25 protein-coding genes and 1 tRNA gene are annotated in these 42,959 nt (G+C 54.0%); 15 read left to right on the top strand and 11 right to left on the bottom strand.

Features of this window, described 5'->3' with window-relative positions; genetic code table 11:
- Positions 1-127 precede the first annotated feature (127 nt).
- Both PLD04_12575 and PLD04_12580 read right to left on the bottom strand, forming a co-directional pair.
- Positions 128-203: transfer RNA gene (locus PLD04_12575), tRNA-Ala, on the bottom strand.
- A 147-nt stretch (positions 204-350) separates the two neighbouring features.
- A complete protein-coding gene (locus PLD04_12580; GenBank protein ID HXK69165.1) occupies positions 351-530 on the bottom strand; it encodes a hypothetical protein in 180 nt (59 codons plus the stop codon).
- A 357-nt stretch (positions 531-887) separates the two neighbouring features.
- Here PLD04_12580 and PLD04_12585 point away from each other — a divergent pair, with 357 nt between their 5' ends.
- The 3 genes from PLD04_12585 (at position 888) to PLD04_12595 (ending at position 13,249) form a co-directional block, all read left to right on the top strand.
- On the top strand, positions 888-3,677 hold the full coding sequence (locus PLD04_12585; GenBank protein ID HXK69166.1) for a fused MFS/spermidine synthase: 2,790 nt from the start codon (positions 888-890) through the stop codon (positions 3,675-3,677).
- A 149-nt stretch (positions 3,678-3,826) separates the two neighbouring features.
- Entirely contained in the window at positions 3,827-11,329 is a 7,503-nt protein-coding gene (locus PLD04_12590; GenBank protein ID HXK69167.1) for a hypothetical protein, read from the top strand.
- A 114-nt stretch (positions 11,330-11,443) separates the two neighbouring features.
- A complete protein-coding gene (locus PLD04_12595) occupies positions 11,444-13,249 on the top strand; it encodes a sulfatase-like hydrolase/transferase (protein HXK69168.1) in 1,806 nt (601 codons plus the stop codon).
- Here PLD04_12595 and PLD04_12600 read toward each other — a convergent pair.
- Positions 13,222-14,706, bottom strand: coding sequence for a hypothetical protein (locus tag PLD04_12600; GenBank protein ID HXK69169.1), 1,485 nt, complete (start codon positions 14,704-14,706; stop codon positions 13,222-13,224). The genes PLD04_12595 and PLD04_12600 overlap by 28 nt on opposite strands.
- Positions 14,706-15,464 (bottom strand): ABC transporter ATP-binding protein, encoded by a 759-nt coding sequence (locus PLD04_12605; protein ID HXK69170.1) that lies wholly within the window; start codon positions 15,462-15,464, stop codon positions 14,706-14,708. The genes PLD04_12600 and PLD04_12605 overlap by 1 nt, the downstream gene beginning before the upstream one ends.
- Between PLD04_12605 and PLD04_12610 the strand changes: the two genes are divergently transcribed.
- Complete coding sequence (locus PLD04_12610; GenBank protein ID HXK69171.1) at positions 15,450-15,869, top strand: DUF721 domain-containing protein; 420 nt, start codon at positions 15,450-15,452, stop codon at positions 15,867-15,869. The genes PLD04_12605 and PLD04_12610 overlap by 15 nt on opposite strands.
- Here PLD04_12610 and PLD04_12615 read toward each other — a convergent pair.
- Complete coding sequence (locus tag PLD04_12615) at positions 15,823-17,061, bottom strand: hemolysin family protein (GenBank protein HXK69172.1); 1,239 nt, start codon at positions 17,059-17,061, stop codon at positions 15,823-15,825. The two genes, PLD04_12610 and PLD04_12615, sit on opposite strands and share 47 nt — an antisense overlap.
- 50 nt (positions 17,062-17,111) lie before the next feature.
- Between PLD04_12615 and PLD04_12620 the strand changes: the two genes are divergently transcribed.
- From PLD04_12620 to PLD04_12630, 3 genes are read left to right on the top strand one after another with little or no spacing between them, the layout of a single operon-like run.
- Complete coding sequence (locus PLD04_12620; protein ID HXK69173.1) at positions 17,112-17,654, top strand: sigma-70 family RNA polymerase sigma factor; 543 nt, start codon at positions 17,112-17,114, stop codon at positions 17,652-17,654.
- Positions 17,638-18,102, top strand: a complete 465-nt coding sequence (locus PLD04_12625; protein HXK69174.1) for a hypothetical protein — start codon at positions 17,638-17,640, stop codon at positions 18,100-18,102. The genes PLD04_12620 and PLD04_12625 overlap by 17 nt, the downstream gene beginning before the upstream one ends.
- A complete protein-coding gene (locus PLD04_12630) occupies positions 18,087-18,908 on the top strand; it encodes a hypothetical protein (GenBank protein ID HXK69175.1) in 822 nt (273 codons plus the stop codon). Before PLD04_12625 ends, PLD04_12630 begins: the two co-directional genes overlap by 16 nt.
- Here the strand turns inward: PLD04_12630 and PLD04_12635 are convergent.
- Positions 18,844-21,885 carry a DNA polymerase III subunit alpha gene (locus PLD04_12635; protein ID HXK69176.1) on the bottom strand — a complete coding sequence of 1,014 codons (3,042 nt, stop codon included), beginning with the start codon at positions 21,883-21,885 and terminating at the stop codon, positions 18,844-18,846. The two genes, PLD04_12630 and PLD04_12635, sit on opposite strands and share 65 nt — an antisense overlap.
- A gap of 149 nt (positions 21,886-22,034) precedes the next feature.
- Between PLD04_12635 and PLD04_12640 the strand changes: the two genes are divergently transcribed.
- Genes PLD04_12640 through PLD04_12650 form a run of 3 tightly spaced genes read left to right on the top strand, consistent with a single transcriptional unit; the run spans position 22,035 to position 25,297 of the window.
- Positions 22,035-23,681 carry a hypothetical protein gene (locus PLD04_12640; GenBank protein HXK69177.1) on the top strand — a complete coding sequence of 549 codons (1,647 nt, stop codon included), beginning with the start codon at positions 22,035-22,037 and terminating at the stop codon, positions 23,679-23,681.
- Positions 23,662-24,948 carry a hypothetical protein gene (locus tag PLD04_12645; protein HXK69178.1) on the top strand — a complete coding sequence of 429 codons (1,287 nt, stop codon included), beginning with the start codon at positions 23,662-23,664 and terminating at the stop codon, positions 24,946-24,948. The genes PLD04_12640 and PLD04_12645 overlap by 20 nt, the downstream gene beginning before the upstream one ends.
- 52 nt (positions 24,949-25,000) lie before the next feature.
- Entirely contained in the window at positions 25,001-25,297 is a 297-nt protein-coding gene (locus PLD04_12650; GenBank protein HXK69179.1) for a GYD domain-containing protein, read from the top strand.
- Here the strand turns inward: PLD04_12650 and PLD04_12655 are convergent.
- A complete protein-coding gene (locus PLD04_12655) occupies positions 25,294-25,824 on the bottom strand; it encodes a hypothetical protein (GenBank protein ID HXK69180.1) in 531 nt (176 codons plus the stop codon). The genes PLD04_12650 and PLD04_12655 overlap by 4 nt on opposite strands.
- Positions 25,825-25,901: 77 nt before the next feature.
- On the opposite strand from PLD04_12655, the gene PLD04_12660 reads away from it, so the two are divergent.
- Complete coding sequence (locus tag PLD04_12660) at positions 25,902-26,246, top strand: histidine triad nucleotide-binding protein (GenBank protein HXK69181.1); 345 nt, start codon at positions 25,902-25,904, stop codon at positions 26,244-26,246.
- Positions 26,247-26,304: 58 nt separating this feature from the next.
- Positions 26,305-28,194, top strand: a complete 1,890-nt coding sequence (locus PLD04_12665; GenBank protein HXK69182.1) for a lytic transglycosylase domain-containing protein — start codon at positions 26,305-26,307, stop codon at positions 28,192-28,194.
- Here PLD04_12665 and PLD04_12670 read toward each other — a convergent pair.
- Together PLD04_12670 and PLD04_12675 are read right to left on the bottom strand one after the other, a co-directional pair.
- Complete coding sequence (locus PLD04_12670) at positions 28,131-28,733, bottom strand: hypothetical protein (protein HXK69183.1); 603 nt, start codon at positions 28,731-28,733, stop codon at positions 28,131-28,133. The two genes, PLD04_12665 and PLD04_12670, sit on opposite strands and share 64 nt — an antisense overlap.
- On the bottom strand, positions 28,730-30,370 hold the full coding sequence (locus PLD04_12675) for a sialidase family protein (GenBank protein ID HXK69184.1): 1,641 nt from the start codon (positions 30,368-30,370) through the stop codon (positions 28,730-28,732). The genes PLD04_12670 and PLD04_12675 overlap by 4 nt, the downstream gene beginning before the upstream one ends.
- A 53-nt stretch (positions 30,371-30,423) precedes the next feature.
- On the opposite strand from PLD04_12675, the gene PLD04_12680 reads away from it, so the two are divergent.
- On the top strand, positions 30,424-31,023 hold the full coding sequence (locus tag PLD04_12680) for a class I SAM-dependent methyltransferase (protein ID HXK69185.1): 600 nt from the start codon (positions 30,424-30,426) through the stop codon (positions 31,021-31,023).
- On the opposite strand, the gene fbp is transcribed toward PLD04_12680, so the two are convergent.
- On the bottom strand, positions 30,980-32,017 hold the full coding sequence (fbp, locus tag PLD04_12685) for a class 1 fructose-bisphosphatase (protein HXK69186.1): 1,038 nt from the start codon (positions 32,015-32,017) through the stop codon (positions 30,980-30,982). The genes PLD04_12680 and fbp overlap by 44 nt on opposite strands.
- A gap of 102 nt (positions 32,018-32,119) precedes the next feature.
- Between fbp and PLD04_12690 the strand changes: the two genes are divergently transcribed.
- Positions 32,120-32,659 carry a nitroreductase family protein gene (locus PLD04_12690; protein HXK69187.1) on the top strand — a complete coding sequence of 180 codons (540 nt, stop codon included), beginning with the start codon at positions 32,120-32,122 and terminating at the stop codon, positions 32,657-32,659.
- A gap of 409 nt (positions 32,660-33,068) precedes the next feature.
- Here the strand turns inward: PLD04_12690 and PLD04_12695 are convergent, their stop codons facing one another.
- Positions 33,069-42,344, bottom strand: a complete 9,276-nt coding sequence (locus tag PLD04_12695) for a PKD domain-containing protein (protein HXK69188.1) — start codon at positions 42,342-42,344, stop codon at positions 33,069-33,071.
- A gap of 337 nt (positions 42,345-42,681) precedes the next feature.
- Here PLD04_12695 and PLD04_12700 point away from each other — a divergent pair.
- On the top strand, positions 42,682-42,959 hold a 278-nt coding region (locus PLD04_12700; GenBank protein HXK69189.1), incomplete at its 3' end, for a hypothetical protein.

Here is a 42,959-nt window from a genome sequence, read left to right on the forward strand (position 1 = left end):
GAACTCTGTAAGGTTATTGTTTTTCAGTGATATAAGTATATACTGCTAGGCACCGCAGCCTTGAGTGACAGTTGTTATGCTCAGGCAAGTGTAATAAACTGAGAATGTTACCGGTAAAGTGGAAATATGGTGGAGCTGAGGGGAGTCGAACCCCTGGCCTCTAGAGTGCGATTCTAGCGCTCTCCCATCTGAGCTACAGCCCCAAAGAGAAGTTATTATACCACGATTGGTAGATGCGAGATTCCCTGGTGCAGAAGGGACAAAGTTCAAATTAGTTTAGGATCTGTTTACGAAAATATAATGAGTGATCCCTTACCTATGAATCTTCTCTACTGCCTTGCTCTCCTCTGTTAATCCTTCAACCTGGAAAGAAGCTTCATCATCTGGGTCGCATGGTGCTGGATGATGCTGGCTTCTTTTCCCGTGGCGGCACTCTTTCTCTTCAAGATCTCCATTACCTTCATCAGTTCTGTTTTAGTGGGAGCGTTGAAATTTTCCTCCGCTTCTTTAAAGGCAGACTTGATGATCATGGTCATACTGCAGCGTATATCTTCATCCGAGGTGGTTCGATGCAGGCTTCCACTGCAAGCATCAGGCATTCTTTCTGAGCAGATAGAAAACATTCTACAAGTTCATTTCGGACTCTTTCCGGAGTGAGATCTGTTCCCTCTGGTATTTCATGGTAGTACCATTTTTCTGACATCAATTCCCCCTTCCAGTGTTCTATATAACCACTGAAAAATTGAATGTCAAGAAATAACATATTGCTAATAGGGTATTTATGGTAAATATTGCAATATTGATACATGGCGGCTACTACTGGATTCAATCTTTTCAACATCCTTGTAAGATGATTTGAGCCTTTCCCTTCATGCTACACTACCTCGGTGACACGACTGGCTCCCCGGATGCTTCTTTTCATTGTCTTTGTTTCGGGAGGATTGGGTATCCTTTACGAGACCATCTGGTTCCGGGATCTTTCCCTGGTCGTGGGCAGTGCATCCCTTTCACTGACGATTATTTTGTCCAGTTTCATGCTTGGCCTGGGTCTGGGATCTCTCATCCTGGGTCGATGGGCCGACAGGGTCCGTCCACTCCGTCTCTACCAGCTTCTGGAAATGGGAATTGGCCTCTTTGCGCTGGCTTCCATGTTTATGACCGTCTTCCTGCCCGGAATTACAGGATGGATGACCCGGGATCTGGAACCTTCTGACAGTGATACGGTTCTGAGGTTCATCCTTCCCTTTCTCTTTGTTTTGATCCCCGCCGGCTTCATGGGGGGGACTCTCCCGGTGGCCGCTCGATATCTGATCAACCAGGGGTTTTCCAAGACACGTGGTGTGGCTGCATTTTACTGGATCAATACGTGTGGAGCCGCGGGCATGGCTCTCGCTCTTCCTCTCTGGATCCTTCCTCATGTTTCGACACCCCGCCTTCTCTTTCTTGGCGGGATTACCAATCTCTTACTTGCGGCTTTTGCCTTTCTCCTTCCTGCTGATCTACCAGGCAGCGAGAAGGAAGTTTCAACTCAGAAAGGGGATGTCATGCCCTTTTCTGCAATGGCGGCCTTTTTTCTTTCAGGCCTGACCGTTCTCGCACTCGAAACGCTCTGGAACCGCCATTTCGTTCTCATCTTTGGAGGGTCGACCTATACCTTCTCGTTCATCCTTTTTGTCTTTCTTCTGGGTACCCTGGGGGGAGCATGGTCGTATCCCCGTTTGCTTAAAAAGAGAAATCCGCTGAGTTTGTATACGGCTGGAATTTTTGCCGGAGGGATTTTTCTTGCCATGGCTCTTTTCGCTATGTCTCGCATGGGTGAGATCCAGCTGCTTGTCCTTTCGGGTCTGGGAATTTCCTTTGTCGGATACAACCTTACAACATTGCTTGTCATGATACTCTTTGTCTTTCCTCCGGCCTGTTGTTTCGGGATTGCTTTTCCCGCGGCGCTGGACGGTCTTTCACAGATTCGGCAGGATCTTGCCGGCCAGCTTGGAAAGATCTACGCCGCCAATGCGATCGGTACAGCTCTGGGCCCGGTTATCCTCACATTTTTCATTCTGCCTCACGTTGGATTTCAACGCTCCTACCTTGCGATTATCATTCTCCTCTTTGTCAGTGCAGGACTTGTAGCCTTTACCGTGGGCTCGCTCCGCTGGCTTCTGGCTGCGGCAGGAAGCATCCCGGTGATCATTCTCCTGGCTGTCCTTTTACCCCGATGGGATGCCCGGTCCTTTCTCCTCGAAACCTTCCGTCACCCTGAAGATCGCATTCAGGCCTTTCAGGGCTCGCACTGGGATTCTTTTGTCCATCGGATGGGAATTCTGGAGGAACGCACCGACACCGAAGCCCATGTGGCCGTAACTTCCCAGCCCGATGGTACCCATGCCCTTTTTATCAACGGAAAGGTGGACGCCAGCGACCATATGGACAGTCTCACGCAGGGACTGCTGGGCCATTTGCCCTTTTTTACCGCACGTGACGTTCCCGAAAATGTATTTATCATTGGTCTGGGAAGCGGAATGACCACCCATGCGGTCCTGACCCACCCGGTTCTGCGGGTGGAGACAGCGGAAATTTCTCCCGCCGTCATTGAACTTGCTGAAAAACACTTTATTCACATTAATCGAAACTGCTTCAGGGATTCCCGGTCCATCATTCTTCAGGATGATGGACGCCACGCCCTGACACGGCATCCTTCTGACCTGGATCTGATCATTTCAGAACCAAGTAACCCCTGGCTGGCCGGAATTGCGAATCTCTACACGGAAGAGTTCTTTACTCTTGCACGTTCCCGGATGAGGCCGGGAGGGATCTTCTGCCAGTGGCTCCAGTATTACGATCTCTCCGCCGACCATGTTCTTGGAATCCTGTCGACCATGCAGAAGGTTTTTCCGGAATTGGCGGTCTTTTTCCTTCCTGAAGTCGGCGATTTTATTATTCTCGCCTCTGCGGACCCATTTCAGATGGATGTCGACGCGATGGATTCCTTCCCCGTTAGCGCTGTCTTTGATCTGGAGCGCATGAAGATTTTGACAGAATCATCCATTCTGGGCCGGTTTTTTTACAGTCAGGATATTTTCCGGGATTATCAGTCTCCCCTCCCCATTCATTCGGACCTGAATCCCTGGCTTGAATGGCAGGCTCCCGCTGCCATGTATTCCAGGAATAAAAATAAAAGTCTTGAGCGGCTTCTTACCCTTGGACCGGAAAGTGCTATTGAAGTGGCCATGAATTTCGACGACAGCGGGACGGAATGGGCCCTTCCGGATCTGGGGCTGACATTTACTTCAGACCGTGTGAATGTGTCTCCGAAGGTGTCTCTTGTTTCCATGACCGTATCCACCGAGGTCGCCGCGCAAAACCTGAAGCGTCTTGTGCTCTTCAAGGTTTCTCTGGAAAATCTTTCCGTGTGGTCCGAGGTCGAATCCCGAGTCCCCGGTCCCTCCGCCTATCCCTGGCTGGCCTCTCAAATCCTTCCGGGACACCAGACTATTGAAAAGATTAAAGAATACGGCGATCAAGCGGTCTATATCGGATATCGACCCGGCGATCAAACGGCCATAGTCGTGTGGTCCTGCCGAAAAACCCGGCTCACCTGTGCCGCAGTAGAAACCGGAATGCCAGATGAAGTCGACTGGATAAAGTGGATCGATCATCTCGGAGTATCTTGCGAGTAAATTCATCAGGATAATTCTTCATCCCGGCATTGCCAGATTGCGTATATCCCGTGGTATAATTCAGGGAAGACGATGAGGTTTTCCGATTAATCCGTTCACGGTAATTCCGGGAATGGGGTGCTCTTTCGCAAGAACCCAAGGAGAAAGTCATGAGAGATCCACGAAAATCCTTTATTCATCGATTCTTTTCAGCCAGGACACTGCAGATCCCCATCCTGACCCTCTGCATGCTCTCATCAGGCTCAGTCGGGGTATGCGCCTCTCAGGACGACCAAGAGGGATCAGAGAATACGAAGTTGAGAACCAGAACCGCTCTGGGGCAACCCCTGATCCAGCCGGCTCCCCATTCTGCACTGAATCCCTCCACAAACTCCCAGGATGGCCCCGGCACACGGGCGGACCAGGCCTTCTGTTTTTACCAGATCGATCCTCTCACCGGTGGTTGTGATGATGATATCTACCACGATGAGGGAGAAGTTCTGGTCTACGATGTGGCCTTTATCAACAACGATTCGATCAGCACCGGTGAATTCTACGCCGATATCCAGGTGAAATCCGGTTCTGACCCCAACGGATATGTTTCGATTCTTACCTCGACGGCTACCTTTCCCGACACTGCTCCTGGAAACATCGTTTATGCCGTCGAACCCTTTATCGTGCAATATTCCGGTCCCAAAGCTTCCACGGGAGGAGACCTTATTCAGCTGGAAGTCGTAAATGTACGGGGTGCGGGGTGGACCTCCGCATGCGGGGTCGGCGACGTGGTGACCCTCGCAAACCTGGATGTCAGAGGAACGCCTGCAGAGGTTGCACGCTACAGCTTCGATACATCGGGAGACCTGGAAGGATGGTCCAGTGTCCATGCCCATGGTTCCACCTCTCCCGAATGTTCGGGAACGTACGAAAATGGAGAATGGGTACAAAGTGATGCACGTTATATTAACAATGCACTCCTGGGACACACATGCACATTACCCAATTGTGGGAGTACCTTTATTAGCCACAGTGATTCTATTAATTTTCCTGGACCCGATTATTTTAACTATTCCGATGAAGGACTCCTTTCTCCTTCTCTGGATTTCTCCGCAGATCTAGTCACCCAGATCGGTTTCTACTGGTGGGCCTATACGGAAGTTGATTTTGACGGATTCATCGTGGAAGGATCCAGGGATGACGGTTCCACCTGGGAGCAGATGGCTCTTACACCAGATTATTCAGGTGTGGTGGTCTACTCGGGTGATCCATGCGCGTACTATGCTCCTTTTCCCAACTATGGAAATAATGGTCCAACGCCAATCCTCTTTGGTGACGGTGCGAGTACAGTCATTACTGGCGACACCTTCACGCAGGAGTACATCGCCGATTTTTCCACCTATCTGAAAGAATCCACAGTACGGATCCGATTCCGGAACAGTGCCGACTCTTCGAACTTCTACATGGACTATTATGGGTACTATCCAGAAGGGATTTACGTGGATGAAGTTCGGCTCCTTACCACGGTCCAGTCGGAACCCGATTCCTGTTCTCCGTCTCCCGATCTGCAGTTTGCCGGAGCTTCACTCTTTGATGACTCCACCTATTGCGGAGATAATGCGATCCTGGATCCCGGTGATACGGGGCCCCTGTATCTCTACCTGGAAAATATCGGAAACGATGTTGCCGAAAATGTTACAGCCACCCTTGCCTGCCCCACGTGCCCTTCAGGCGTGACGATATGCGATGATACCGCTACCTATGGAATGATTCCCTTTGGTTCGACTCTCCTCTATGCACCTTCGTCGGACACCTTTTCCATTGCGATCGAAGATACGGTCGCCTGCAACAACGCTTCCGTCCCCATGGTCCCCACGGCTCTGGATTTTGAGCTCACCCTTCAGGGTGATTCCTACGGCCCTGTGACGAAGTATGCAACCGTTACCCTTGGGGGACCGGTCGAATCCCTTCGGTACGAGGATCACTTTGCCCAGGCTCCCGACGGTACTCTTTCCACCGGCCGTGTGAACTTCTCCACGCCAGGCTGGACGGAAATTTATCCATTGTATGTCGGGAAGGCAGCCAGCGCGGATAGCGATGGAATTGGAACCAGTGCCCAGGTAGAAGGACAGAGTGGGGGGAATGGTTTCTACCGAATCTTTTCAACGGTGGGGGCTGATTACGGTCTCACCGTTTCGTGGGACTGGAACATTGACAATGTCCGAATGGCCAAGTACGTTGTTGCTCAGTACACGACGAACGGCTCCACATGGAATACGATCCGCCAGGAAAACGGATATAGTGACGTTGGACCGGGATGGACCTCATATTCTGTGGATCTGGTTTCAGAATTCGGTGCAGCAGTTCTCGATAACAGTAATTTTGGCATCCGTTTTTACTCCGACACGATTACACCTGGATATTCCTATTACGTCGACAATATTCAGATCGTAGGCACCACGCATACCTGTTCCTCCAGCCCCTGCAACGGCGGTTGTCCGGACGGGTGCGATGAACCCACCGGACTGGCCATGACAACGGTGGAGGATATCTCCGAGTGCGACGATACCGGTGTCACGATCCAGTGGACTTTACCCTCAGCCTGGGGGGACGGTCAGGCGGGGGGTCGGGAAGTGATGGTATACCGGTATGACGATTCTTCCTGCTCCGTCAACGAGACTGCCGTGACCTGTGATGAAGGTGCACTGGATGATTCCTCCACGGAATGCACAGATAACACTTCTCCCAACAATACCGACTACTACTACAAGATAGAAACGACAAACAGGTGCGGAAAGTTAAGTTCCGACTGTTACACCACGTCTGCCCGGGATAACTATGCCACCGAACCCGACTGGACCGGGATTTCCGATGTCCAGGATCTGGATGACTGCGTCGGGGATGGGGTCCGGATTACCTGGGCCACGCCATCCGCCTGGAATGACGGAGGTTTCGGCAGCAGTACCCGACACTTCGAACTCTTCCGCTACTCGAACAGCGGCTGTACCACCGGAGAAACCCTGATTGACAATGCCATCGGTTCAGCAACGACCTACTATGACTACGATGCTCCCGACAATACCCAGTATTTCTACAAGGTCCGGGCTGTGAACCAGTGCGACAAGGTGACGGAGTCCTGCTCAACAGGAGTGACCGATTACCAGTCGGTGACGCCGGATGTGCAGAATGTCCAGGTCGCTGATGACGATAACTGCGTGGGTGACGGTGTGACCATCTCATGGGACTCGGTGGCCGATTGGGGTGATCACGACCTGGGAGGGGGATCGCGGCACTTCGATGTTTATCGTTATACGGATGCGGCCTGCGCCGGGGATTCAACGCACCTGACCCCTTCGGGTCTGGCTGCCGCTTCCACATCCTATCAGGACAATCCTACGGACAACACGGCCGTCTATTACAAGCTGGTGGCTACGAACCGATGCGGAACAACCTTCGAAACCTGCCTCTCCGCCGTGACGGACTGGGCTTCCTCCAATCCCACGGGGATGACGGCCAGCGCCGTAGATACCGATGATTGCGACGGGAATGGCGTGACGATTTCCTGGACGGCGCCATCCTGGAACGACAACGATCTGGGAACAGTGACCACACGTCACTTCGACATCTACCGCTACACGGACAGTAACTGCTCGGCGGACGAAGTCTCTGTGGTTTCCGATCTGGGAGCAGGAGAGACTTCGTATACGCTCCACAACCCGCCGGATAACCAGGTTTTCTATTACAAGGTCGTAGCCACGAATAAATGCGGAGACACCCAGTCAGCCTGTACGTCTGGAACCAACGATAAGGCTTCGACCGCACCAACCTGGGCGGGTGTATCCCTGGTGGAAGATGACGATGATTGCATCGGGGACGGGATCACGATCACCTGGCCGGCACCCTCCGACTGGGGGGACAACGATGTCAGCACCTCCACCCGACACTTTGAAATCTATCGTTATACGGACGCAAGCTGCACTCAGAACCAGGTGGTAATCAATGCGAATGTCGCGTCGAACGGAACCAGCCTGCAGTACGACCCGGCAGACAACCAGGCCTATTACTACCAGGTTGTCGCTGTCAACGGCTGTGACGATTCGACACCTTCCTGCTATGGCAGTGCCGTCACCGATTATGCTTCCTCTGCTCCTGCGTGGGCTGGTGTGACAACCGTATTCGACACCGATGACTGTGCCGGGGACGGGGTTACGGTTCAGTGGGCCACTCCCTCCAACTGGAACGACAATGGATTGGGTGGCGGCTCCCGTCACTTTGACATCTATAGGTACACTTCCGCGGCATGCGGAGGGACGGAAGTTGAAGTAATCACGGGGCTTGCGGAAGGTACAACTTCCTATGCCCTGCATGACCCCCCCGATAATTCTCCCTTTTACTACAAGGTTGTGGCTACCAACGCCTGCGGTGACAGCCTTTCGTCCTGCTATGCTAATCCTGTGACCGACTACATTGCCACGAATCCATCCGGGTTGCAGGTGAATGTATCCGAGGATGATGCCTGCAACGACACGGGGATATCCATAAGCTGGTCTCTCACTGACTGGGGAGACAATAATGTGGGTTTCGGAAATCGAACGTTTGATATTTACCGGTATACGGATGCAGGATGCTCCGCCAATGAGACCCCGGTAGTCACGGGACTTCCGGGAACACAGTTCAGCTACGCGTATGATCCTCCCAACAACCAGGTATTTCACTACAAGGTTGTGGCAACCAATAAGTGTGTATTGACCCAGCAGGCTTGCTCCAGTGGAATCACGGACTATCAGACTGCGGATCCGACATGGACCGGTGTTTCGGAGATTGTAGACCTTGATGACTGCATTGGAAACGGCATAGGAATTACCTGGAGTACTCCGTCCGATTGGGGAGACAACGATCAAGGTGGTGGTACACGCCACTTTGAAATCTATGGCTACACCAACTCAGGATGCAGCGCGGGTCAATTCACCGTGAACGCAAATGTTGCCGATACCGAAACGTATCTCGCCTATAATGCAACGGATAATACAGCTTATTACTACAAAGTGGTAGCTGTAAATGCATGCGGGAGCAGTGTGGAAAGCTGTCATGGAACCGCCGTAACAGATTATGCATCTTCGACCCCGACATGGGCTGGCGTGACGACGGTTTTTGATACAGATGAATGCGCCGGGGACGGGGTCACGATCCAGTGGGCCACACCCGGCAATTGGAACGATAACGGACTCGGGAGCGGGAGCCGTCAGTTTGATATCTATCGGTATGATACGGCCGGGTGTGGCGGAACAGAGGTGGTTGTCGTGACGGGGCTTGCGGAAGGCGCGACCTCCTATGCACTGCATGATCCTCCAGATAATACTGCTTTTTACTACAAGGTAGTTGCCACAAATGCCTGCGGAGACAGCCTTTCTTCCTGTTATGCCAACCCGGTGATCGACTACATTTCCGCGAATCCTTCGGGTCTTCAGGTGAACATTACCAATGATGATGCCTGTAATGGAACCGGGCTCACGATTTCCTGGACCCTGCTGGACTGGGGTGACAATGACGTGGGTCCCGGAAACCGGACAATCGATATCTACCGCTACTCCGATTCCGGATGTTCTGCCGATGAAACCGTCGTGGTTGCCGGCCTGGCCGGAACCGAGTCCAGTTACCCCTATGATCCGCCCGACAACCAGACCTTCTACTACAAGGTCATACTAACGAATAAGTGTTCGCTGACTCAGCAGGTCTGTTCCGGTGCAATAGTTGACTACCAATCCACGGATCCCACATGGGGAGGTGTAACGGCAATCGGTGACCTCGATGAATGCCTGGGTGACGGTGTGGGGATCACATGGAGAACTCCATCGGACTGGGGGGATAATGGCCAGGGCGGGGGAACGCGTCATTTTGAGATCTATGGATATACCGACTCCGGATGCAGCGTGGGACAGTTCACTGTAAACGCGAATGTAGCCGACACGGAAACGTACCTCACGTATGACGCGACGGACAACGCGGCCTACTATTACAAAGTTGTTGCCGTGAATGCCTGCGGCGGCAACGTGGAGAGCTGTTACGGAACTGCTGTGACCGATGAAGCATCTTCATCCCCGACAGGCATGACCATTGATACGATCACGGATGATGATGACTGTCTCGGAGACGGGATTACAATCAACTGGAACATTCCATCCGACTGGAAGGACAACGGAAATGGATCGGGAACCCGCCACTTTGATATTTACGGATACACCGATGCGGGATGCAGTGTGGGGCAGTTCCCCGTAGCCTCGGATCTTGCGGCCACGACGCAGACCTATGGTTACGACCCAACGGACAATACGACCTTCTATTACCAGGTCGTCGCGGTAAATGCCTGCGGTGACAGTGAGGCAGTTTGTTCCGGAGGTGTGGTTGATGTCGCATCCGTGGCTCCATCGGGATGGTCGATTACCGGGGCGGCCGACCTGGATACCTGTGATGATACGGGGGTTCAGATTTCCTGGTCCACGCCTTCCGACTGGGGAGACCATGGTTCCGGAACGGCATACTTCGAGCTCTACCGTTACGACGGGGCGGGCTGCACGACGGGGGAAACGCAGCTGAGTGCAGACGCTTCGAGCCCCTTTACCGATAATACAGGAGATAATAACACTTCATACTCTTACAAGATCGTAGCCGTCAACGGATGCGGTACAACGGCATCCGCGTGTTCAACCGCCATTTCCGATAACGTCTCCTATGCACCCGCAGGCCTGTCGATCACCGAAGCTGTGGATGTCAATGGATGTGCCGATACGGGAGTAAGAATTTCCTGGGATGCACCCTCGGACTGGGGAGACTTCGGATCTGGATCTCGACATTACGAGGTCTATCGGTACGACCAGGTGGGATGTGCAGGTTCCGCGACCCTGATATCAGATGATGCGACCTCTCCTGTGATCGACACGACGGGGACCAATGGAACCGATTACTACTACAAGGTGATCGCGTACAACGGATGCGGAGATAGTTCGGAAGCCTGCTCGGGTGCCGTAGCCGACACACTGGCTGCACCTCCCGATGCTCCATCGATTACCGACCTTTCCGATCTTGATCCCGCAGCGGAAACCGGGGTTCAGATCACGTGGTCTCACTCTGGGACGTGGGGGGACAATCTCGTATCTCCCCTGAACCGGACCTTCTCCATTTACCGTTATGACAATTCCAGCTGCTTGATCGGTCAGGCGACGGTAGTGACCGGGCTGGCTTCCGGGACCACGCAATATGTGGACACCAACGGAGTTCCCAACCAGGAGTACTACTACAAGGTTGTCGCCGTGAACTCCTGCGGCCAGACGGCGGGATCCACCTGTGAGGGTCCGGTAGCCGACTGGATTGACCCGGGTGAGGTGGAGAACGTACATTGGACAGATAAGACCACCCTGACCTGGAACGATGTTACCTATGCAAAGAATTTCAATGTGTACCGGGGGATTAAGGCATCGCTGCCTGACCTGAAAAACGCAAACTACGATTCCTGCCTCCTCATGGCGCCGACGATCAACCAGGCTACCGGTTTGACCAATACCCGGCCGGCTGGTGACTTTTACTGGTTTGTCATTACCGCAGAAAATCCGGGACAGGAAGGCGATCCGGGATTTGGCCGGATCGTGGATGCGTATGCCTCCTGCCCCATGCCGGGAGAATAAGATTTTCTCGGAACCCGTTTCGTGATCGTCAGTAAGGAAAGCAGAGGAGGGATTTTTCAAAGGATCCCTCCTTTTTTTACTCTCTTGCTATTCGCAGGTATGCTTCTTTTCTGTGTGACGATTGTGGCTGGAGATCGATCAGAACCGTCAGGGAAAATCCAGCCTCCATCATCCCATATTCTGCTGATCACGATCGACACCTGGCGATGGGATTACCTGGGTGTCAGTGGATCCGGGAAGGTAAAGACGCCCCATCTGGATACGCTGGCACGGAACGGTCTCTATTTCTCCCATGGGGTGACCCCGGTTCCTCTCACGACCCCCAGCCACGCCTCAATCTTTACCGGATTGCTCCCTTTTCGGCATGGAATCCGGATCAACGGTCAGGCTGAACTGGCTCAGAGTTTCGACACGCTGGCGGAGCTTTTATCCCGGGACGGCTATACGACGGCGGCCTTTGTCTCCTCCTTCACTGTAGTAAAGGAATTCGGCTTAGACCAGGGATTTCAGACCTATCGGGACGAGCTTCCATCCGGGGAAAACACGGGAAACCGCTATATGCGGCAGGTTCGGGGAGATGTTACGCTGGGACGTTTTATTGAATGGTACCGAACCCACGGCTCGAAACCGAACTGGTTTGTCTGGATCCACTTTTACGATCCCCACGCCCCCTATGCAGCACCGGATACACCCTCTGGTCTTCCCGTGGCTGAATCCTACGGGAAGGAGGTTGCCTGGGTCGATCAGCTTGTCGGTCAAATTCAGCAAATCCTCGGAAATGACCCCTCCCTGACCTGGTGTATCCTGGGGGACCATGGAGAGGGGTTGGAGGATCATGGCGAACGCAGGCACGGCCTCTTTGTCTACGATGAAACGATTCGTATTCCGTGGATCCTTTCCGGAAAGGGCGTGCCGGAAGGTCAACGGGTGGATGACCTGATCCAGACTGTGGATCTACTGCCGACTCTCCTGGATCTCAAGGGAATGGCAATCCCGGCCGGCCTGGACGGGCGGTCTCTTTTCCCCTACTTGAAAGGGGAATCTCTTGCGGAGAGGCCAGCCTATCTGGAGTCCTATCTCGGCCGCCTCGAGTATGGAATCTCTCCCATCCGTGCCATACGGACCGACCAGTGGAAGTGGATCGATGCGCCCAGGCCGGAGCTCTATAACCTTACTTCCGATCCCGGGGAGAAGCAAAACCTGCTGGATCCGAAGGCGGAAATGAAACGATCGGTTCCACCCGTTCTTCGCGCCTACCTGGCCTCCCTTCCGCTCGAGGAGCCGGAACTGTCCACCGTTCCCCTGGACCGGGAGGCGCAGAAAGCGCTTCAGAGCCTCGGGTACCTGGGTGGGAAGGGCCAGCTGGGGGCTGAAGCAAAAAACATCACGATGGATCCCAAGGATCTTCTGCCCTGGATCCTCAAGCTGGAAGATGCACGGGATGCCTATGAAAAGGGAGAGTATAACCGGTCCATCCAGTTCTTCAAGGAATTCTTGGAGTTCTTTCCGGATGCTGTGTTCATGAATAACGAACTGGGTATGGTCTATTTGAACTCCGGTCACGTCCGGGAAGCAGCCCGCCTATTTGCAAAGGTCCTGACCCTCAATCCCGAGGATGTTGACGCACGACTCAACCTCGGGGGCTGTCTGGTGTACATGGGAAGATTCAAAGAAGCACGGGAACAATTTGAGGCTGTTCTGCAGAAGTTTCCGGATGATCCGGACGCCCTCGTGAACCTTGGATCGATCTGTTACGAAATGGCTCCGGACCCGGAATGCATGAAGAGGGCCTGGGGACATTTTCTTGAAATTGTTCCCGATGACCCGGAATCCGATACGATCCGCACCCTGGTTCAAAAGGGAAAAGTCAAAGAAAAAAAGGCGGATAAGCTTCAGGAAAAGACTCTCCAGACTCCATAAGCGGTAAGGGCTGTGACTATCAGCCCGAAGAGAAAATATCCCAGCCCTTCCGGGGAAAAACCGATCTGAAGAGGGTTGTCGCAGTCGTACCTGGGTTTCAGAGCACCCAGAAAGACGGCGGTAAGCGCCAGGATCCAGGCGAGGAGAAAGACAATCCCGAGAATCGTGATCGTCAGGGTGAAGGGAGGGTGGAGGAGAACAGCCACTCCGATGGTCAGCGTCAGGCTGAGAATGGAAAAGAGGGTTCCGTAAGTAAGACTTCGACCGAGTTCGTGAGTCCAGCGGGACAGGGGATGGACATCCAGAAGCCACCGAGCCTCTCCGTCAAGGGAGGGGGCGGGAAAGGCAAACCGTACGCCAAGGGCGGCAATGATAAAACCAGTCAGAGCCGTGTGAAGAGCCATGACCAGGTGGATCGAGGCCGGGTCGATCATGGGTGTCAGAAGATAGAGGTTGTAAAAATAGAGGACCAGCAGGGCGAGCATGAGCGCCACCTGGCTGAACCGCATCGGGTTTCGGATCAGGGAAAGCCATTCCCGCACCATGTGGGCCAAGACCGGTGGATGGGTCGCAATCCTGGATGGGCGATGTTTCACTCGATCGGAAACCTGCTGAGCCCGTTCCCAGGCCCGCTCATAGAGCCATCCATGGGCGACGAGGGCAGCGATAATCGAGGCCAATGCGGTAATCTCCAGATATCTGAGGGCATCTGAAAAAGGAATTCCAAACCGGCTTCCGGCGACCGCCCGGGCAAACCAGCCCGCAGGAGTAGGCCCCGTTTCCATCTGGCCTCCCAGGATCCCCAGGAGGGCCTGGGGCGAGGTGAAGATCATCTCTGGTCGCAGGGATCGGAATGACAGGACAAAGAGTGCGCCGGATACGGCCAGTGCGACGCCAAAGAGGCGATTGAGGGTGGCAACACGGAAAAAGGAAGCCAGAAGCAGGGTTAAAAAGATACCCAGGCCCCAGGCAGATAAAAGAAATACCAGGAGTGCATAGCCTGAAGAGACCAGATATGAAACGCCACCGACCTTGTAAAAGACAGGCAGGGCAATGATCAGAATGTACCCGGATGTCGTGAAAAAGATTGTGAATCCGGTCAGACGGAGAAGATGAAATCGCCCGATAGGATGGACATGGTAAAAGTTAAGGTGACGGTCCCCGAAGAGGATATTCAGGCTTGAGATCGAGTGGGAAAGAACCAGGAGTGGGAAGAGGGGAAGAAGAAGCCTGTACGTCACCTGGCCCAGAACGTTATAGGCCATTCGGGGAGAGACCAGTTCGAATCGATTCAGCATCTCCGCCAGTTTTCCCCCTGTCCACAGGACTCCGGCAAGAATGGACAGGAGGAATGCAACCCCGAGGATCGTCCGCACTGCACTGTCCCGAGGAGAGAGTCGAAAACGGTTTTTCGCTGCTCGAAGCTGAATCTGGAGCCCCGTCCACTCGGGGAACATCACGAGCCGGAATCCTCCCCGGGTGGTTCTGTCCGCAGTGTTTCGAAGAAATTCTCAAGGTTGCTGTTTTCGGATATTTCTGAAGGTTTCCCCCTGGCTCTTACACGACTCCGATCCAGAATCAATACTTCAGTGGCAATCTCCTCCACGAGTACCAGGGTATGCGTGGAGATGATGACGATTTTTCCCTGATCGGAAGATTGCTTCAGGAGTCGCTTCACCGTCATCTGTGCGTAAACGTCGAGGCCCACCATGGGCTCATCCACAAGAAGGAGAAGTGGGTCATGGTAGAGGGCAAGCAGAAAGGCCAGCTTCTGTCGCATACCGTGGCTGTAGGCCGCAACGGGACGATCCATGACCTCTTTCAGGTCCAGCTCATGGATGAGATGATCTTCGCGATGTGGATTCGGAGGCATTCGCCGGAGTGATCGGGAGAGATCGAGGTGTTCCCGTCCGGTCAGATAGGGGAAAAAGTGGGGTTCTTCCGGGATGTATCCCAGTCGTTTTTTAATGGAAATGGGGTTTTGAATGATTGAGATTCCGTCCAGAGTCAGATCCCCGCGGTCCGGTCTCAAAAGCCCGGCGATAATCTTCAGACAGGTACTCTTCCCGGCGCCGTTGGGCCCGAGAAGCCCCAGCCGACAGCCCGCATCGGCCTGAAATGTAATATCCCGGAGGGCCGTTGTGCGGCCGTAGGACTTTGAGATGTTGCCCAGAGTCAGGGCGGGACGTATAATGGTCTCGTGAGCTTCGTCCATGTTTCCGCCTGTTTTCCCGGGGTTGACCGGTCCCTCGATGAACATCTTTGGCTCCTTCATGCGTGCTGGCCCGATATCGCGGGTGAGGCCGCATCGGGTTCTTCGCCGGTCACGGTAAAGCGCGGAACACTGACAGTGGAAGTCTGTGACGAGGCGTTTGCCCATTGTATCAGGAAAGGTCGAAGGGAAATCATTAAGGCTGCAAATTCCATTCTCGGAGCCGAGGCCATTCTTCGTCTTCGCTGGATTCAGAGTGACCGGACCACGACCCGACCCCCAACGATCCAGGCTTCTCCGCCTGACCCTGAGACGTTAGAAATCGCTTCGGTAATTGAGGATGAGGAATTAAGGGAAAAGTTTATCCGGATTCTCTGCCTGCATCAGAAGAGGTCTTCCAGGCCCTGATCCGATGAACGCGCCGTTCGTCCGCTGACAGGACTTCGAACTGCCAATCTTTCCAGACAACCACTCTTCCCGCTGCCGGGAGTTCGCCTGTCGTTCCGATAATATATCCGGCGAGAGTTTCGTAATCGCCCGTCAGCGGAATGTCGGTCTTTAATCGTCGGTTCACCTCGTGGATGGGAACAGAGCCTTCAATCGAGTAGCTGCCGTCCTGAAGGCGTACCATGGTGCTTGGTGCATGGGCGTCATACTCGTCTTCGATCTCTCCGACGATTTCCTCGAGGATGTCCTCGAGGGTGACGATCCCCACAAAGGTACCAAACTCATCCACGATAACGGCAAAGTGAAAGCGGTCCCGCTGCATTTCCTTCAAAAGATTCAGGACTCCCTTGGACTCCGGGATGTATCGAGCCGGGTGAAGAATAGCGGGCAGGTCCTTTCGTTCTTCCGAAAGCAGATCTTTTGCGTGAAGAATCCCGATAATGTCATCTTCATGCCCCTTGTATACCGGCAGCCGGGAAAACCCTTCCCGGATAAAGAGTTCACGGGCTCGTGGCAATCCATCCTCTGCGTTGAGAAGTATGACACGGGGACGGGGAACCATGACTTCCCGAACTTCCATGTCTTTCAAAACCATGATGGATGAGAGCATCCGGGCCCGTTCCTTGGGGATCTTTCCCCCGTGAGAGGCCAGGTTTATGTAAAAAAGAAGATCCTTTTCCGTTAAGACTTCATCCGCCTCCGTTTCCTTTAAAAAGGAAGTTACACCCAGACGCAGGGCAGAGGAGAAGGGGAGGAAAAGGTAGTAAAAGAGGGTGATCAGAGGCATGACCAGGGGAGCCATCTGGACGGCGTAAAGGCGGGCAAAACTTTTCGGGGTGATTTCTCCGGCGACCAGGATGATCAGGGTCATAGTCCCGATCGCGATAGCTACGCCCGAGCTTTGAAAGATTTTTTCCGCCGCGACGGTTGCCAATGAGGCTGCGGCAATGTTTACGATATTGTTCCCGATTAGAATGGTGATCAGGGTTCGAACGGGATGATCCCGCCATAATATAAGGCTTTTATGTCCCCGTTCCTGGATCAGGCGTTCCACGGTACTGGGGGGAAGAGTGGCAAGAGCCGTCTCCGCGGAAGAGAAGAAGGCGGAAAAGGCAATGCAGAGGCAAAGGCCTATCAGCAGCCAGGGATCCATGGGTGGGTTATACTATAGACTGCAAAACTTTTCAATGATTCTATCGTAATATGCTACGAGATGAAGATCTGGTCCGGCTTGCCCTGGAAGGCTCTCCTGCGGCATTTAACGTACTGGTGGAGCGCTACCAGGTTCGTCTCACCCGGTTTTTAATGCACCGGGTAGGTAACCCGCACGACGCGGAAGAACTGGCTCAGGAGGCTTTCTTGAAGACGTACATGGCGCTTGATCGATTTGACCCGCAATACAGGTTTTCCACCTGGGTCTATCGGATTGCCATCAATCTGTCCATCGACCACCTGCGAAAGAACCAGGCGGGAAAGATGGAACTGAATCCGGAACAGCCCGATCCTCTTTCGGACGCATCCGACCTTCTGGAAACGAAAGAGCGTTTTCACGAGTTCATGCATGCCCTGAGACAGCTCCCGGAAGAATTCCGTCTGCTCATCGAAATGCGCCACTTTCTGGAAATGTCCTACAACGATATGGCCGAAACGTTGGATTTGCCGTTGGGGACGGTTAAAAACCGTCTATTTCGAGCCCGACAGGCCCTGCTGGCTCTCGTGGAGGAAAACCATGAATCCGTGCAGTGAAGAGCGCCTTGAGGCTATGATTCTGGCCCTGGATGAAAGACGACCCTTCACGACGGCGGAACGGGAACACCTGGAATTGTGCCCGGATTGCCGCCGTATAGTTTCCTCGCATACAAAACTCCAGGATCAATTGACTTCCTTTTCCCGCGTCCCGGTTAGTCCTCAGGCCGCCCCCCATTTCCCCCGCAGGGTGCCCCGCTCGGAACGATTCTCCGTCTTCTATGCGTTTCTGGTTAGTTGTGTAGCCCTGGTCGCCACGGCCTTTACCATCCCGGAAGGGCTTCTGCAATCTCTGCGAATTCTAAAGATCGGATGGGCGGTCTCCAGGACTCTCTCCTCCCATCTCACAGGTTTTTCCGGTACAATGATCCTGGGGCTGACCATTCTTCTTGCCGCCGTAACCTATTTCATCATGCGCTCCCTTGCCAGATTATGGGTAAGGCGCTGATTCTCTCGTCCCTCCTTCTCTTTCCCGCGATCCTCTTTGGCGGTTCGGATGTTTTCAGTGTAGGGACTCCCGTGACGCTGACGGAACCTACCAAGGGAGACGTGACTGTCTTCTGGGCCAGTGCGGATGTCAATACCCGGGTCAAGGGAAACCTCACCGTTGTGGGGGGGCCCCTTATCCTGGGTGAATCCGCCGTTGTAGAGGGTGATGTCGTGGTGGTTTTCGGAGTGTTGACCGCATCGACCCGGGCGATCGTGACCGGTGAGAGGGTAACCGTGGGAGCGACACTCTTCACCGGCGCGGAGCAGCTTTCTCCCAAAAGCCTGGTCTTTCTCCTTCTCCTCTGGCTTGCTCTGGGATTGGCGCTTCTTGCGGGTTTTCCTCAGCATGTCTCCCTTGGCGCCCAGCTCGTTCTGACTCATCCCGGGCGGGTCCTTTTGAGTGGGATTCTCTTCCTGGCCTGCGGATCGGTCATGCTGATGCTGGGATTTCTCCTTTCCGGGCTTTATATCGGGTTTCCCGTGATCCTTCTGGTTGCCTTTTCCCTGATGGGAGCAAAGATCTACGGCTGTACGTTACTGATCTATGCCTTCGGCAGGATCCTTGTCGGGGAGAAACATGCTCTTATCACCTTTATTTCGGGTATCCTGCTCATCTTTGCCCTCCGCCTTATACCCGTTGCAGGGCCGGTTATCTGGTCATTCCTGACCCTTCCCGCTCTGGGGATTACCCTCCTGCAGGTCACGCGCTCACGCGTCCATCGCCGTTCCCTCTTTTCTCCGCCCGTCCTGATCCGCTCCTCCTGATTCCCCTCTGATCGATCCGGAACAGCTGTTCCGTTGTCACGGAAAGAGCGCCGTGATCTTCTTCGACCCTTCCGCACACGAGGTAGGGACCCCTGCCGTCCAGGAGATGGGCGTATTCCCGATACACCCGGGGAAAAAGGGTCGCGGCGAAGGTGTCGCTTTCATCCTCCATGTCCAGAAAGGCCATACCTTCTCCACTCTTTTTAACCCGGGTCCGTTTGGCCGTGATGAGAATACCGGCCACTCTGACCCGTTGACCTGCATGGCTGGAGAGTTCAGCGGCGGGCAGGCAGCCGGCCGGTCTCCCGATAAGAGCCATGGGATGAGCTTCCAGGGTATATCCAAGGGCATCCCACTCCCGTCGGGCTCTCTCCAGGGAGGTTTCGGGAGGAAAGGCGGGGATGTCGGCGGGAAGGGGAAACGCTTCGGTATGCTGCCCGTTGCGGGAAAGTCTCAGATGCCAGTGCAGAACCCTGGGATCGGGGTTCAGATAGGAGCATCCTCCCGCGTTGATGAGCGAGATTACGGCATCCCGGTCCGCCCGGGTCCGGCGCAGGAAGTCGTGTAACGAAAGAAAGGCTCCTCCCTTATCCCGTTCATGGACAATGCGTCGGGCCAGTTCGTTTCCCACGCCCTTTACGCAGGAAAGCCCCACGCGCAGGGTCGTCCCGTTTCCCACGTAGTGAACCCGGGCCCGGTTGATATCAGGAGGGAGAAGGGTGAGTCCCAGGCGCCGGGCTTCCGAAATATAAGCCAGCGGAGGGTAAAATCCGCCCCCGTTGGAAAGGACGGCGGCCAGGAACTCGGCGGGGTAGTGAGCTTTAAGGTAGGCCACCTGGAAGGAGAGGGTGGCAAAAGCCGCGGAGTGGGCCTTGCAGAAGGAGTATCCGGCAAACGAGGCAATCTGGCGGTAGAGTTCCTCTGTGACACTTCGATCCAGCCCCTGAGCCCGGCATCGCTCGAGAAAGAGAGCACGGGTCGCCTCCATGGCTTCCCGCGAACGCAGCTTTCCGCTCATGGCCCGGCGGAAGAGATCGGCTTCCCCGAGTGTCATTCCCGCCAGATCGTGAACGACCCGGATTACATCTTCCTGGTACACCATGATACCGTGGGTCTCTCCCAGGAGTTCGGAAAGACGGGGATGGAGATAGGTGACGGAGGCAGGGTCGTGATGGCGGGAAATGTAGGCAGCCATCATGCCGGACTCTGCGACTCCAGGGCGAATGATCGAGGAGGCGGCGGTCAGGGCGGGGAAGTCTTCCACCCGGAGCTTCCGCAGCAGCTGGCGCATACCCGGGGATTCGATGTAGAAACAACCGATGGTCCGCCCCTCCCGGATCAGAGATTTCGTGGCGGAATTATTGCTGACCGTTGCCAGTGTCAGGTCGATCGGTCCGACGCCCTCTCCCTTCAGCTGGGCCAGTGTGTCAGGCAGCACGTCCAGGGACCGGTTTCCCAGAATGTCCAGTTTCATCAATCCCATTGCTTCCACGGGACCCATGTCGGGCTGGGTGATGATGAGTCCGTTTGCGGAACGGGTGAGGGCCAGGTGGTGCGTCAGGGGGTCGGGAGTGATCACGACTCCGCCACAGTGGATTCCCCAGCCCCTGGGGGTTTCGGCAAGGCGTTCGGCTAGAGGAATAAGTGTCCGGAAGGGTTCATCCCGGAAGGGGAGACGTCGGCATTCGGGCCGCTTTTCCAGAGATTCCCGGAGATTTCCGGCACGTACGTGGGGGAGGCGTCGGCAGAGGCTTGAGAGTTCACGATCCGAGTAGCCCAGGGCCTTTCCGGCCTCCCGGAGGGCTCCTCGACCTGCGAAACGGGTAATCGTAGAAATCATGGCCACGCGTTCCTCGCCATAGCTGTCGTAGATGTACCGGAGGATCCTGTCCCGTCGGGACGTTCCGAAGTCAACGTCGATATCGGGAGGGGAGGTTCGTTCCGGGTTGAGAAAGCGTTCGAAGTAGAGGTCGTAGCGAATGGGATCCACGGGTGTAATCCCGAGGCAGTAGCTCACGATGGATGCGGCGGCGCTTCCGCGGCCCAGGCAGGGGTACCCCCATTCCCGGGCCTGGCGGACGACATCCCAGACGACCAGGAAGTAGTCGGTAAACCCGAGCCGCAGAATCACCGAAAGCTCATGGTCCAGCCGCTGAAAAGCCCGTTTCCGGGCGGCCACATCAGGATAGAGATGAGGCACTTTCCCTCTGCATAATTCTCGAAGAAGGCCCGGGGTATCTTCCGGGCTGCATCCGGGGAAGCGGGGGAAATACCGTTGATCGAGGCGGGGAAGCCAGGAGGATGCTCCGGCCACGTCCAGGGTGGTCTGAAGTTCTTCCGGCGGAAAGAATCGTTCCATCCTGGAAGGGGTGAAGAGAAAGTGCCATCGTTCTTCGTGGCCGAGGGGCGGAAGTTTGCCGACAGTGGTTGCGTTTCCGATGGCCTCGAGGAGCCTGAGATGCCGAATGCTTTCTCCCGTCGGGCTGTCCCGGCGCACCAGGGGAGTGGCGCAGCAGGAGAGGTGGAGAGAAGAAGCGATGCGTCGAAGTTCAATATTCCGGGATGAGGCAGGGCGCAGTTCGACTCTCAGGCGGTCCCGCGACACCATCCGATGAAGGGGAGGGAGGAGAGCAGGGTCGTGAACGAGGACCATGCATCCCGGTGCCGTTCCAATGAGGCTGGGAAGATCGTTCCCGCCATAGATCTGCCGCGCTGTGGAGATCTGGTTGAGGGTTCGATATCCTTCCTGGTTCATGGCGAAAAGAATGGCGCGGCAGTCGAGGCAAAGGCCGGGAATGGGCTGAATGGAGTGATCGGAACAGGCCCGGACAAAGGGGATGAGGCCGGCCAGGTTGCTGTCGGTCAGAGCTGCGGCCGGGAGCCCCATGCCCGCGGCACCTCGGACGATCTCTTCCACCGTGAGGAGGGAACGGTAGAACGAGTAGTGCGAATGGACGTGGAGGGGTGCGTAGGTCATGCAGTTCTACGATAAACGAAAATTATACGAAAGTAAAGGCCGGGAATCGAGAATCGGCCCTGCATGTAATAATTTCAGTGAGTCCGTACCTGGAAAGGTTTTCAGCGCCTCGCTACGATTTTTACCGCATTATCTGGGATAATGAAGTTATGGATCCTGCCGACCGCAGGCGCGTTCACGAAATCGTTGCCCAGTGGCTTGCCATGCTGCGCAGTTCCCGTCTCTACGGCCGCGAACACCATACGGTGGAAGAGCTGGTGGAACGATTTCATGAAATTCTGCAGGGTTACCTGGCGGATCGGGGTGTCCTGGAAGTTGAACTGGATCGGGAAGGCGCAAAATGGAACGGGGTTACCCTCGTCCGGACGGATGAAACCAGGGGAGATGCCCTCTTCCGGCTCTTCAGCGACGGAATCCGCCTGATTACCTTTGAACGGGGTGTCACCCCGGAGGAAATTCAAAAGATTGTGTGCGCCTATACGGTGGATACGGAGGGTATGGAATTTTCGGACCATGATACGGCTACCCTCCTGTGGCAGGAATCCCTCCCCCATATTCAGATTGCCGTAGTGGATGCCTTTCTTCGATTTGCCCGCCATCGTCCGGGAGAAGAGGGGGAGCATCTGATGGAGGACACGGAAAGCTGTGTGGAGCGAATCCGCCGTCAGGATCCTCCAGCCCTTCCCACGGGCCTTGTTCCATCAGATGAATCGATCTCCCTTCAAGGGATTGCTCCAATTCCGCCGGAAGCCGGAAGCATTGCGCTTCCCTCCTATACGGAAATCCGGGAGGGGGCACTCTCCCACCTGCTCTCCATCCTCCTTTTGAACGTTCAGGCGGTCGATCCCGAATTGAAACGCAGGGCCATGGAAACGTTCTATACCATCCTTCACCTTGTCCTGCGGGCGGCGGATCTGGATCCGATCATCCGGATGCTGGATGCAATCCAGAAGCAGAGCTCGGAGCTTCTTGAACCTTTCATCAACAAGTTGCACGATCCTCAGATCCTGCAGCAGCTCTCCGAGGCCCTGGAGAATCAGCACGAATGGAAAGAAAGGACGCTTGCCTTCTTCCTGAACCGGCTGAATTCCGAGGGAGCACAGGAAATGGTCATGAATCTTTTGAAGTGGAAAGGAGAGAATGCCGTCCGGGGGCAATCGGTTGTAAAGACATTTCTGACCTTTCACGATGAAATCGTTCTTGAACTTACAACCCGGATCTATGCCGACACCTGGAAGACCTTTGAGTCCCTGGTTCGAGATCTTCCAGTCTGGCCGGAGGTCAAAAAGCGGATCCTGACCCATCCCCATCCCGTAGTCCGAACACGTGCCCTTGAACTTTCAGAAGATCTCTCCGCCGATCTTCTGAGTGCCTTCCTCTGGGATGAATCAGAAACGGTACGGTTCGCGGCCCTGGAACGTATCGGGGCTGAAAACCGGGCCGATCTCCTGGATGATCTCCAGGTTGGAATTCTTCAGAAGGAGTTTGACTCCAAAGAGCCCCGGGAAAAGGAAAAATGGTATATCATCACGGCCCTGGTCGGGCGGGACGCCGCCCTCTCCTTCTTTATGGAGATGTTCGAGCGCCGATCTCTTCTGGAGATTGCAGCGGGGGATGATCGGCAGGTACTGGCGGCCCGAGCCCTTGCTGTCATTGGTGCCCTTGAAGCTCTTCCCCTGCTGGAGAAGGAAGCGGAACGGAAGATGAATCCTCCGGTTCTCCGGCAGGCCTGCCGGGAAGCCGTCGCCCACATTCGCAGAAAGACAGGAACATTTCATGGCCGTGAACCTTCATGATCGTGAACTGATTCTCCGGTTCCACGGTCTCCTTCGGACGACCGAAGTGTATCCTCCGGGGAATGTGACCCTGATTCAGGCCCGAAAAGGTTTTCTGGAAGTCCTGAAAGAAGCGGGAGAAAAGGACGGCTCACCTGCGGTCAGGCTGGACCGGATTCAGGACCATTTTATGGTCAACGGTCGGATTGTGAAATCGGATCTTGCTTCCTTTACAGCTTTCAGCCGTTTCCTGGTGATGCTGAAATGGGTCGGGATTACCGGAATCTCAATGAATGTGCAACTGACCGATGAATCCATGGACACTCTGGTCCGCGCGATCCTTCACGATGCTCACTCTCGGGAAGAAAAACGGATCCTGCCCACTCTTCATGTCGAAGGCGCAGAACTGGAACGGGAAGGAGATGCCCCCGAAATTCGGGATTCCCATGCCCATGCGGTCAATCTGATTGAAATGGCGGCACGGTTGATTGTCGCCCACGGCCGTTTGCTGAACGACCTGGTTCAGGGACGCCATGTCGACGGTACGCTTATCCGGCGAATGGTCCAGGAACTGATCGACAGTCTGGCTCCCATCAATAAACCTGCTCTTATACTTCTTTCCGCTTTTGCCGACGATGAAGCTCTCGCATCCCACGCAGTCTGTCAGGCCTTCCTCACATCCCTTCTCTTTGCCGACCTCGACATTTCCCGCGAGGTCACACAGAATGTCACGATGGCCACTCTCTTTGCCCAGGTGGGGAATATGCTGGTTCCTGCGGAAGTATTGAAAAAGCGAGGGGAATTGAGCGAAGAAGAAAAAACCCTTCTGTCCAGCGTTCCCCTCAACTCCCTTCAACTCCTTCTTTCCATGAAAAATATCGGACCATCGGGAATTCTTCGTCTTATCGCGGCCTATGAAACACGCCGTCCGGTTCCATCTTCCCACCCTTACGTCGCCCTGATCCAGGTGATTTGCGATTATGAAGCCATGGTCAGCCACAGGAGTTACCGTCTGGCAATACATCCACGGGAAGCCATTCAGGCTCTCGATCAAGGCAGGGGAGCTCGGTACGCTTCCTATGCGGTCGATATTCTTCTCCGATATCTTGGGCCATGGCCGCCGGGAAGCACCGGGCTGCTGGATGACAAACCTGCCGTTGTTCTGGATGAGAAACGTTCCGCCATTTTTGTTAATGGAGGGTGGAACATAGTTCCAGCGATGCCGCAGACTGCCATACCTCTGCACCGTTTTCCCGTTAACCCCGCCTCCGCTATGACGGTTCTGTAATCATCTTGCCCGCCTCCGGGGGCTGTGATATTCTTTGAGTAAGGAGGTTACGATGGCGACCTATATTCTCATGACCAAACTCTCCACCGATCTGACAAAAGATATCAAAGAGCGTGAATCGATCGGGAAACGCTGGAAAGAACAGGTGAAAAAATCCTGCCCGCATGTGAAGTTTATCGCCCATTACGCGCTACTTGGGCCCTATGATTTTATGGATATCTACGAGGCTCCGGGAGAAGAAGAAGCGGCAAAAATTTCCATGATCTCCCTTGCCAACGGGGCCACCAAAGCGGAGTCCTGGACGGCAATTCCCTACAACCGATTCCTGGAGCTGGTTGAAGAACTCTAATCGGTTTTCAGCTGGTCCAGAATTTCAAGGGCACGGGTCAGTTCAGATCGTACCGCTTCATTCTCTTCACGGGTGAGGGTGTTCTGCAGGATGATTCTGGTCTCCCGGACATGGTTCCGAACAACCGAGAGGGCTTCCTGGTATGATTCTCCAAGATAGACAAGGTTGTCTCCCTTCCGGAACCCCGGGTTTTTCCTGAGATCGCCGTTCTTTAACGCGTCCAGCCACATTTCCATACGTCGAAGCGGGCCGAAAAACCTGTGGGAGTATAAGATCTCGGCGATGATCATGGATGCAACGAAGAGAAGAAAAACGGGAACCACATACTTGATAACGTGGATCAGCTTGCCTGCCGCTGCATAGGCACCGGGATCTTCTCCACCCACGGTCATTTGAAGGTAGAGAGGCCCAACGAGTATGATCAGAATGATCAGGGTGACAGCAAAGGCGAATAAATTGAATCGAAGGGTGTGAAGCAGGTGATGCCGGCCGGCAATCAGTTTTGTCCGCCTCTTTCTGGTAGGCATGGATTTATGATAGCACATGCCATAGGATCACTTTTCTGAAAACCCGAGTTCTGGGATAATACAACAAGGAGGTTTTCATGCATGACTGTATATTCTGTAAAATTCTTTCCGGAGAGATCCCGTCTTCACCTGTGTATGAGGACGATCAGGTTATCGCCTTTCGTGATATTCACCCCCAGGCTCCCGTTCATATCCTCGTAGTTCCCAGAGCTCACATTCCCTATCCTTCCTCGATCCGGAGGGAACACGAATCGCTGGCCGGTCACATGGTGGCTGTGGCCGGGGAAATTGCACAAAAGGAAGGATTTGAAGAAACGGGATACAGACTGGTCATGAACCACCGTGAATCTGCGGGACAATCGGTTTTTCACATCCACCTCCATATCCTTGCCGGACGTCCTTTCGCCTGGCCTCCCGGGTAGACCGATTGTTGGAATGGAATTCATCTGTTCCGGGAATTCTGTGCATTCCTTGAAACGGATGACACTCTGCCTTCTTTTTATTACCAGCGCATACCTCCTGGTTGCGGGTGTGGAGGACTGGGAAGCCTTTGATCAGGCCTATCGTCTCGTAAAGGAGGGACATCCGGAGGGATGGGAGACTCTGCGGGCTATGCAGGATCAGACGGGCGAGATCGGGGAAGTCGTTTCCTGGCTTCTTTTTCAGAACGCGCGGGAGCAGGGGGATCGTCTCCTTGCGCTTCACTACGGAAGAAAAATTTTGAAAACCGCCGCCCCGGGTGGGATTATTGAAGAAGTGGTGGACTTTGAACTTCAGTGCCACCATGAAGTGGGTAGTTACAGGGAAGCCCTGTCTCTCTATGATACCTACCGAACCCGTCTCTCCTCTTCCTATCAGCGCAAGTTTCGGACCAGGGAAGCTCTCTATCGTTATCGTATCAATGACCACGCATACCGCCGACTGTTGAGGACCATTCTCCGGTCGGGTTCCGACCGGGAGAAGCTGGACATTTTTCTGTTGTTCAAAGGGTATGAAAAACTCTTTTCTACCGACGACCTGATCCGCATTCTGGAAGGTTCGGTAGCCCTTCAGCAATGGGATGTCCACGACCAGGTCAGGGAAATTGTCACCGGCAGGAGGCTGAACTCATCCCAGTCCCGAACGGTTCAATATCTTGACGGTCGCCGTGCCTTCAGGCTGGATCAATTTACGGAGGCTCTCAAATTTTTCAACACGGTGGCCGGGAACAGTTCGGGTTCCCTGCGTGAACAGGCCCTCTACCAGGCGGCTCGATGCCATCTCTTTCTGCGGCAGAATGGGGAGGCTGACCGGCTTCTTCGTTCCGTGCGAGTAAGTCTCTCCGATGTGGCCCTTTATACCCGCGGAAGAATTGCGATCCTGGAAAGAGAGGAAAGTCGCCTGGATCAGATACTTCCCAGAATCCAATCCCGAAAACTAAAAAGCAGTCTTTTGCTTCTTCAGAGTGTGGCGCGAATTCGGGAGGGCGATACGACATCCTCACGAAAGATACTCCTGTCCCTGTCTCCGGGTCTGGAACGCGATTACTGGATCTGGAAGAGTGAGCCGGGCGGTCCTCCTCCCAATCTGGGAACCTCCATCTTTTCGTATATGGTAAATGAGGGAAGGTCAGTCAAACCGGTATCGGTAACCCGGATCTGTCCAAAGCCTGAGTCTTTTGAACCCCACACTTTTGTTGAATACCTTTTCTCCCGTGACTATTTCCGTCTGGTTCTTCCCTACTCGGACAGATTGTCCAGTGGGTGGGACCTGAATGCCCGATGTCAACGGGCCGAAATATTCATGAAGGCGGGTCTGCCCAACCGTGCCATTTCTCTTTTCTGGAAAGAGAGTCAGGAATATTCACGACGCCCGCCACAGACATGGCCCGATGATCTGCGCAGGTTTTCCTATCCCCGTGCCTATCTGGATGAGGTTCAGAGGTCCGCGGTTCGATGGAGAATTCCGCCCAACCTGCTCCTTGCCGTGATACGGCAGGAGAGTCTTTTCCAGCAATCTATTCATTCTCCCGCCGGAGCCTGGGGTCTAATGCAGATTTTACCCGTCACAGCGAAAAAGCTGGGAGGAGAATCCGTCGATCTCAGGGATCCGAAAGTCAATATCGAATATGGGGCCCGCTATCTTGCCCGGCTTTATGATACATACGGAAGATGGGATCATGTCGTAGCGGCCTACAATGCCGGGGAAGCTGCCGTGAATCTCTGGGTTGAAAGCCTGGGACCTGCCGGAATTGACTATTTCTACACCTTTGTCCCGTACCGTGAGACAAAATCCTATCTGGATAAGGTTTTCAGCGGATGGCTGGTTTATGAGTCCGTGGGGAAAACTGATTCTACTTCCGTCTCTGGCTCCGCCGGGGTTTCCAGGTAGCGGATCATCACGCTTTTTTCCAGTTCCTCTTCCCATGATTTCAATAACTGGTTGAGTTTCCTCAGGCTGAGAAGCTGTACAATCTCTCCCTCGACCTGCTCCAGCGGAGGGGGGGAAGCATCCCCTTCAAACCGGGACGCATACGTTTCAGAAATTTCCCTTGGGGAGACGAAGACCTGGGGTACAAAACGCTTCTGAACATATTTTTTCAATTTTAAATCCTGCTGGACATACTCTCTCAGATGAGAGGCAATCATGGGATGAGTGCGGACGGATTCCGGAAGGTCGGAAAGAGCTTCGTCGATCTCGAACTCAGAAACCTCGATTCCCCCAAGAATATCAATCTCCTTCAATTTCAGCCGGTTGATGATCACCTGGCGGGCGTATTCTCTCAGGGTGTCATCGGTGATTCCCTCTGAAGGAAGGCTGTGAATTGCGGTATAAACTCTCAGATCATAAAGGGTCACCACATCGTTGCCATAGAGAGCGACGGCACGATCAACGAGGGTGGTACTGAGGAGAACCAGGCAGAGAATCAATCCGAAAAATTAAAGGGCCGGACGTGGGGGCGGATTTTCACTTTTGCCCAGAAGACATCAGCGTTGGGAACCCCGCCCTGAAGGTTCCGGTTGTCCCCCCATGCCATATGGTAGCCATCTTCTGTCACAACCATCTGGTTGTAATCTCCCATATAACAGCCGGCATCGGCTGCCGGAGGAAAAGCCTGGCAGGTTACGGGCTGGTTCCTCAGCCAGGTCCTGCCTCCGTCAAAGGATCGTGCCAGATAAACATGCATGAGGGTGTTGGTCGGATCGTTCCGGCGATCATAAAACATGACGGCGACATTCCCATCTCCAGCCGAAGCAACCCACGGCATAAACTGGTCCGTCAACGTAGTATCGTCGTTTATCGTGACAGGGCTGCTCCAGGTCGCTCCCTGATCGGAAGAGCGGATAAAGGCGATATTGGAGTAGTCCGTATTGGGATCATAGGTGTACTGGGCATCACTGTTGTCTGAATCCGGCATGTAATTGTACACAACGTAGATTTCCCCCGTTACCGGATCTACGGCCATAGAGGGGATCGAGGTGATGCGGATATTCCCCTTTAATACGATTCGGAAGTAGTAACCGCAGCGCCCAAAATATCCCGGCTGCTGAAAGATCCCGGTGGCCTGGAAGGGGCCTTCCCACGTGGTACCTCCGTCGAGAGATCGGGTAAAGAGGAGACGGCTGGTCTGAAAATCGTTGAACACTACATAAAGTTCTCCATTGGGGCCCGTCGCTGTTGCGACAAGGCCGCCCCACTGGCCCTGAGGGAGGGGGTTGACAGGATCATCGAACGTGTACCCTCCGTCCCGTGAGACTAAAATCGCGGGAAAGGCTTCATCCGTTCCATCAAGCTGCTGGTAAAAGTACGACCATGAAATGATGACGGTATTGTTTACAGGGTCATAACTCATCCACTCTTTATCATGGAAACCCTTTCCGCTGACGGCGGGTTCACTGGGTTTGTCGGGATGACGTTTTCCCTGGAGAACATCGATGGAATTTTCAGGCAGAAAGGTCTGCCCTCCGTCATAGGAATGATGAAGGACGATGGAGGAAGGGGAGTAGGTGTCGGGCCTCAGCTGGACATTGTAGGTCAGCTGGAGATAGATGAAATGGTTCGGATCGTACGGGTCCGCAACGATCATCGGATCGCCTCCGCCGAAATAATCATTGGACGGCATGATGGCCCCACGATCGGTGAAGGTCTTTCCTCCGTCCGTGGAAACAGAAAAACCGCTGACCGAATTGGCGCTGTTGATTTCGTTATCGTCGTTGTACGTGACAACGATAGTGGAGCCGCTCACGGCAAGGGAAACTTCGTTCTGCATCGTCCCCTCTCCCACGATATCGGCTTCGGATGAGGTGGTTTGCACTTCCCTGCAGGGGGTTTCGTCAGCAATGAGGTTCTGAAACTCTGCCGGTTCCGTGCGTGTAATGTAGGGACGCCAGCTCTGGGGAAGAATTCTCCAGGCCGGATCGAAATAGATATTGTCCGGTTCGTAATCACGCTCCAGCTTAACCAGAGGAGGCCGTGCGCCTCCGTCCATTGTGGGAAGGGGGCTGGTTAAAACGATGCCGAGGGTAATGGCGGAAAGGGTGAGCAGGATAAGAAAACCATAGCGCATAATGAAACTCCTTCGATACCACATAAACGACCTTCTAGTTTATCATGGTACCCATGAAATCATCACCCCCGGGGTTGTCGGGATTTCTATCGGGCTGGGTCAAGCGAAAGAGAATGGTGCGAGCCCTGCCCCTGATTAATCCGGAAGATTTTGTCCTGGACCTGGGATGTGGTCTGGGAGAGATCGTACCCCTCCTCCCGGAAGGCGTGAACTATATGGGAGTGGATCGTGATTCTTACATGGTTGAACACAATCGGGAGGTCTACCCTGGATTTTCCTTTCTTCTGTCAGATCTTGCGTCTGACCCTTTCCCGGAAGGACCCTGGACCGTAATTCTCTGTCTGGCCGTCCTGGAGCATCTGGATGATCCCCTTTCCTTTTTGAAAAAATGTAAACCCTGTATGAAAGAAGGGGGGAGGGTCATCATAACGACACCCCATCCCCGGACACGTCTGCTCCATGGCTGGATGTCGAAGATGAGGCTTCTATCCAGACACGCGGACGAAGACCATGAGACCTTTTTACATCGGCCGGTTCTGGAAAAAATGGCACGGGAGGCCGGGTATGCCGTTCAGGAATATACGCCGTTCCTGATGGGAATGAATCAATTTATTGTCCTGAAGAATTCGACCCCGAAAAATTCCCCCGACTGAATTCCTCGTACGTTTCTACATTATCTCTGGACCCGATTATCAATGGAACCCTCTGGTGGAGTTCCGTAGGGACGATGTCCAGAATTCGCCTGTTTCCTGTTGTCGCTCTTCCTCCGGCCTGTTCGACGATCATGGCCATGGGATTGGCTTCGTAGAGTAACCGAAGCTTACCCTTGGGCTTATTCGGGTCCTTAAAATCGGTCGGATAGAGAAAGATGCCGCCCTTGAGAAGGTTGCGGTGAAAATCGGCGACAAGCGATCCAATATAGCGCAGGGAATAAGGTTTTCCCAGATCATTATCCTTGGAAAGGACATAGTCGACATAGCGACGCGATGCCTCGTCCCAGTATCCGTAATTTCCAATGTTAATGGAAAGGATGTTACCTGTCTTCGGCATTTTTATGTCGTCATGAGAGAGGAGAAATTCACCGATGGAGGGATCGAGTGTGAAACCGTGGACGCCGGCCCCCGTCGTAAAGACCATCATGGTAGAGGAACCGTAAAGAATGTAGCCGGCGCAGATCTGTTTTGTCCCGATCTGCAAACAATCCTCGACTGTACCTGCCCCGGAAGCCGTCACCCTTCGGAAAATGGAGAAGATCGTACCAATGGAAACGTTGACGTCAATGTTGGATGATCCATCCAGGGGGTCAAAGAGAGCCACATACTTGCCCTGCTTAAACTTGTCAGGGATGGGGATGATATCCTCATCCTCTTCCGTGGCCATGACGCAGAGAAACCCGGTGTGGTCCAGCGCGTCCTTCAAAGTGGTATTAGCAAAGAGATCCAGCTTCTGGACCTCTTCCTGCTGAACATTGGTCAGTCCGGTGGTTCCGAGAATGTCGACAAGGCCAGCCTTTCGGACCTCCCTGCTGATGATTTTCGCTGCGAGGGTGATGTTCTGAAGAAGACCCGTGAAATCTCCCGTGGCCTCGGGATACTTTCTTTCCTGTTCAATGATAAACCGTTCCAGGGTCATGACATTCTTGTCCATTCGTGACCTCCCAATGGTTTTGTCCATGATAAACTTTTTTCACAGATGGAGCAATCCACAGTGACATGAAACATTTGTACCTGAATTCACGAGGAGGTTCCCATGGTTGATCGACCCAATTATCTTCGAAGATTCTCCTGTCGTGCTTTTCGTTCAGAGCCTCTTCCTCCTGGAGCAGAGGATGCCTTGATTCAGGCGGCGATCCGGGCGCCATCTGCCGGTAACCGCCAGCCCTGGCGTGTGATCCTCGTGGAGTCCCGTGAGGGTAAGCATAAGCTCTCGGAAGCCGCCTATGGCCAGACTTTCCTCCTCCAGGCTCCCATCGTATTTGTCATCTGTGCGGTTCCGGAGGAATCGGGTGCCCGGTACGGAACACGGGGCACCACGCTGTACTGCTACCAGGATACCGCGGCCATGGTTCAAAATATTCTCCTGGCAGCGACTGATCTTGGCCTGGGGAGCTGCTGGGTGGGTGCTTTCGATGAAGAGAGTGTAGTCCGGATTCTCTCAATTCCAGAAGGATGGAGGCCGGTTGCCATGGTTCCCGTCGGATACCCTTCTGAAGACTGCGCGTTTACTTCCCGTCGACCTCGGAATGAAGTGGTCTATCGGTACCCGGAGGCCCTCGAATCCCAACGTTGAGCCTCTCCATGTTACGAAGTGAACCACAAACTGCAACCTCTTGATTGATAAGAAGTTATGCAACCTGTGGAAAGAGTCGGGTGCGCTTTCCTTTTGAGCACTTCATGTGTTACTTTAAGCCTTGTGGAGTAAATTATCACCTGTAAAATAACGTCTTTTTTTTACATGCCCAAAAAGGTGTGCATGATGGATAAGATGTGGAATTTTTGAGAGTTAGGAAATTTTCAACAGCGTTTTCCACAGCCTTTTCCGCAGAAAATGTGGAAATGTGAAGATCGGGGTAAGATGAAAAGGAACAAAATTCACTAGTTCATGAAAACAGTGAGGTTAGATGGACAGCCTGGAAAAAACCCAAGTTGAAAGCCGGAAAAGCTTCCCTTAAAAAAGCCGTTTTTTTCAGTAACTCTTCTCAGGGACAGAGTGGGCCTGTGGGAGTCCTTTCTGTTCCGAATGAGTCGTATCCGAAAAGGTTGCCTCCTGCTGTCCGGGGCGCAATGTAGTAAAAGTAGTCGGTTGCTCCTGACTGGGAAACCGTGGTCGTATAGGTCCCCGTGTCGGCATCGAAATCACAGTCCACGATCGTGTCGTAGATGTCGAACGTCCCATCCAGGTTGCCCCGGAAGACATCGACATACTCCTGCCATTGCAGGTCTGTCCATACAAAGGTGATCGTTCCATCCGGGTTGTAGGTTACCGATTCGATTGCGATATCCTCGATCGGACAGTCGTCAGGTGAAGTCGGCGCTGTAGCGGATGTGTAGCTGGAGTCGCCTGAAGTGTTCGCGGATTTGACCCTGTAGCTGTATGTGCTGGAAGCAGATACATCGATATCGAGATAGAAGTAGCTGTTTTCATCGAGTGTTGCCACGGTTGAGAAGGCGCCTCCGTCCACGCTTCGTTCAAGGACAAAGTTGTCTTCATTCGGGGATGTGTCGATCCAGTGGACAGCCAGCAGACTGCAGAATTCAAGGACGCCAATATCTCTGGGAGCGGATGGAGCACCTCCACCAACCGTTCCACAAGCCACGATCGCTCCATAGACATCACTGTTTCCCCAGTTTACATTCTGCTGGCAGCTGATCCCCCAGCGGTCCGCGGCCCAGGAGATCCGTGGCATCCAGCTGTCCCACTGGTTGGTTGTTACGTTTATTGCCGATCCTGCCGCGTCCCCGCTGCTGTCAATCCTTCTGTAATATATATCTGGAGTGTCGATCGGAAAGGGGAGCAGCTGCTGCCAGACAACGGCCCATTCTGCCCCGGTGGAGGCTATGTCAGTTGCCTCAACAACCGTAGAGAACACTGATAGCGGTTGCAGGGTTCCTGCCCAGGAGCCGTCCGGGTTAAAGCTTCTGAAAAAGGGCTGGTTGTTACTCTCCCAGATCAAGCCGAGAGTCGATTCTCCGGCTGCCACCCTTGCCCACTCGTTCCAATCCGTGTCTGACGTCAACGCCGAGGAAGCCATGGCTGTTCCATCTGCGTTTCTGCGGGCATAATAGATCTCCTGGTCGATTCCATCCTCCTCCTCCCAGACGATGAACCATTCGCCTCCCAGAGATGTGATATCAGGGTTTCCGGAGAAGAGTCCCGGGCCCGAAGAGGAGACCCAGTATGGGTCGGCATGCAGCTTTATGGCGGAACTACTCAGGAGCTGAAGGAGGATCTCCTGTTCACCCCAGGCTGTGCTGTCCCATACAACGCCCCAGGAGGAGCCGTTCCAGTGTACTTTCGGATTAAAGTTGTTGCCATAGAGGTAGGCTGTTGTTAAATCCACTAACCCACTGGTGGGTGTACCATCGGCAGTCAGGGTAAAGAAGTAGATCTGCTCTCCCTGTCCCTGGTAACCGGCATCCCCGGATGCAACGACAGCAAACTGGGTGCCGTTCCAGGCAATATCAGGCATCCCCCCCAGTTCGGCAACAGAGATGATTTTGTCGCTGTCGGGTACAAGGTTCCCGGAAGCATCCATAAGTGAAAAAATCAGCTTATACTCACCAGCATCGCGGTCATCGGACCAGACAACGCCGAAGTTAGTTCCATTCCAGGCGATCGAGGAGGACTCAACCCAGTTAGTAGCGTAGGAGATCATTTCATCCACAGAGGTTACCGATGGACTTTCGCAGGTCGCACCCGCGACCGTGCAGTCAGGAGTCATTGTGATGACATTGGAGACTGGGGAGTTTCCGCAGAGGTTGCGTACGCTCACCCGGTAACTGTAATCGAAGCCTTCCGCCACATCGTGGTCCGCGTGAAAGGTTGAATCCGCGGGGAGGAGGTCAATCGCCGTCCAGCTTCCGCTGCTGTCGATATCCCGCTCGATGATATAGCCATTCTCAAGCGCATAGGTGTCGGTCCACGTAAAGACGAGTGCGTTGCAGTAGGCTGTGTCGGCAGAGAGAGCAGGAGCTGAATAGGCGGCGGCATTGGTGCTCTCCGACAATTCAGTTGAATAAGTGGAGTTTCCGCATACGCCTTCTGCCCGCACCCTGTAGGTGTAGGAGACAGCGTCGCTGACGCTGGTATCTTCGTAGAGGATTGTATCCTGGGGAACATCGGTCAGTAATGAGAACCCTGATCCGGAGTCCCGTTCAATCCGGTACTGCGTCTCATCGTTACCATCCGTCCAGGTGAGGATGATCTTGCCGCACTGGGCTTCCAGGGCAAAATCCTGGGGTATACCGGGTGGGAAGGATACTGTGACCAGGTGGTCATCGGCTCCCTGGCAGTTGTTTCCATCCGTAACGGTGACCGAGTAGAGGGTCGTTGCAGCCGGGGCAACATCGATTGTCTGCGTAGTGGCTCCTCCCGGGCTCCAGAGGTAAGCGGAAAATCCTGCCCCTGCATCGAGCGTAATGGCCGGATCTCCTGCACAGTATGCGGCCGGACCGGTGATTGTAGGTGTCGGGTTGGGATGAACCGTCAGATTGTGCGTGTCGTTTCCCTCGCATCCATAGCTGTCCGTAACCGTCACGGAGTAGAGGGTAGCCGATCCAGGGCTGACCTGGATTGTCTGCGTCGTCATATTCCCCGGGGTCCAGTGATAGCTGGCAAATCCGGATCCTGCATCCAGTTCGGCTGTTTCTCCCGCGCAGATGGCAGAGGGCCCTGTAATGGCGGGTGACGGATCCGGAATCGTGATCAGGACAGTATCGATCTTATCCTGGGCTCCGTTCGCACAGGAGTCTGTAACTCTAAGGGCTGCAGTGTACGTGCCGGTGAACGGGTACGTGTAATTGACGGAAGCTCCTGAATCCATTACATCAAAGCTCATCCCGTCGTAGTCGAAATCCCATTCCAGGGTTACGGAGCCATCTCCGGAGCCGCTTCCAGAGAAGGTCAGCTCCTCACCCTGACAGACGGTTGCAGAGGGTGAAACCGTATCGATCGAAGAAGAGACCGGCAGGCATGCGGTGTAATTGCACTGCTCGTCTTCTGTTGCTGTACTGTCTGCAGGCGTTGTGGTTATGTCCGAGGAAGTGGAGAGAGACGATGTTGTAAACGACGGGTAGGCCCAGATCTCCGTTGAATCCTGCGCAGATACGGCAGTGTCGCTGATAAATGAGCAGGAGGAATCAATCGAACCATCACTCTGCGTCTTCAGGATCCATAGATCACTCCATCCGGCACTGTACGAATCCGTATAGCCGGAGATGATGTAGCCGCCATCAGCTGTCTGTTGGATTGAAGCGGCCCCCTCATCCGAGGTGTCTCCATAGCGTTTCTGCCAGGTAATCGCGCCGTCCGAATTTACTTTCAGGGCCCACAAATCCTTATCTCCTCCTCCGAATGAATCCGATTCTCCGGCAATGGCGCATCCACCGTCACGGGTGAGGGTGAGAGAGGTGGCAAGATCGTCCCCTGTGCCTCCGTAGGTTTTCTGCCAGTGCAGGGTCCCCGCCCGGTCCAGTTTCAATAGCCAGGCATCCTTTCCCCCGGCTCCGTGGGATGCTGTTTCACCGGCAATAAGAAGATCGCCTTCCACTGTTTCCGCAACGGCATGAGCCTCGTCCCCCTGGGAACCGCCATAGGTTTTCTGCCAGAGAAGGTTCCCGGAGCCGTCCAGTTTTACGAGGAAGAGATCAGCGGATCCGGCTCCATAGGCGCTCGTCCGACCGGCACCGAGGAAGCCTCCATCGTCGGTTTCAATGACATCATTCAGTTGCCCGGATCCCGAAATTGTACGGCCCCAGGAGGGACTCCCACTCCCGTTCAGTTTGAGGATCCAGCCTCCCGTACTTTCCCTGTACCCGGTCATGACAAAGCCGCCGTCCCTGGTTTCACGTATCACATATCCCTGTTCGCTTGTATTTCCGTAGATCTTCTCCCAGGTAATCGTACCGGTGTCCGAAACTTCCATAGCCTGGAATCGGTAGTTTCCACCAGGATATTGCTGGTAAATGCCCCCGAGTACATAGTTGCCGTCCGATGTACGTTCCAGTGAATAGGCAGCGTCTGTATTGGGTCCCGGATAGGTCTTCTCCCATGTAATCGAACCGTCCCGTGTCAACTTGAAAAGCCAGACATCTCCCTCGCTCTCCCCAAGCTGTTTATACCCGGCAACCGCGAACCCGCCTTCATGGGCTTCCAGTGCACCGGAAGCTCCATCCGTAAAGGCACCTCCCAGGCTCTTTGCCCATGCGGAACAGGCGGAGGTGTCTCCCGTCAGGGTGATGTCGTAGCTGCGGTCAGCCCCGGAAGAGGCATCGGCCTGTCTGACACGAATGTGATAGAGGCCGTCTGCAGGAGCGGTCCAGTTGATCAGGGAAGATACGCCGTCTCCACCGCCATTGTCATCTGATGCGAGAAGGGTTGTTCCATCCGTGTCATAGAGTTCCAGATAAGTGTCTGCCAATATTCCCGGGTTGGAGGTCTCGATGAGATACTCCCTTGCCGTGCAGGCGTTGAAATGAATCCAGTCAATGGCATCATCCAGGAAGTTGTGAGTCTGGGTCACCCCTTCGTCGATGATCGTTTCCGAGGAGTACGATGTGTCGTCGTTTTCATAGATGTCGCCCGTCGCGGAACAGGGTCCTGATGCTGTGTGGCTGTCTGATCCTTCGCAGCCTCCTGTGTAGGTAACCGTAACGGAGTAGGAGGTGGTTGTGTCGTTTCCCACATTGATCGTCTGGGTAGTTTCACCGCCCGGGCTCCAGAGATAGGTGACGTAGCCGTCCCCGGCGTCCAGGATAATATCATCCCTGAAACAGGTCTCGGTAACCGTGGGGGAAGGGACCTGATAGACGTTGAGGGTATGATCGTCCGTACCCTGGCATCCTTCCGCAGTGGTCACGGTGACCGAGTAGAGGGTGGTAGATGCTGGATCTACACTGATCGTTCGTGTAGTCTGACCCCCAGGACTCCAGAGGTAGGCCGCGTAGCCGGTTCCGGCATCCAGAACAACTGGAGGATCTCCTTCGCAAATCCCGGATGGGCCGCTGATTATTGGTGTTGGAAGGGGATGGATTGTGACAGAAAAGGTATCGACGCTTAGCTGCACGCCATCGGGACAGGTGTCTCTGACACGGAGTGCTGCGGTATAGGTCCCGCTGGCCGGGTAGGTGTATTGAACGGTTGTTCCGGTCGCCATGACGTCGAACGTGAAACCGTCATAGTCAAAATCCCACTGGTAGGTAAGGGCTCCCTGGCCGAATCCAGTTCCCGTAAAGGTTTGCTCTACACCCTGACACGCGGAGGCTGAAGGAAGGACTTCTGTAATAAGCGCGGCGGCTTCCAGACAGGTGGAACAGTGCTCCGAGGAGGTCGAGGATACCGCTGCCGAAGAGTATGTGACATCTGATATGGTCTGCGAAGCCACGCTAGCGGAAGCAGCTGTTGCGGATGAGTCCAGAAAAGGGTCCACAAAGGAACTGGCATCCGAACTGATGATGGAACAGGCAGCATCAATGGAGCCGTTCGAGCCCGCTTTCATAACGAGACCTGCACTGATATCAACACCGAAAGCATCGGTATAGCCATCGACGACTAACGAGGTGTCGATATCCTCCAGCAGGTGAAACGCGTTCAGGTACCCGGTACCATCACTGTAGGTTCTCTGCCACAGGAAGGAGCCGTCACCATCCAGCCCGGTGAGACGAAAGTAAGAGTCACTCCCGGACGGCCCTGCTGAACCGAGTGCAATATAGCTACTGTCATAAGATTGTAGAACCCCGGAAGCACTGTCCTGTGAGGCTGAATCCGGCAGGACGGTTTGCCACTGGATGTTACCGTCAGGGGTCAATTTCATGATTAACTGGTCGTAGAGTCCTCCTGAAAACCAGGTGTAGCCGCCTACGATAAATCCTCCGTCTTCCGTTTCAGCAACCGCTCCCGCTGATGCGCCCACATCAGCACCGTAGACCCTCTGCCACTGGATATTTCCAGTACTATCCGTTTTGACAATCCACATGTGGGTAGGGGCGGTGCCGAAGGAGCCGGCAGACCCGGCAAGGATAAATCCACCGTCTGATGTGGCTACCACCTCCATCGCGTTCTCGTTTCCTGCGCCCCCGTAGCTCTTTTGCCATAGAAGGGTGCCTGAGGCGTCAAGGCGGGCAGCGTAGAAGTTATTGGTAACATTTCCGGCAATGATGATTCCATCGTCCAGAGTCAGATCGGCTGATCTCAACGTACAATCCACCCGTTTCTGCCAGACTGTGTTTCCTGCATCATCCAGTTTCATGACCGTGCCGTCTGAGTGTGTAAGGTAGTAGAACCCACCGGGGACCGAATGAATGGTGGCCGAAAAGATGTCAGCAATAAATTTCCTCTCCCATTCGATCGACCCGAGAGAGTCCAGCTTAAAGATCCAGGGATCATAATCGTTGATCCCCTGATTGATCGTCTCTCCGGCCACAATCAGGCCGCCATCAGGTGCAGTGTCTGTCCAGAAGATTCTGTCGATCGGGGTAACAGCGGTGACATCGAAGGTTCTGAACCAGAGTTGAGCGGGTCCGGTGTCTCCAGTGAGAGAGATCTCGTACCCAAGATCCGGCCCGGATGCACCTCCAACGTTTCTCACCCGGATGTGGTAGCTTCCGTGTCCCGGAGCCGTAAATTCCAGCTTTGAAGCGACTCCGGTTCCGCCGTTATCGTCCGAGGCGAGGAGCGTCGAACAATCCGTATCGTAGATTTCCAGAACGGTATCTGCGGAGGGACAGAGGTTGAATGTCTCGATCGTATAAGCCCTCCCGGCAGCTCCATAGAAGACAAACCAGTCTTCGGCATCATCACAGAAATTGTGGACCTGGAGGTCTCCTCCATGCAGGAGAGTGGGTCGACTGTCGCATGCGTCATTGGGTTCGTAGCGGTCTGCGGGACAGGTGGAGGTGGCCTGATGGCTGTCCGATCCTTCGCAGCCAAACGTGTTGGTAACAGTGACACTATACATAGTGCCTGTATCGCTGCCGATATTGATGGTCTGCGTGGTCTCCCCGCCAGGAGTCCAGAGATAGGAGGTGTAGCCATCTCCTGCATCCAGGATGATGTCCCCACAATTTCCGTACTCTTCGATGGTCGGAACCGGGTTCCACCAGACGGCCAGTGAGTGCGTATCGTTTCCGCTGCATCCCTCGGAATCCGTCACGTCGACGGAGTAGTCAGCTGACAGGTAGGGGTTTACATTGATGGTTTGTGCTGTTTCACCCCCCGGACTCCACAGATAGGAGATAAACCCGGCTCCCGCATCTAAAAGGGCACCGTCTTCTCTGCAGATTCCAGCCGGGCCGGAGATTTCTACGGTCGCAACCCAGATGTCCACTGTCGAAGTGTCGATCGCCCGGGCTGGCCCCCAGCTGCAGGAGTCGGTTACACGGAGTGCAACGGTATATGATGTATCTACCGCAGGGTTATAGGTGTGGTTGACAATGGAGCCCGCGGCGTCGACGTCAAATATTGCACCGTCATAGTCGAAGTCCCACTGGTAGGTAAGGCTTCCCAATCCTGATCCGCTTCCCGTAAAAGTCAGTTCGGTCCCTGCACATTCGGATGCAGAGGGAGAAATGTTGGCGATTGAGGCTGTGGCATACGGACACGGACAGGCGTCTTCGATGGCAGCCGCTGAAGCTGGTGTTGCCACTCCCGGGATTGTAACGGTTGCCGTCGTGGGTACATTGGCTGAAGTTGTGGCAGAAGAGCCGAATCCTGTAGCTGAAGGAGAAATTACTGTGTTGGTGGCATAGGAGCAGCCTGCACCGGTGTTTCCCTGACCATCAATCCGTATCACCATGCCCCGGTCTGTTCCGACCAGGTAGCCCTCATCCGGCATCTGGCGGATCGACTGGCCCCTCATGTCGGTTGTCGCGGCATAGCGTTTCTGCCATTCGACTGTCCCGGTTGAGTCAATCTTGACAAGCCAGATGTACTCCTGTGGCGAAGCTGCAATCGTCATAGTCCCGGTCGCAATGTACCCGCCGTCATGGGTCTGGATAGCCGATGTGAACATGTCGAAGTAGGAAGAACCATAGGAGTATTCCCACACAACAGCCCCGGATGCGTCGGTCTTTACCAGCCACCCTTCGGGGTTGGAAGAACCGGTCCTTCCGGCCGCCAGGTATCCGCCGTCCGTTGTTGAGATCACTGAGTAGAAGATGTCCAGATCATTACCGCCGTACCGGCGATCCCACAGGATTACACCGGTTGTGTCGGTTTTTATGATCCAGCCGTCTGTGTCGACTGCGCCAAAGGAAGCCGTGGATCCTGCAAAGAGAAGATTGCCCCCTGCCTCGCGCTCCACTGCGTAGAAAAGGTCGCTCTCTGTGTGACCGTATGCTCTTTGCCACAGAATAGCGCCTGCGGTAGAGATTTTGACCGCCCAACCGTCTCCGTTTCCGACCCCGAATGAACCGGAGTTTCCTGCAATAATGTAGCCGGTACCGGGGTCTTCCACGACACCATAAGCACTGTCAGAGGTGCCGCTTCCCAGGACCCTGTGCCACAGAATAGTCCCCGACGCATCGAGCTTGACCACATGCCAGTCCTCATTGACAGCAGTGCCATCACTGGATGTGCCCACGAAGAGGTAGCCCCCGTCGGTTGTCTGCAGAATCTCGCTGGAGGTATCCCACGAGTCGATGGAAAATGACCTTTGCCACTCGATGTCGCCATCACGGTCCAGTTTCAATATCCTGGGATCAAATTGAGGGATTGATCCGGTGTAGGTAAGATAGACAGAGCCGCCATCAGAAGTCTCTTTGAGAACTCCTCTGGAGGGATTGGAAACGAAACCGTCAAAATCGACAAACCAGAGGGCGCAGGGGGAGGTGTCTCCGGAGAGTGTGATGTCGTATTCGTAGTTATCGCCAAACATTCCTCCCACGGATGAAACCCGGATGTAGTAGAGCCCATCAGCAGGAGCAGACCAGTTGATCAGGGAAGCGAAACCGGAACCGCCGTTGTCATCCGATGCCAGGAGAGTAGTGCAGTTACTATCGTAAATCTCCAGGTAGGTATCACAGCTGGAGCCCAGATTTGAAGTCGCAATGGTGAAACCTGTACCACTGCAGGCATTGAAGCGGATCCAGTCCTCCGCATCACTGCAAAAGTTGTGGGTTTGTGTCTCCCCGTCTGTGATAAAGGAGTTCGCGATGATACAGCTCCCGTCAGGTTCAAAGATATCTTCCGTACATGTATAAGAGGGAGGAGAACAAAGGAATCCCCAAATAAAGGCAAAGAGATAGAGATATGGTTTCATATGACAGCCCCCCTAAAGAATCCGTTCACCAAAGCGTTGTTAGAATTATCCTTTCATGATAAGCAAAATACGATCAGGAAGCAAATGAGATCTTTGTATTTCCGATAAATTCAATGGGTAGAAATAGAAATATCTATATAATTCCAGTACAATATTTATCCACATCACACGAAGTCCATTGTCCGCATTGGATAGCAGGCCGGCACTTTTCTGCGAGTCAAGATGTTTTTCGGTACGCGGCAACTACTGCTCTCCCCCATGATCCATATCATTTGCCAGTAACCAATCGAGGAGGAGGCAACACCAGTAAGTTTTAGGATCAAGCTATCAAATTAGTGTGCTTGCCTATTTCTTGGGAATTTCTGACTGGGAGAAACTGGATGCTGGCGAGGGGCCGCCCATTTATGAAAATTCTGGAGATAGTTTCTTAGACTTCCATTTAGCATATGACCCTATGATGGAGAAACTTGTGTTGACGTATTATAACGAAGAGACCTCCATGAGCGACACATGGTTGTTCGATGGTTTTAATTGGACATATGACTGTACCCATCTAGCAATGAGGTACCCTCAAAAAGTGTGGAAAAAGAGAAAAGCGGCGTGTATCCTGAGGTT

The sequence above is a fragment of the Thermoanaerobaculia bacterium genome, from assembly GCA_035593605.1.
Taxonomy (GTDB): domain Bacteria; phylum Acidobacteriota; class Thermoanaerobaculia; order UBA2201; family DAOSWS01; genus DAOSWS01.

What these genes read in the sequence shown, in the direction of transcription:
- PLD04_12655 (HXK69180.1), bottom strand. Translation starts at nt 25,824, where the DNA reads ATGCCTACCAGAAAGAGGCGGACAAAACTGATTGCCGGCCGGCATCAC.
- PLD04_12640 (HXK69177.1), top strand. Translation starts at nt 22,035, where the DNA reads ATGGATCCTGCCGACCGCAGGCGCGTTCACGAAATCGTTGCCCAGTGG.
- PLD04_12605 (HXK69170.1), bottom strand. Translation starts at nt 15,464, where the DNA reads ATGGACGAAGCTCACGAGACCATTATACGTCCCGCCCTGACTCTGGGC.
- PLD04_12660 (HXK69181.1), top strand. Translation starts at nt 25,902, where the DNA reads ATGCATGACTGTATATTCTGTAAAATTCTTTCCGGAGAGATCCCGTCT.
- PLD04_12650 (HXK69179.1), top strand. Translation starts at nt 25,001, where the DNA reads ATGGCGACCTATATTCTCATGACCAAACTCTCCACCGATCTGACAAAA.
- PLD04_12615 (HXK69172.1), bottom strand. Translation starts at nt 17,061, where the DNA reads ATGGATCCCTGGCTGCTGATAGGCCTTTGCCTCTGCATTGCCTTTTCC.
- PLD04_12635 (HXK69176.1), bottom strand. Translation starts at nt 21,885, where the DNA reads ATGACCTACGCACCCCTCCACGTCCATTCGCACTACTCGTTCTACCGT.
- PLD04_12690 (HXK69187.1), top strand. Translation starts at nt 32,120, where the DNA reads ATGGTTGATCGACCCAATTATCTTCGAAGATTCTCCTGTCGTGCTTTT.
- PLD04_12625 (HXK69174.1), top strand. Translation starts at nt 17,638, where the DNA reads ATGAATCCGTGCAGTGAAGAGCGCCTTGAGGCTATGATTCTGGCCCTG.
- PLD04_12620 (HXK69173.1), top strand. Translation starts at nt 17,112, where the DNA reads ATGCTACGAGATGAAGATCTGGTCCGGCTTGCCCTGGAAGGCTCTCCT.
- PLD04_12680 (HXK69185.1), top strand. Translation starts at nt 30,424, where the DNA reads ATGAAATCATCACCCCCGGGGTTGTCGGGATTTCTATCGGGCTGGGTC.
- PLD04_12630 (HXK69175.1), top strand. Translation starts at nt 18,087, where the DNA reads ATGGGTAAGGCGCTGATTCTCTCGTCCCTCCTTCTCTTTCCCGCGATC.
- PLD04_12645 (HXK69178.1), top strand. Translation starts at nt 23,662, where the DNA reads ATGGCCGTGAACCTTCATGATCGTGAACTGATTCTCCGGTTCCACGGT.
- PLD04_12675 (HXK69184.1), bottom strand. Translation starts at nt 30,370, where the DNA reads ATGCGCTATGGTTTTCTTATCCTGCTCACCCTTTCCGCCATTACCCTC.
- PLD04_12695 (HXK69188.1), bottom strand. Translation starts at nt 42,344, where the DNA reads ATGAAACCATATCTCTATCTCTTTGCCTTTATTTGGGGATTCCTTTGT.
- PLD04_12590 (HXK69167.1), top strand. Translation starts at nt 3,827, where the DNA reads ATGAGAGATCCACGAAAATCCTTTATTCATCGATTCTTTTCAGCCAGG.
- fbp (HXK69186.1), bottom strand. Translation starts at nt 32,017, where the DNA reads ATGGACAAGAATGTCATGACCCTGGAACGGTTTATCATTGAACAGGAA.
- PLD04_12580 (HXK69165.1), bottom strand. Translation starts at nt 530, where the DNA reads ATGATCATCAAGTCTGCCTTTAAAGAAGCGGAGGAAAATTTCAACGCT.
- PLD04_12665 (HXK69182.1), top strand. Translation starts at nt 26,305, where the DNA reads ATGACACTCTGCCTTCTTTTTATTACCAGCGCATACCTCCTGGTTGCG.
- PLD04_12600 (HXK69169.1), bottom strand. Translation starts at nt 14,706, where the DNA reads ATGTTCCCCGAGTGGACGGGGCTCCAGATTCAGCTTCGAGCAGCGAAA.